Below are 57,518 nucleotides of genomic sequence, written 5' to 3' on the forward strand. Positions count from 1 at the left end.
TAGTAACACGGAGGCTTAGCGAAGTGGCCAAACGCAGCAGACTGTAAATCTGTTCTCTGACGAGTTCGGTGGTTCGAATCCATCAGCCTCCACCAGTATTTTAGTATGAGCCATTAGCTCAGTTGGTAGAGCACCTGACTTTTAATCAGGGTGTCGTAGGTTCGAGTCCTACATGGCTCACGTTTAATCTTGTTACGCGGTTGTGGTGGAATGGCAGACACGCTATCTTGAGGGGGTAGTGGGCGTACGCTCGTGGAGGTTCGAGTCCTCTCAACCGCACCATCATTCATATGCGTTCGTGGCGGAATTGGCAGACGCGCACGGTTCAGGTCCGTGTGGGCTAACCCCCCGTGGAGGTTCGAGTCCTCTCGAGCGCATCTTGAAACAACTAATCGGGATACCGACTTTGCCAAAGCCGGTATCCCGATTGCATGTGCCCTTAGCTCAGCTGGATAGAGCGTTTGACTACGAATCAAAAGGTCGGGAGTTCGAATCTCTCAGGGCACGCCATTATAACTTCATCGAACTACAAAGTGAACTGAGACTTAGATTCGAACGAAGGAGTTCGTCGGAGCTGCGCTTCGGAAGGAATACTTCGCAGTCGGCCAAAGGCCGCATCTCTCAGGGCACGCCATTATAGCTTCATCGAACTACAAAGTGTACATATGACTGAAATAGTAAAACTCTTAGGATCAGTTGTTTTCTGATTTTAAGAGTTTTTTTGCGTACAAAGATTACCTGCCTACTGGGCTTAGAGGGTGCCGTCCAACAGCCGGTCTACAAACCTCTGAGCCGCGGAGGAAAGCGGAACGCCGCTAAGCGAAACGACGCCGATATGTCTGGGCGGAATCGGTTCGGTTAGCTGAAGCTCATACAGTTGTTGGCTGGCAAGCTCTTGTGCAATGAAATTGCGGATGACGCAGGAGATACCCAATCCGGTGCGGGCGAAGTCGACCAGCAAGTCTATACTGCCCAATTCGATCTCGGGCTTCAGCCTCACTCCCAGACCGGCAGCGTGCATGTCGATGTAGTGACGTATGCTGCTGCCCGATTCGAGCAGGATGATCGGATAAGAGAGCAGGGCTTCCATTGAAATCGGTATTTCCGAAAGATGCTTGAAAGCAGCGCCGGCGACAAAGCAATCCTGGATCTGCATAACTTCGCGGATGTGCAGCTTATTCTTTGCGACAGGCAGCTTGTCTGCAGGCAAGGGCAAGTTGACAATGCCGATATCGATAGCGCCCTCCTTCAGCAAAGCGATCGTTTCCAAGGTAGTCCGATTCGTGACATGAATGCGGATTCCGGGATAGATAAGGTGAAAGGAGGCCAGAGACGGCAGCAAATAATGCTTGCACAGCGTATCTCCTGCGCTTATACGAATGTCGCCTGCCTCAAGCTGACGCATGTCGGCCAGTAGACGTTCACCCGTATGAATGAGCTGCAAGCCTTGCTCAATATAGGTGAATAAAACCTGACCTTCTCCGGTAAGCTGTACGCCCTTGGCTGTTCGGAAAAAAAGCGGGCCGCCCAGCTTGCTCTCCAACTGTTTGATGGCATGGGTGACAGCGGGTTGGGTCAAAAAAAGCTGTTCCGCCGCTTTAGTTAAACTCCCCGCTTTGGCTGCGCAATAAAATACACGATAGCCTTCCAGATGCTCGGACATTTCATCAACTCCATTTATGACAGAGATTAGTAACATTCATTATATTTATATCATTACCTTGATTATAATGAATGCGAATGGAAGAACTCAAGTGCCAAGGGAGAGGATTTTATGAGTGTGACAGCCGTGGTGGGAGCGAATTGGGGAGACGAAGGCAAAGGGAAGATGACGGATGTGCTGGCTGAGGAAGCGCGTTATGTCGTAAGGTTTCAGGGCGGGAGCAATGCGGGACATACGGTCGTTAATTCCTACGGGAAGTTTGCGTTGAGGCTGCTTCCTTCGGGAGTATTCCATACCGGCACGGTTAATGTGATCGGTCCTGGAGTCGCTCTGCATCTTCCCGACTTCTGGAAGGAAAGAGAGATGCTGATCGCCAGAGGTGTGCCGGAGCCGTCTCTCTTGATCTCGGACCGCGCTCAAGTGCTGCTTGGCATTCATAAGCTATTGGATGAATTGGAGGAAGACAGGCTTGGGGATCGTCGGTTCGGTTCAACGAAATCGGGCATTGCGCCTTTCTACAGCGACAAATATATGAAGCTTGGCATTCAGGTAGCGGATCTGTTCGAACCCGAGCGATTAAAAAGCCGTGTCGAATGTATGCTGGTGGGTAAAAATGTACTGCTGCGTCAATTGTATAACAAGGCTGAGATTAGCGCTGAAGCCGTTCTGAGGGAGCTTGAGGCTGAAGGGGAGCGGATAAAGCCCTTCGTCTGCAATACGACGATCCTGCTCCAGGAGGCCTGGCGCCGAGGAGAGAAGGTGCTGCTCGAAGGACAGTTGGGAGCGCTTCGTGATCCGGATCACGGCATTTACCCGTTCTCGACATCGTCTTCCCCTCTCGCAGGATTCGCTGCAGTAGGGGCGGGGCTTCCTCCTCATGCCATCCAGCGCATCGTAGCTGTTGTGAAAGCTTATTCGAGCTGTGTCGGCGAAGGGCCGTTCGTAACGGAAATCCACGGATCAGAAGCCGATGAATTGCGCCGGAGGGGGGGCGATGCGGGGGAGTACGGGGTTAACACAGGACGGCCGCGCAGGATGGGCTGGTTCGATGCCGTAGCCACTCGCTATGGCTGTATGCTCCAGGGAGCGACGGAGGCGGCGTTGACGAATCTCGATGTGCTCGGATATTTGGATGAAATTCTGATTTGCACCGCCTATCAGCTTGACGGAGTCGCAGAAACGGCATTCCCGGTATCCGCACGAATCGGGCGGTCAGCCCCTGTATTTGAGAATCTGCCCGGCTGGAAGTCGGATATTAGTGAAGTTCGTACGTTTAGGCAGCTGCCGGAAGAAGCTAAGGCTTATGTACGGCATATAGAGCATTTGATCGGAGTTCCGGTTCGTTATATATCCAACGGTCCCAGACGGGATCAGGTCATCGAGAGAGATTAAGATTCAAGCCGATACCCTGCGTTTAATGAAGGTGCAAGAAACGGACGGGAGGGTTTGGGATGAGCCTGGTGCCAATATCGCTAAAGCTGGTGATCGGATTCGCCGGCTTGTGGATCATTACAAGATTGCTGGGCAAGAAGGAGATAGCTCAGCTGACGCCTTTTGATTTCGTGTCAGCCCTGATGCTTAGTGAGCTGGTGGGAAACACCATATACAGCGACGATGTCGGATACGGTCCGCTCGTGTATGCCCTCGCCTTCTGGATGCTGCTCAGCTTTGCGATGGATAGGCTCGTGTACCGCAGCCGCCGGCTTAAGAAGCCGCTGGAGGGGGAGCCCTCGCTGCTGATTGTGAATGGAACCGTCAATCAGCGGGAGCTTGACCGCAACAATGTAGATATGGAACAACTGCGGACGATGCTGAGGCAGCGGGATGTGTTCTACCTGGCCGAGGTGGCCTTCGCCGTGCTGGAGACGAATGGCAGCCTAAGCGTGCTTCGCAAATCCGAACATGAGACGGTCACTCGGGGAGATTTGAAGCTGCCCGACCGGAAGAGCGAGCTCGCCAAGGTCTTGGTCATGGATGGAGAGGTGCGTGAAGAGGGATTAAGGCAGATTGGAAAGAGTAAGGAGTGGCTGCGGCAGGAGCTGCAGCAGCGCGGCTGCTCCGGGACTGAGCAGGTTAACTTTGCCGAATGGTCGGAGGAGAATGGACTATACATCGTGCGCAAGCAAAATAAACCATGAATGAGGACCAAGGCGCTGCAGAGCCGGAGGATGACACTGCATGGGCAGACTAGGCTAAAGGCCTAGGGACCTAGAAGCAATCCGGCATCCCGGTACCGCTCTTGAGCCTAAGGCGTGTCTGCGCTCTGCTTGGATTCTTCGAGATAATTATACATGGTGAATTTGGAGATGCTGAGATAGGTAGAGATTTTGTCGCCGGCTTTCTTGATCAGGAACGCGCCTTTCTGGTCAAGCAGCGAGATGAATTTCATCTTATCTTCCTTGCTCATCACGGCGACAGGCTTGCCGATCACATCCTGGGTCTCCTGGATCAGCATATCGAGCAGGTCGTTGACATTAGTGACGAACGCTTCATTTACGTCGGGTTGAAGGGTTGCGGCAGTCAGCGATTGCAAGGTTTTTTCGGCCATAACCAGGTTGGTGATGTCGAAGTTGATGCAGAGAGCGCCAATGCTCTTGCCTTCCTTGTTTTTCATGTAAAGGGAAGTGGAGCGGAGAATTCGCCCGTCCTTGGTTTGGGTGATATAGTTCATCCGGTTGCCGTTGTCCGTAGTGCCGCGCAGCAGCTCCAGCCCAAGATTAGTGCCAGGGTCCCCTACCTTGCGTCCGGTAATGTGGCCGTTGGAGATGGCGGCGATCGTGCTTTCGTAGGGCCGGGTCAGGTCGTGAAGCACGACCTCGCATTGTTCGCCGAATTGGGCGGCTATTCCTTGTACGAGCGATTCCAGAAATTCTTGTTCATCATGAATATGTTCCATGAGAAGTTCCCCCTATTATGCCGATGAGAGGATCGTATCATATTTCCGGCAGAAAACAAACTGCTAAACCAAGCCTAGTCTGGAGGCAGGCCAAAAGACCCCTAAAGCGCCGGGGTCATATTGCTGCCGGTTATAGGCATCTGACATAGCTTGAGAACTATTCGGATTTTTTTTTGTCCCGAAGCGGATTCTCAAGCTTCTTAGCCTTGCTCGTAATCTCACTATCTTCAGACTTTTTCTGCCCCCCCGCGCCCTGATCATTGCCGCTTTGCGGACTGTTGCCGGAGGAGTTGTTTTCCTTCGTAGCCGCCCAGGGATTGCCGCTTCGGCGAAGCATTTTTTGATATTCGATATCATGCTTCAAAGCCTTTTCCTGGGTTTCTTGAAGTTTTTTTAATTGTTTTTTCTCGGATTCCCTTTTTTTCTGCTCAACCTCAAATTCCTGCTGCTTAATTTCCTGATACATTTTCATCTGCTGCTGCAATTGGGTATCGATCGGCTTGTTGTTTTGCTGCGTGGACTGGATCTGCTGTTCAGGCTTCTGCTGCTGTCCACAGCCTGTGATCACGATAAGGGGGATAAACAGCCAGCAGCCCGCCCGGCATAAGGTATGCTTCATCGGTACGAAACCTCCCGGCTCGCGGCTTGCCAAGGCAGGCAAGCTTGGCGAATGATGATATCTCTAGCGTGCCCGATCCGCGAAAAAAAATGTTGCCGGGAGGCGGTTTTGTATTATGATGAAGATACGGTAATGGCTGTCAGCTTCGCGTATCTGTTTGATCGCTGGATAGAACGTATACCTTCACATTTTTCTTCACACCGAACTGGAGCGCCTCGTTCACATCTTGCATAAACACGTCTATGCGGGCGCCGCGGATGGCGGAGCCGGTATCTTCCGCTTTGCGTATTCCTATGCCATCAATAAAGACGGTTGTTCCGATCGGAATTATTTTCGGATCTACGGCTATCGTCCGGCCTTCTTCCGCTTTGCTGCCGCTGTACGTGATGCCATATTGCGGATGCGAAGGCGACTTGCCGGTTGATTCGACGCCGGCCGTATAGGCGGTCAAGGTTGTGGAGAGAACTTGCTTCACCGTGTTGGTTCGGCCGTCTGCCCACTGCAGGGCAGGCTCCCTTACAGGAATGTCCAGCTTCATCCCAATCGACAGCCGATCGGGAGACGCCAGCCCGTTAGTGGACACAATATCGTGAACGCTGACGCCAAACGACCGGGAGATGGCGTACAGCGTATCTCCGGACTGAACCTCGTAAGGAATGGCGGAAGGCAGCAGAACGGTTTGGTGATCAAGCGAGTCCGTATTCTCGAGCAGTTCGGGGTCTTCCGAAGCGATATAGAAATCATTGACGAAGATAGATTCATAGGGATCGCCGGAAGCGCGGGATAAGGACGGCGGGAGAGCCGAAGCAGCTGCTGCACAGAGTAAGGCGAGTAACGTCAGGACGCAGCGAGTCATACCATTCATTAAGAAATCAATCCTCCTCTAGCAAATTATGCTGAACCTAGCATTAGATTCGCCAGATTTTGAGGATTCTAAACATCAACTTGTCGGCAAAGGGGAATAAGAATGTCCAGATTACACGGAAAACGGGTGGCTATCACAGGTCCGCGCAAGGCCGCAGAGATGAGCGCCATCGTCGAGAAAATGGGCGGTATTGCCTTGGTCCGGCCTGCTCAGGGGACGGTAGCCGTAGAGGATGAGCTGGTGCAGGCGGAAGTCAAAAAGCTGCTTGTAAACGGGGCAGACTGGTTGCTGCTAACTACCGGCGTGGGCACCGAGCTGCTGGTACAAGCGGCCGAAGCGATCGGCGAAAAAGAGGCTTTTGTTCATCTGCTCGGGCAAGCCAACGTCGCCGCCCGAGGCTACAAAACAGTCAATGTGCTAAAAAAGCTGGGTGTCCATCCGGCTGTTCGCGACGATGACGGAACCACCAACGGGCTGATCCGAGCGATGGAAGGATGCGATTTGAAAGGGAAGAAGGTAGCTCTTCAGCTGTATGGCGACCATGCGCCGAGGCTTGTACAATGGCTGACGGAGCAGGGCGCCGACTACCACGAAATTTTGCCTTATCGGCACATTCCGCCGGAGCTGGCCGTCGCTGATCGGCTGCTGGATGAGATCATCGGCTCCGAGCTTGACGCCGTCACTTTCACCAGCACGCCCCAAGTCAGATTTTTGATGCAGTACGCCCGGGAACGCGGTATCTCAGACCGGGTCTTGCAGGCGTTCGATAGGGGCGTAATCGCAGTGGCCGTAGGCAAGGTTACGGCGGAAGCGCTGCGCGAGGAAGGCGTCACCCGCATCATTGCGCCGGAAGAAGAACGGATGGGCAGCATGATGGTCAGCTTAGCCAAATATTATGAAAAAGAGGCCGGTCATTTGAATTAAACGGCTATATTATGATACACTTGTATTAATTACTGCCTTGAAATGAATGAAATCCAACACCTAGAGAAGGAGGGGACCCATGAATTTTAGCACGGTCAACAACCGCGCAAGCAGGCCGTTTGTGCTGGTATTTGCGGTGATCCTCCTATTCTCTTTTCTTGCCCCCGTTATTGAAGTCAGCGTGGCGACCCGCACAGCCGGCGTCACAGCCGGCAAGGGATTTTCACAGGTTTTATCCTCCGGCGACCCGCAGCCGGTCAGGACCGGATCGCGGTCTGCGCTGGCCTTCGCATATATGCAACTGCTGCTGTCACGCATCAGAATCAGGCTGCCCGGCCTGGTGATGTCATCGACAGTTCCTACCCGATTGCGAATAAGTTTGCTTCGCCCTCTAAAGTTTACCTCCCATTACGTTGTATGGAACCTTCAATTGTTTAGGTAAACTATACAATGGAGGGAAACCAACAATGACAAATATCCGAGAAACCGATCTCCCCGGAATTGGGCGCAAGTACCAGCTCGTTACCGCAAGCGGAGACAAATTGGTTGTGATTATCCATGATGACGGTCGCAGGGAGCTGTACCAGTTTGACGCTAGCGACCCGGATGAGACGCTTGCCGTCCTGACGCTCGAGGATGACGAGGCACGTATTGTCGCCAGCATCGTAGGCGGGATGCAGTACAAGCCCAAGGCGCTGGAAACCATCGAAGTCGCGCTTGACGAGCTGATCATCGAATGGTACAAGATCGAGCCGCATTTTGACTGTGTAGGCAAGACGGTGGGCGAGCTGAAGATTCGTCAGGAGACGGGCGCAAGCATCATCGCTATCGTAGAAAAATCTCATCAGAAGAAAATTAATCCAGGACCAGAGGTTGTGCTGACGGCCGATGCCGTTCTCATCGTTGCAGGAGAGCGCAGGCACTTCAAGGCGCTTAAGGCCATGCTTGCAACGGGGAAATCGTCATGAGCGATCACATCGTACTAGAGGTCGGCTTGGCGGTGGCGCTTATCGCGGCGGCAGGACTGCTGTCCGCGAAGCTGCGCTTTTCAGTAGTTCCTTTTTACATCCTCATCGGTATGGCCGTCGGACCTCATGCGCCGAAGCTGGGCATATTCGATTTCCGATTTATCGAGAGCGCTCCGCTCATCGAATTTATGGGCAGGCTTGGCGTATTGTTCCTGCTGTTCTACCTCGGACTGGAGTTTTCGGTTGGCCGTCTGATCAAGTCAGGACGGTCCATCGCCTTCGGCGGAACCATTTATATTCTCATCAATTTCACCCTGGGTGTACTTCTGGGGATTATGTTCGATCTTCCCTGGATGGAAGTGCTGGTTGTGGCGGGAATTACGACCATATCCTCCAGCGCGATTGTAGCGAAAGTGCTCGTTGATTTGAAACGCACCGCCAACCCAGAGACGGAGATGATTCTTGGCATCATTATGTTCGAGGATGTTTTCCTCGCTGTATATATCTCCATTCTCTCGGGCCTCGTACTCAGTGGCGCCACCTCCGTAGCAGGGGTTGCGATGTCGGCTGTCATCGCGCTGGGCTTCATGCTTGGCTTCCTCGTGATAGGCCGCAAGGCGCTGCCGCTGCTGAACCGTCTGCTGAATATCCGCTCCAATGAGCTGTTCCTTCTTGTCGTGTTCGGCGCGCTGATGATTGTGGCGGGCTTCTCGGAAACCATTCATGTCGCTGAGGCGATTGGGGCGCTGCTCTTTGGTCTTGTCCTCGCGGAGACGGCGCATATGAAGCGGATCGAGCATATGATTTTGCCCTTCCGCGATTTCTTCGGGGCATTGTTTTTCTTCAGTTTCGGTCTGACCATTGATCCGTTCGGCCTCGGCGGCGCGATCTGGCTTTCGCTCGCTGCGGTTGTTATCACGCTGATCGGTAACTTCACGGCGGGCATGGTCGCAGGACGAAGTGCGAAGCTGTCTCCGCAAGCTTCCGCGAATATCGGGTTGACCATTGTGTCGCGCGGAGAATTTTCGATTATAATGGCGAATATCGGCAAGGCAGGCGATCTGCTGCCTCTGCTTCAGCCATTTGCCGCGCTCTATGTCCTTATCCTGGCGATTCTCGGCCCGCTCCTGACCAAGGAATCGAAGACGGTATTCAAAGTTTTGAACAAGTTTTTGCCGCTAGGAACAGCCAAGACTGCGAAAAAGCTGCAAAAAAGCACCGGTGAAGGCCCGTAAAGTTGAATGCGGCCACCAGCAAGCAAGTTAACAAATTTACAATATCGGATGAAGCTAGTTTGGTCGAAATGAAGAGGTATGGTATACTTTTCCTGCTGGAGAAGATACCATACCTTTTTTTAGGGCAAAGAAAGAAAGTTTATGTATTCAGTGCGGGTTCACGTGCGGAAGAACTTTCGGACCATAAGGATAGATTGCTTAGGAGGCAGGAGGTTAAGCATGGTAGCATCAGTCGTACAGCTAACGCAGGTAACGAAAAAAATCGGCTCCAAAACGCTCGTCGACGGACTCACCTTCGAGGTGCGCCCCGGTGAAGTATTCGGGTTCCTCGGGCCGAACGGGGCAGGAAAAACAACGACGATCCGGATGATGGTCGGCCTGATGTCGATATCGGCCGGGGACATTCGTATTCGCGAATTCAGCGTGGGCCGGCAGTTCGAACAGGCCATGCGCCATGTCGGCGCGATCGTGGAGAACCCGGAGTTTTACGGCTTCATGACGGGGTATCAGAACTTGATTCATTTCGCCAGAATGCTGCCCAATGTCGATAAGGAACGGATCGATGAGGTGATCCGGCTCGTGCGTCTGGAGAATCGGATTCATGACAAGGTGAAAACTTACTCGCTCGGGATGAGACAACGGCTCGGCGTGGCGCAGGCGATCCTGCATCGCCCATCCGTGCTTATTCTCGACGAGCCGACGAACGGACTCGATCCGGAGGGCATTCGCGAGCTGCGTGATTACTTGCGCATGTTGGCCAAGGATGAAGGGCTGGCCGTCATCGTATCCAGTCATCTGCTGTCGGAGATGGAGCTGATGTGCGACCGGGTTGCGATTATCCAGAATGGCCGGCTGCTGGATGTGCGGTCTTTCAAGGAAGCTGCCGGCGGAGCGGAGCAGCTGGAGGTGCGCTTCGAGGTAAGTGACCAGGCTTCAGCCTCTGCTGTGCTGCTGGAAGCGGGCTGCGAGACGCGGACGAACGGCTCCGAGCTCTCCGTGCAGGTGCCGGACCGCAGGGAGACGGTAGCTGCCTTAAATGCGCGCCTCGTGGCTGCGGGGATAGCCGTCTACAGCATTCGGACCGTGACGAAAACGCTTGAGGAGCAGTTCCTTGAGGTGACAAGGGGGAATCGCATTGTCTAGTCTGCTGTCGCTTGTGCAGAATGAAAATATGAAAATCTATAATCGGCTGCGTACATGGATCATGATGGGGATTTTGATCTTTACAGTTATAACGGCGGGCATCCTGATGAAATTTGTGCTGGAAGTGCCGTATACCAATGTCCTCCAGTTCATGGGCGCTACCACTTATTTGACCGGTTTATGCACGATATTCAGCGTGATTGTCGCGGGAGATATCGTCGCCTCCGAGTTCAGCTGGGGAACGATCAAGCTGCTGCTGATCCGGCCGGCGTCCCGCAGCAAGGTGCTGGCGTCCAAGCTGATCGCGGCCCTGCTCTTCATGCTGGGTCTGCTGGCGCTGCATTTCATCTTTTCATACTTTACAGGCTTGATCCTGTTCGGCATGGGGGCGCCGCTCCTCCCGGGAGGCGAGTCGATGGGCAATATTGTCCGCACGTATCTGCTGGATACGGTGAGTATAGTGATGACCGTCCTGCTGGCCTTCATGATCTCCGCAGCGTTCCGCAGCAGCTCGCTGGCTATCGGACTTTCGATTTTCCTGCTGCTGACGAAGGACGGCGTCGTGCTGATTCTGGCCAGGCTGAAATATGATTGGGTCAAATACTTCCTGTTCACCAATACGGACTTGACGCCCTACGTAACAGGCGGGAAGCCGCCGGTCGAAGGGATGACGCTTGGCTTCTCGGTAGCGGTCCTTGTGGCGTATGCGGTCCTGTTCTATCTGATCTCCTGGCTGCTTTTTACGAAGCGGGATGTGGCCGGCAACTAGGGCGAAAACCAATATGGCAAAAAGGCTTCACCGGACGATTAGCGGTGAGGCCTTTTTGCTGTGCCCCCAGGCGATATCCGCGGAGGTTCAAGATAACGCCCCGCTTCCATCGGCTTAGCGGGATGACCAATGAGCAGGCCGGCTGAGGATTGGCGGCAGCTTGACGGAGGCATCTCCTTTTGCCGAATTCAGCTGAGCCTGGGTGAGGAACAGGCTCTCCGTGAGATCTGCGCCATGCAGCTCCGCATCCCGGAGATCGGCCCCGATGAGATCGGCGCCCCGCAGATCCGCTCCTCGCAGGTTGGCCGCGATCAGGTAGGCGCCCCGCAGATTGGCCCCGCGCAGGTCGGCACCTTGGAGCTTCGCTCCGATGAGGTCGGCGCCGCGGCTGTAGGTTTTCCGGCGCTTGGAAGCGGCCGGGTAGCGGCGAAGAGCGTCCTCTCGCACAAGCTCGCTGGTCCGAAGGAGGAGCAGATTGACCTCTGCCCGATGCGCTCCTGCATCCAGCGCCAGAAGCTCGCCTGGACTGAGCCGGGTCAGGCGTTCCGTTTTATCGAGCGCCTCGCTCAGCGCCTCCCGCATCCCGGAGGCGGGCTTCAGCGTCAGCGCCTCGGACAAATACCAGAGCAGCTCGTGAAGATGCCGCATGATAGGGAAGGCATCGAACATTTCCTGCGCGCGGTCGGGTGTCTGACGCCAGTCCTGTCCGCCGTATGTTACCTGGGACAGATGCTGTCCGGCGCCGAAGCAATCATAGACCGTACAGCCGCGGAAGCCCAACTGACGAAGCTGAGCATGCACGCCGCAGCGAAAGTCGGTTTGCAGATGGGTGCAGGGCTGCCCGGCCTGTTTGTCGACGGCGAAATCGGCCGAAACCGCAAAGGGCAGAGCAGCGCAGCACAAGCCGAAGCAATTGGCGCAGTCGGCTTTCAGATGGGAACGTTGTTTATCGGAGGAATCCATAGCATGCTGTTTCACTGGCAAATCGTTCTCCTTCGAAATATCGTCAGGAATGAATTTTGAATAAATGTTGATAGTTTAAGTCTAAAACAATTTGCCGGCGATGGATAGCGCCATTTTTATTATACCGGTATTCGGTCTTGACGGGGGAGGATCAGGCCGGGCGTGGTCTATGAAACGGGTCAGCGTATCGCAGCGGGGAGAACAGGGAAAGCTACTGGGAAAATTAAGGTTGCGTAAATGCGAAATCAAGAAGAGGATAATTGCGTTTGATGTCGAATAATTTTGTGTTGGACACTCCAAACAAAAGGGGATTTATGGCAGCTGATGATCGAATTCAAGCAAGTATCCAAAGTTTATCCTAACGGAACCGTGGGCTTGAACAAGCTGAATCTAACGATCCACAAAGGCGAATTTGTGGTGATTGTAGGCTTGTCGGGAGCGGGCAAATCGACTATGCTCCGCTCGATTAACCGGCTTCACGAAATTACCGACGGTCAAATATTTATAGACGGACGTTCCATCACCGCCGCATCGGGAGCGGAGCTGCGCAGAATGCGCCGGGATATCGGGATGATCTTCCAGAGCTTCAATCTGGTCAAGCGCTCCACGGTGCTGCGCAACGTACTCTCCGGCCGGGTCGGCTACCACTCAACGCTTCGCACGCTGCTCGGACTGTTCCCGAAGGAAGACATTGAGCTGGCGTTCAACGCGCTGGAGCGGGTCAACATTATGAACAAAGCGTACTCCCGCGCCGATGAGCTGTCCGGGGGCCAGCAGCAGCGCGTATCGATCGCCCGTGCGCTGGCGCAGGAAGCCAAGATCATCCTGGCGGACGAGCCTGTCGCTTCCCTTGATCCGCTCACGACGCGCCAGGTGATGGACGACTTGAAGCGGATCAATCAGGAGCTGGGCATTACGACGATCGTCAATCTGCACTTTATCGATCTGGCGCGGGAATATGCAACGCGCATCATTGGGCTGCGCGCTGGCGAAGTCGTATTCGACGGGCCGGTTGCGGAAGCGACGGACGAGAAGTTTTCGGAAATATACGGCCGGGCGATCAAGAAGGACGAGCTTCTCGGGGGGGATGCGTGATGACGGATTCCGACCGCAAACGCGTACTGCAGAAGCCTTCGCGGATGAAGTCGTACATGACGACGCTGCTTCTTATCGTGCTGCTCTGGTGGAGCGCGGAGAATACGGATTCGAGCCTGCCCAGGCTGATCAGCGGCGCTCCCGAGATGGGCAAGCTGCTCGTCGAGATGGTGCCCCCGGATTGGAGCTATATCGATGTCGTCTGGGCGCCTATGATGGAGACGGTTCAGATGGCGGTTATCGGGACGACGATCGGCGGGCTGCTGGCCATTCCGATCGCGCTGCTCGCCGCGAGCAACGTTGTGCGCACGCCGTGGCTTTATCAGCCGGCGCGCTTTATTTTGAACCTGATCCGCACGATCCCCGAGCTGCTGTTCGCCGGCTTGTTCGTAGCGGTATTCGGGATCGGCGCGATCCCGGGGATTTTGGCGCTGATCTTCTTCTCCTTCGGTCTCGTTGCCAAGCTGACCTATGAATCGATCGAGGCTATCGACCCCGGTCCGCTGGAGGCGATGACCGCCGTTGGCGCGAATAAGGCGCAATGGATTCAATTTGGCGTAGTTCCTCAGGTAGCTGCGCAGTATATGGCTTATTTTCTGTACACGTTCGAGGTCAATGTACGCGCGGCAGCCGTGCTCGGACTCGTGGGAGCGGGCGGCATAGGGCTGTTTCTCGACCGCACGCTGCAGCAATTCCGGTATGATCGCTCTTCGCTTATCATCCTATTGACGCTGGCGATCGTTCTGATCATCGACTATGTCAGCACCAAGGTAAGGGAGAAGCTGCTATGACAACGAGACCTGTTCCACCCAAAAAGTTCCGTATCCGTTATTGGCTTGTCGCGCTGATCGTTCTGGCGGTTTACGTATGGTCGTTCACCGGCATCGAGTATACCGGCTTGACACAAAGCGCAGGCAAAGACTTTGCAACTATTTTGCGCGGACTATTTAATCCCGACTGGGGATTTGTTTACGATCCGGAAGGCGAGGATTTGCTGAGAGGTTTGCTGGATACGCTGGGCATCTCGATTATCGGGACGTTTATCTCGGCTATTCTCTGTGTCCCGTTCGCTTTCTGGGCGGCAGCGAATATGAGCCGCCACCGCTGGGTAACGGGCAGCGGAAAGTTTATGCTCAGCTTGATCCGGACTTTCCCGGAAATCGTGATGGCCATTATCTTTATTAAAGCGGTAGGCCCCGGCGCTTATGCGGGCGTGCTCGCCCTCGGGCTGCATTCGATCGGAATGCTCGGCAAGCTGTATTCCGAGGCGATCGAGAACCTTGATCTCGGACCGTCGGAGGCATTGACCGCCTGCGGGGCTAATCGTCTGCAGGTGCTGTGGTTCGCCGTTATGCCGCAGGTGCTGCCGCATTTCTTCTCGTTCGCGCTCTACCGCTTCGAGATCAATATCCGTTCCGCGTCTATTCTCGGCTTGATCGGAGCAGGCGGTATCGGGGCTCCGCTGATCTTTGCGCTGGAGGCGCGCGCCTGGAACCGGGTCGGCATCATATTGCTCGGGATCATCGTGATGGTTACGATCATCGATATCATTTCCTCTTCGATTCGCAGACGTCTGGTCTAACTGAACCGGCGATTCCCGCGCTTGCCGGAAGCTTGCAAGAGAAGCCCTGCTTTCCGTTATTTCGGAAAACGGGGCTTTTGCTGCTTGCAGGAGCTTCAGTCTTCGATGCCTGAGACGGGATGCGCGAATATCCAGGCCAGAAAGCGCTCGGCTTGGACGGATAGCGGATCGCCGTCCCGCCAATACACGGCCAGCGGATTGGTTATCGGAGGGCCGGGAACCTGGACCCGCACCCGGGCGACTTCTCCGCGGGCGATGAACTCCCGAACCTCGGTCGCGGAAGCAAATAGCGTCCCGTAGCCGGCCGCTACGGCGCGCACCGCTTCATTCATGCCTCCGAGCTCAAGTCCGATGCGCGGCATGTCCACATGCCGGGACCTGCATAAGGAAATCAGCATGCTGCGGGTAGAGCTGCCTTCCTCCCGCATAATGAAAGGCTCCTGCAGCATCTCGCCAAGAGTCGTCTCCCGGTCTGCCAGACGATGGCCAGGCGGCACGACGAACCACATCGGGTCCTCGGCAAGAGCTTTACGGACGAGGCCCTTGCCGGCCTCCAGACGGCCTCCTACAAAGGCAAGCTCCGCTTCGTAGGTAAGCAGCATATCCAGCGCGCGGTCCGCATTGCTCGTATGCAGTATAAGCTTGACGTTCTCGGCCGCCCGCTTGAAGCCCGACATCCAGGCGGGCAGCAGAAAGTTGGCCGGCAGATAAGTGGCGGCCAGCCGCAGGCTGCCGGTGCGTCCTTCCCGGTATTCATGGATCAGCAGGCTCAGCTCATCCTCCAGCGCTACGAGCCGTCTAGCCTGCAGCGCGACAAATTGCCCGGCTTCTGTCAGCAGAATGCCTCTTCCCCGGGAGGCGAGCAGCGTCAGACCCACCTCCTGCTCCAGCTTGCGCAGCTGCATCGTGACGGCGGGCTGGCTGATGCGCAGCAGCTCCGCGGCTTTCGTGACGCTGCCTGTGCGGGCGACAGCGTCGAGAAGCTGCAGTCCATGGGGATTTATGCGTAGCGGCTTCAAGCGGTCTCATCCTTCCTGGATCAGATTCATAATATAAATTTATATTTCGTTAAATTAAATATATTATACTTATCATAGCTCATGCCTTATGGTGATGTAAAAGAGAAAGGTGTGAGCGCAATGAGATTGAAAATGGTGTGTGCCGAATGTGCGGAAGAAAAGCCGCTGGACTCCGTGGCCTTCAGCTGCCGCTGCGGCGGTCTTATGCAGATCGTGCAGGAAGGCGCCAACTGGGACGCGGAGAAGCTGAAGCGAATTTTCGACGAGCGGCTGAAGGAGCGGGGAACGCTGCAGGCAAGCGGTGTGTGGCGATATAAAGAGCTGATTCATCCGGAGCTTCCTCTCCATGCCGCGGTCACAAGGAATGAAGGAAACACCGGACTGTATGCGTCGGAGCAGGTAAGAGCTTATGCAGGAGTACGCAGGCTATGGCTGAAGGCGCAGAGCGAAAATCCGAGCGGCTCGTTCAAAGACAACGGCATGGTCGTCGCCGTATCTCAGGGACTTTCCTTGGGATACAGCAGATTCGCCTGTTCCTCGACAGGAAATACTTCGGCTTCGCTCGCCATGTATGCGGCCTGGGGCGGAGCCGAAGCTTATGTATTCGTCCCCGAGCATGGAGTGGCTGCAGGGAAGATCGGCCAAACGCTGGCATACGGCGGCCGGATGATACGCTTTTCCGGGACATACGACGATGGAATCGCATTCTTGCAGCGGCATGCGGCTGATCTGGGCCTGTATGTATGCAATTCGGTCAATCCGTGGCGGATCGAAGGGCAGAAGAGCATCGGCTACGAGATCGCCCAGCAGCTTGGCTGGAGGCTGCCTGACTGGCTCGTGCTGCCGGGCGGCGCGCTAAGCAATATGACGGCGCTTGGCAAAGGATTAAAGGAGCTGCTCGCCGTAGGGCTGATCGATAAGCTGCCGCGAATTGCCGTCGTGCAGGCGGAGGGAGCGTCTCCCTTCCACCGGATGGTGGCATCAGGCGCAGACGTGCTCGTGCCTGAGCCGTCTCCCCGAACGCGGGCCAGCGCGCTATGTATCGGGCATCCGCCCAGCTGGAGAAAAGCCGCCGCGCTGCTCAGGGATTTCGACGGGGTTACGGTGTCGGTGACCGATGAAGAGATTTTCGCGGCAAAGCGGGTGGCGGATCGATCCGGCATCGGCTGCGAACCCGCATCGGCGGCATCTGTTGCCGGACTGCGCAAGCTTCAAGAGGCGGGTGTGGTGGACAGGGAGGCTGAGGCTGCATGCATCTTGACCGGACATATGCTGAAGGATCAGGAAGCGATGTTTATGTACCTGGAGGATGAACGGGATCTTAAAGGAGAGAAGCGGGAAGAACTGCGCCCGGAAGCGGTTCGCGCGTTGTTCTCTTAAATGGGGCCAGGGCCAGGAAATTCGGCGGAAGAAAGGCGATCCCGTTCGCAACATAAACTGCTCCTGATCGGAGCCGCCCAATACGATTTCTTATAGCTCAAGAGGTGAACAACCACCGGAGCTTATACTTGCTGAGCTTTGCAGTAAAAACACAGCCCCCGCATAATTGCGGAGGCTGTGTTTGGTTGCTCTTGCCATATGGACGCCACGGGGGCAGCTCAGGTTCGGACAGCCGATATTACTGGCCTACACCCTTGGAGTATTCACGGACGATATCGAAATTTTTATCGTCGGACTTCACGTAGCCGCGGTGCGAGTATACTTCGTAAATGATTTTGCCGCCTTCCGGATCTTTGCCGATCTCGATGAATGCATTGGCAATCTTGTCCTTCCAGGCTTGGCTCATATCGGTGCGCACAGTGATTGTATCGTTAGGAATTTTGGAAGTAAAGGCGAGCACGCGGGTTTGCTCGAACACGTCCGGCTTGTCTTTCTTGACCGTGTTGCGGGCATCCTGGAAAATAGCCGCAGCGTCGGTTTGGCCGTTCAATACGGCGAGAACGCCCTTGTCATGGCCTTTAACTTCGATACCTTTGACATCCTTCTCCGGGTCGACGCCGGCTTTCTTCATATCATTAGCCGGCCATACGAAGCCTGCCGAGGAGGTTACCCCCTGCCATGCGATCGATTTGCCTTTCAGATCGGCCAGCGTTTTGATCGGAGAATCCTTCTTGACGATAATCATCGCCTTGTAGAAATCTACGAGCTCGGTCGTCTCCGCGCCTGTAGCGTCGTCGATGCCATAGCGCTGGGCTTGCAGCAGCAGATCGGCCGCCTTCTTCTCATCATGCGCGAGCACATAAGCGTTGGGAGGCAGGAAGCCGATATCAACCTGCTTGGACGCCATAGCTTCGATAACGGTATTGTAGTTGGTCGAGACGGTTACCTTAACCGGGATGCCGAGCTTGTCCCCCAGCAGCTTCTCCAATGGCTTAGCCTTGGCTTCGAGTGTTTCAGCGCTTTGCGAAGGGACGAATTGGACGCGAAGCTCCTTCGGTTCGAAGCCTTTGGCTGCGGGCGCCTCCTGTTTGTTATCGGACGGAGCGGGAGTTTGTCCGCCCGGCGTCTCGGTTTTCGTGCCGCAGCCGACGGCGATTCCGGCCGTCAGGATCAAGGAAAGGCTGAGAGCCGCCATTCTTTTAAACATAACAATTGACCTCCTGTTAATTCTGTTAATGTGTCAAACACCTATGACTATACCACAAATTGGAGCGAGGAATCATTAAAATTTTGTGAAAGCAGCCGAATGTGTCACGATAACTGACCCATATCTCACATTGTAGCTCTTTTTCCCTGTATTTGTTAAGATAAGAGAAATCAAACTACAAAACTGGAGCTGACCTCTGCTGTGACTCATTCCCATCAATCCGAAATCACCATCACCGTATTGGAAACGACCGACATTCACGGGAATATCATGCCCATTCAATATGCAAATCATAAGCCGACCGAAACGGGATTAGCCAAGCTGGCGACTTTGATTCGCGCCGAACGCAGGAAGGCGGAGCATATGCTCCTTATCGACAACGGTGACCTGATCCAGGGGACGCCGCTCGCTTATCATCATGCCCGCTTGAACGGGGACCAGCCGAATCCGATGATCGCTTGTCTCAATGAGCTGGACTATGACGCCGCTGTCGTCGGGAATCATGAATTCAATTATGGGATGGGGCTGCTTCGCAAGGCGGCCGCGGAATCCAACTTTCCTTGGCTGTGCGCCAATATTACGAAGGAGACTGACGGACAGCCGTTTCTCGGCAAGCCGTACATCATCAAGACATTCGGAGAAGTCAAGGTGGCCGTGCTGGGGCTTACGACTCCTTATATCCCCAACTGGGAGAAAGCCGAGCATATAGCGGGGTTGCGCTTCGAGGATGCCGTGCAGACGGCCGGGCGCTGGGTGTCCGAGCTGCGTCAGCGGGAGGGGGCGGACATCGTGATCGTTTCCTACCACGGGGGCTTCGAGCGGCACCTGGAGACGGGGGAGGCGACGGAGCCGCAGACCGGCGAGAATCAGGGCTATGCGCTGTGCCTGGAGGTGGATGGCATCGATCTGCTGCTGACCGGCCATCAGCATCGAACGATCGCCGGGACGAAAGTCTGCGGAGTCCCCGTGCTGCAGCCGGGCAGCGCAGGCGGCTGGATCGGCAAGGCGGTTTTGCGCGTGAAGCGCGATACGGAGGGCCGCTGGCGCATAGCGGATGTAGAGTCCGAACTGCTTTCTCCTCAAGGAGCGCCGGCCGATTCCCGTATATTGGAGCTTGCAGAGCCGCATGAGCGGTTGACTCAGGTTTGGCTGGATCAGCCGATCGGGCGGCTGGTCGGAGAGATGCGCGTGCTTGATCCGATGGATGTCCGGCTGCGGGAGCATCCGCTGATCGAATTTATCAACCGGGTCCAGATGGACATATCAGGCGCGCCTATATCCAATACGGCGCTGTTCGACAACATATCGCCGGGATTCCCGGAGCACATCACGATGCGCGATATCGTATCCAACTATATTTATCCGAATACGCTGCAGGTGATTCAGGTAAGAGGAAGGGATATTGAGGCCGCCTTAGAGCAGACGGCCGGTTATTTCGAAACCTATCATGGACAAGGGGATATTCGAGTCAGCGCCGCATTCAGCGATCCGAAGCCGCAGCACTACAATTACGACATGTGGGAAGGGATCGAATATACGCTCGATATATCGAAGCCCGTCGGCCAGCGGGTCACGAAGCTGCGGTTCCAGGATGCCCCGCTTGATCCTGACGGTCTGTACGAGGTGGTTATGAACAACTACCGCGCTGCCGGAGGGGGCAATTATGCGATGTTCCAGCGCAAGCCGGTGGTCAAGGATATTCCGACCGATATGGCGGAGCTGCTGGCGGGGTACATCATGGAGCGGGGAACGATCGAAGCAACGCTGAACCGGAACTGGGAAGTGGTCTGGGACGGGAAGCCCCGGGAGTAAAGCGCAAAGCATTAAAACGCCGGAATAAGCCGGTATAAAATATATATAATTATTCTCCACCTTGCGGGAGCCGGTCCCCATATGAGTTAATAGTACTTGTAGCAGGCCAGCTAACACTCTACGAAAGGAGTGATCGGAAACGATGATGACAACAAGCGAGGTGGTCTCTGCGTAAGCGGAGACCTTGTGCAGAAGAGCTTTGGACGTGGAGTCCGGTGCCGGATGCGGAAGTGTCCGGCAGCTTTTCGGGGGCCTCTCGGGGCCCCTCCTAATTTCTTCCCGACGATTCCTTGGCGGAAACGCCTTTTCGAGGATAGACATATTTGGAAAGAATAGTTTATAATATGGAATATGCTTCAAGCATACATTTTAACGAAGGGAGTGGCGTGTGATGTCGGTAGTATTCAACACGGCCTTGATGATTAGAGTAAGAGGATTTGAAGACAAGTGAATAAGCATTTTCTCCATCACCGTCACCTGAAACCCGTCTTTTACAGGAACTGAACATAAAGAGGCATTCGGGCACGCATCGGCAGATCGTGTTTTTTTTTGTTTGCTGGATCTGCGGAGCGGGAAGCCCCCTTGAAAAGCTTCGACAGAGGTTTTTTTGTATGCCCTCAAGACCTAAGTGAATCCTGTGTATCCAAGGGCACATTCATAGGAGGTGTGAAGATGAAAATGCTGACGACTTTCGGAAGTAACGCCAATACGGCGCGAAAGGAGGCATTCATCGGTGGGGTACAAGAATGGGAAGGATATATTGCCACCTAACCTGCTTAAGCAGCTGCAGGACTACATACAAGGCGAGATCATCTACGTACCGAAGAAGGATCAGACCCGTGCGGGCTGGGGCGAGAACAACGGCACCCGGCTGACGATTCAGAAGCGGAACCATGAGATATTCCGGCTGTATCAGAACGGTTACTCCGTGACGGAGCTGATCGGCAAGTTCCACTTAAGCGAAGACAGCATTCGCAAAATTATTGTCAAAACCCGCGGACTCGCGGCGAGACCTTAACTTGAATAGGCGAAAGCGGTGCATAGGCGGCATGGCAACGGTTGGATTGCGGCCGCCGGCAGCATCGATGGATAGCTTAGCGACAGAGCCAGAAGTGGATGCTTTTGGCTTTTTTTGCATGGGCGGGGCGTAAAGCTCACGGACGGATAGGGTTATAGAAAGGAAATGCCGGTCAGCTTGATGCCGCTGATCAGGATAATGGCGGCCATGACGGTACGCAGCGGCTTGGCGGGAACTTTCGCCGACAAGGTGCTGCCGACCAGCACGCCGGGGATAGAGCCGGCCAGCAGGTTGAAGGCCAGCATATAATCGATGTTGCCGAACCCCGCATGCATGATGCCGGCGGCGGATACGAGCAGAAAGGCATGCACGATATCGGTGCCGACGAGCTCGGCGGCCTTAAGTCTGTAGAAAAACATCATGGCGAGAGCGAACAGGGAACCCGAGCCGATCGAGGTCAAGCCGACGATAAAGCCCAGTACAATGCCGATCAGGATAGACAGCCCTTTCTTGTCGGCAAGCGGCTTATCCTGAAGGGAGTTCGGACGGGCAGGCATAATCCATACCTTGGCAAGGCTCAAGATAGCGACGACGATCAGAACGATGCCCAGCGAATGCTTGATGATCGCGTCCTGGTAGCCTTGCAGCGGAGGGAAAAATTTCAACAGCAGGATCGCCAGAACGGCGCTTGGCACGCTCCCCAAGGCCAGATGCTTGACAAGGGTAACGTTCACCGTCTTCTGACGCACATGCTGGATGCTGCCGAACAGCTTGGTAACCGAGTTATAGAAGAGATCTGTGGCTACCGCAACGGTAGGCTGTATGCCCAAAAACACCAGGAGCGGGGTTAATAAAGCGGCTCCGCCTACTCCTGTCAGTCCGACAAGCAGCCCGACAAGCGCTCCCATTAAAACGATACTCATATCCATGCTTAATCCCACCTCAAGTTATCTTGTCGGTCAGACTCATTATAATACCAAGTTAACCGATGTGCAATTAATAATTTGTTAAAAATGGATGTTCTCTGTGCTTACTATATGTAGGAGGTGGAGGTTCTGGTTCCCGTTAGGCAAGCCGAATATCCCGTTTCCGAGGGACGCAGATGATAAAGTGTGTCGCATCCGTCGAACATGTTACAGGGACAAAGATAGTCCCGTCTTCCTGAGAAAGAGCGGGACGCGTATGGTATGATGAAAGCAACCTTCGGCCAAAGGAGTGGTCAGCCTTGATCCCTGTGTTTGTATATGGAACCTTGCTGGTGGGAGAAGTCAATCATCATGTGGTCGCTCCGTATGTGCTGTCGGTGCGTCCGGGTGCGGTGCCGGGAATGCTGCTGGATGCCGGAGATTACCCTGCTCTAGTATTGTCGGGCCCAAGCGGGTGCGGGCTGGTGAAGGGCGAATGGATAATTATAGCTCAGGAAGGACTGGGCAAGTTGGACGAGCTGGAGGAATATTATGGACCGGGCGAGCGCAACGAATATGAGCGCATATGGATTCGCGACGGGTTGCGGGAAGAACGGGAGGGCTGGACTTACGTATGGAGGGAGACGCGCGGATATCCGATCATCGAGGGCGGATCATGGCGCCTTCATGCCGGGAAAGGAAAGAGGCCCCTCTCGACGTAAGAAGGGCCTTCCGGAGTTTCGCCGCGCCGTTTAGGCGCGTACGGAGAATCGCTTCCAATCCTCTTTCTCCGATTTTTTGATTATCTCGGTAATTCGCATGACGATGGCGTTTGCGTTTTCTTCCCCGATCGACAGGGTCAACTGCTCGAAGGACAGATTGTCCTGATGGAGTTTCCGCGTAACGGAGCTTTCCTTGTACCAGGCTTCGGTGATGGCGAAGGAGCCTTCTTTTTTCAGCCAAATCTCGTGATAGTATTGATCCCGCTCATTCTGAGTAGTGAGAGTGAGGTAATACGCCTGCATCGGGATACGGGGATCGGAGAGGCGCTGACTGACGACCGATCCCGAGGAGACAGGCTGACCGAAAGATACATATCGGGAGACTTTCCGGATTAATTGATCGACAGAATGCATAAATGTTATCCCCTTATAGGACGTTTGTCCTAATATTTCAATACTATTCATAAAGATATCTTTATATTTATAATATCATAGTTCTTTAGGATTATAAAGCCTGCATTTTCCATCTCATCCGTTCGCCGCAATTTTCTTTTTCGTTCCAAACATTGTGGTTCATGTTATAATGTAGGTAAACGATCAGGATGAATAGAAGCGGGGAGAATGTGAATGAATCCCAGAAAAATTTTACTTGCCGACGACGAGGAAGCGCTGCGGTTTTTGCTTACGGAAACGCTTGCCGACGAAGGTTACGACATCATGGAGGCGGCCGATGGCCAGGAGGCTGTGGAGCTGCTGAGCGAAAATGATTATGATCTGGTTATTTTGGACTATATGATGCCGGAGAGAACGGGTGTCGAAGTTTGCGAATGGCTGCGCAGTCAGCCCGGCTCCAACCGCAATGCGCCGGTCATTCTCTTGACTGCCAAAGCGCTCGACAAGGATCGCGAACGGGCCAGGGAAGCTGGCGTTACCCAATACATCGTCAAGCCCTTCAGTCCGCTGCAGCTGGTGGAAACGGTTGAAGAGCTTATCGAGCAGCGTTCGCCCCAGGAGGGGATTACATAATTATGGATATAGATCGGGAGTGTGCTAAGTTTGCGTCACAGCTCAGATGAGGATAGGGCCGCGAGAGAGCGGCGGTTAATGAAGGAAGGCAAGCGCAGGTATGTGGAGGAGCTCGGCCTTCAGCTGGCACAGCTTAGGGAGTGGCTGTCTTCGGATGTGGAGCCCGGACAAATGATGGAGCATGCGAGGAGAGTATATCGTGTCGCTCATACGCTAAAGGGCAGTGCTCCGATGTTCGGCTTCGTCCGTGTGGGACTGGTCGCCCAGAAGCTGGCGGAGCTGTGGGAATGGAGCCAAACGGACTGGGAGCAGTGCGGCGAAGCGGTCTCCACGGACGACGGACGCAGCGCCTATCTGAGGGAGAGGTCCGTCGCTTATCTGGGCGAGCTGGAGCAGGAGCATGACATCTACAGACGCGAGCTGGAGCTGGACGAGCATCAGGAGCGCGTGCAGAAGACCTTCATGCAGACCGGAGGCGAACGGCTGCTTGTCATTGACGATGACGAAGCGCTGCGCTCCTATCTGGTGCGCAGGCTTCGAATGGACGGCTATGAAGTGGACGAGGCGGCTGATGTCGGCTCGGCGGAGAAGCTTCTGCGGGAGAAGTCCTACCAGCTGGTGACGCTTGATCTGATGATGCATCCGGCAAGCGGGTATGAGCTGTTTGAGTTTTTGAAGGAGGACCCGACGCTGAAGTGGCTGCCTTTGATTGTATTGTCGGGGCGGGAGGATGTAAGCGACAAGGTTCGCTGCTTCTATCTGGGCGCGGACGACTACGTAACCAAGCCGTTCCAATACGAGGAGCTGGCCGCGCGCATTCACAGCATGCTCAGCCGGACGAAGGCCTTCGAGCAGATGGCCTTCCGCGATCCGCTCACGGGCGTATACAACCGCCGGTTTTTCGACCATCAGATTCAGGCGGAGCTGCAGCGTATCGCCCGCTACCCGGGTCCTATTTCCCTTGCGTTTATCGATATTGACCGGTTCAAGTCCATTAACGACACCTACGGGCATCATGTCGGCGATCTTGTACTGCAAGGGTTGGCGCATCTGCTGCAGGCCAATCTGCGAAGTACGGATGTGCTGGCCCGCTTCGGAGGCGAAGAGTTCGTGATCGTCTTTCCTAATACGAGCGGCCTCGACGCCAAGCGGACGCTGGAGCATATGCTGAAGCAGGTGCAGCTGGAGCCGGTGGCCCAGAACGAGGGCCAGGCGCTGAGCATCACCTTCTCGGCAGGCATCTCGGAATGGGTCAAGGGCACGGATGTGAAGGAATGGATTGCAAGCGCGGATAATGCGATGTATGCGGCCAAGGAAAGCGGACGCAATCGCGTCGTTCTTCAGGCGGAGCGGGAGGTCAGGCCCGATGCGGACCAGCCGGCTGAGGCTCCGGCGCGCAAGCGTGTGCTGATCGCGGATGACGATAAGATCCTGCGATCGATCTTGATCGCCAAGCTGAAGAATCTGCCTATCGAATTCCAGGAGGCGATGGACGGCGAGGAGGCTTACAAGATCATGATGCGGCAGCCGGTGCATCTATGCATTCTGGACGGGGTTATGCCGCGCCTTGACGGCTACGGGCTGCTCAAGCGGCTGCAGGAGAAGGGCGAGCGTCCCGCAGGGATGAAGGTGATGCTCTTGTCCGGACGGGGCCGCGAGGAGGACGTAAGACGGGGGCTGGAGTATGGGGCTGACAGCTATATGCATAAGCCGTTCTCCATGGTGGAGTTGGAGCTGCGCGTTACCGAACTGCTGGGGCTGACTTAAAAGTCCGGAGATCAAGAGGGCGGAGAGCCGATGGGGAGCTGAAACAGCGAGTGGTCACCCCGATCGGCCGCAGGCCGCGCGTGTTCGCCGGACTTTTAAGCCCCGGCGCTTTTCCCGGCGCATTCGACGCCTTCATCGGCGGGAGAGCAGGACTCCTGTTTGTTCTGCCGGCGAAAGGCTTGGGCGTCAACTGGATTTATACTAATTAAAGGATGTGGAAGTTTTGACGGAAAAGACGGTCGATATGCTGACGATCAAAAACCGAATGACCTTGCCCGTTACGTTGGGCACCTTCATGCTGGCTTTGCTTACGCACATGCTGTTCCGATGGGTAGGGGTGTTCCAATCCCAGCACGGGGTCGATCTGGCCACCTACAGCATGAAGCTGAACAGCGTATTGGTCGCACCCGTTGTGCTGCTGGTTGTCGGCGCCATAGCGTATGCGATGGACAAGCAGCGGCTTGTGCCGGTGGCAAACGCGCTGTCCATGACATTATCCAGTGTGGCGATGATTTTTGTCGCCGGCGGTATGGTTGAATTTTTCTTCTCCATATTCATGGTCATCGCGTTGATGGCATTTTATGAAAGCACTGCGCTGATCTGGCTGATGACAGGCGTGTTTGCTCTACAGTATGCGACCGCGTTTTTCTTTTTCCCTGAGCTGGTGTTCGGTTCTGAGGGTTATGGCGTCAAGCTGCTGCTCGTTCATCTCGTCTTCCTCCTGCTGACGGCGGGAACGACGGTCTGGCAAATATCCAAGAAGAAGGTAACGGTGGCTCTGCTCGAAGCGGACAAGCTGCAGAAGCAGCAGCTGCTGGAGCAGACCTTGAATCAACTGACGGTAAGCTCGGGCCAGCTTGTTCGTTATGTCGAACACTTGAACGACAATGCGGATCGTACGCTTGTGGAAAACCGCAGCATTATGGAATCTATGCAAAGTATGGCTGCTGCGACGGAGGAGCAGGCGCAGAACAGCAATGACAGCGCCCGCGCCATGGAGGAGATGACGATCGGCGTACAGCGTGTGGCCGAATCGTCCGGCATGGTGACGGAAGCTTCGATGGGGATGGTTCGCGAAGCGGAGAAGGGCAGCGCAACGATCCATCATGCGGTGGATCAGCTGGACTCCCTGCAGGATACCACACGCCAGGTGGCCCAAGCGCTGGAGCGGCTGGAGCAGCAATCGATGCAAATCGGCGAGATTGCTACGATTATATCCGGAATCGCCTCGCAGACCAACCTGTTGGCTCTGAATGCGGCGATTGAGGCGGCTCGTGCGGGCGAGCACGGAACGGGCTTTGCCGTTGTAGCTACGGAGGTGCGCAAGCTGGCCGAGCAATCGGAGGCTTCCGCAGGACAGATCGGGGAGCTGATCGAAGAGGTTCAGCGGGCGACGTCTTCCGTCGTCGAGATCATGAAAACAGGCACCTCGGAGGTCGAAGCCGGCCATCAGGCGGTCGGAGAGGCTGGTGAAGTATTCCGGCTTATCGTAGAGGAAGCGCGCGGAGTATGCGACCAGATACAGGAAATATCTGCCTCTGCCCAGCAAATGTCGGCGGGAACGGAAGAAGTGTCGGCATCCTTGAACGAGATGGCTCGTCTGTCCGGGAACAATGCGCAAGGAGCCCGTCAGGTGCTTGCCTCCAGCCAGCATCAGCTTCAAGCGATGGAGTCTGTATCGGAAGCGACCGAGGGGTTAAGGCAGCTTGCCCGTGAACTGGAGAAAATCTGCGTTGGCTTGAACGCAGGAGATAGCAAGCGGACGTAACTGACCGGAAGAGAACGCCATGGGGCTGTCCCGAGGCATGCGGGGACCCGGGTTCCCGCTTTCCCGTCCAAGAAGCGGCGATAACAAAATGACCTCCCAATCCACGCCTTAGCGGATTGGGAGGTCATTTTGTTTAGTCGTTCCTGCCTTCTACAGATCGTCCCAATTCAGGTTGGACGACTTGCTGTAGTTCGTCACCTTTTGCTCGAAGAAGTCGGTTTTCATGCTGTTCATATTGCTGAAGCTTTCGACCCATTTCATCGGATGGTCGACGATCTCCGGATACAAAATCTCAAGACCGAGCTTGCGCAGCCGCTCATTGGACAAATATTTGATATATTGGTCGAGAATTTCATTGCTCAGCCCGTTGATCTTGTTGTTCGTGATGTACTGGCCCCACTCGATCTCATGCTCGACGGCCGTACGCATCATGCCGCGCAGGTCCTCGATCAGCTCGTCCGTGAATACCTCGGGATTCTCCTTGCGGATCTCCCGGAAGATGTTCTGGAACAAGGCCAGATGGGTCAGCTCGTCGCGCTGGATATACTTGATCTCGGACACGGTGCCGAGCATCTTGCCCTGGCGTCCGAGCGCATAGAAGAAGCTGAAACCGCTGTAGAAGTACAAGCCCTCGAGAATGTAGTTGGCCATAATGGTGCGCATCAGGTTGTCGGTCGTCGGCGATTCGATGAAGCGCTCGTACAGGTCGGTGATGAACCGGTTGCGCTTCAGCAGATGTTTGTCTTCCCGCCATTGGTTGTAGATGTCGTCGCGCACCTCAGCGGAGCAGACGCTGTCCAGGATATACGAGTAGCTCTGGCTGTGGACCGCTTCCTGGAACGTTTGCACGGTCAGGCACAGGTTAACCTCGGAGGCGGTAATATATTCGTTGATATTCGGCAGGTTTGCAGTCTGCAAGGAGTCAAGGAAAATCAGGAAGCTGATGATTTTATCATAGCTTTGGCGCTCCTCCGGCGACAGGAACTTGTAGTCCTTGGCGTCCTGGGCGAGGGGGATTTCCTCCGGAATCCAGAAATTGTTCATCATCGTCCGGTACATCTTCGTAGCCCAGTCGTATTTGACATTATTCAGCTCGATCAGATTCGTCGTGTTGCCTCCGATCATCCGGCGTTTGCCCCAGTCGCGGTCCCCGTTTTCATTGAACAGCTTTTTCTTTTGCAGATCCATATATGTACCCTCCCGATTAGAAGTCTGACACAAGGAAACAGGGGCAATTAGCCCCTGTGTAGGATTTCATTTCCCGACGGCCGTTATGCACGGTTCGCCCGTTCTCTCTGCGCTTCAGGCTTAGGCGCTGCAGCTTACGCAGTCTTCGACCTCGAGGCTCTTGTTGCGGACGTAGTAGACCGTCTTGAGCCCATGCTGCCAAGCGGCCATGTACAGCTCCAGGAATTCGCGTGCAGACAGCTCCGGCGTAATGTACAGATTGAACGACTGCGATTGGTCGATATGGCGCTGACGCGCGCCCGCTGCCTTGATGCTCCACAGTTGGTCGATGCGGTGAGCTTCCTTATAATACCACATGGTATCGGCATTCAGGTTAGGCGCCGTTTGCGGGATGACGGCATTTTTCTTCTCCTCGACGAAAAACTTGTTGAAGATCGGGTCGATGCCAGCCGTCGAGCCGGCGATCAGCGAGGTCGAAGCGGTCGGCGCGATCGCAAACATCCAGCCGTTGCGGACCCCATGCTGCGCGACCAGCTCCTTCAGCTCCTGCCACTCGGGGCTGTCATAGCCTCTCGCTTCGAAGTAAGCGCCGGATTGCCATTCGCTGCCTTCGAAGGCCGGGTAGGCGCCTTTCTCACGGGCAATCTCCATGGAAGCTTTAATCGCGTAGTAGTTCATCCATTCGTAAATTTCGCTGGCTTTCTCCACATGCTCGTCCGATTCCCAGTTGATCTTCAGCTGGGCGAGCATCTGATGATAGCCGCTGGAGCCGAGGCCGACGGCCCGGTATTTTTTGTTCGTAATTTCCGCTTGCGGAATCGGATAATAGTTCAGGTCGATGACATTGTCCATCATCCGCATCTGCGTCGTCACGACGCGCTCGATGTCTTCCTTGGTATAGACGCGCCCCAGGTTGGTCGAAGACAGGTTGCAGACGACGAAGTCGCCGCTCTTCACCTGGGAGGTGATGATGCCGTCCTCGTGCGTTGTCTGGATGATCTCCGTCGCGCTCATGTTCTGGCAAATTTCCGTACACAGGTTGGAGCAGTAGATCATGCCCTTATGCTTGTTCGGATTGGCCCGGTTCACGGTGTCGCGGAAGAAAATAAACGGCGTGCCGGTTTCGAACGAGCTGGTCAAAATCCGCTTCATAATATCGATCGCCGGAATCTCGTCCTTGGAAATCTTATCGTCGCTTACGCAGTCCAGATACCGCTGCTCCCACTCGTCGCCGAACGAGTCTTCCAGCGAGTAGCCCTTGTACTTGCGGACCTCATGCGGATCGAACAAATACCAGGAGCCGCGCTCCTGCACCGTGCGCATGAACAGGTCCGGAATGCAGACGCCTGGGAAAATGTCATGCGCCTTCATTCTGTCGTCGCCGTTGTTCGTCTTCAGATTAAGGAAGTCGAGGATATCCTTATGCCAGACGTCCAGATAGACGGCGACGGCACCGGAGCGGACGCCGAGCTGATCGACGGCGATCGCGGTATTGTTGTAGTTTTTGATCCAGGGCACGACGCCGCCGGCGACGCCTTTGAACCCGCGGATATTGGAGCCGCGGCTGCGCACCTTGCCGACATAGATGCCCATGCCGCCGCCATGCTTGGATACTTGCGCGAAGCTTTGATCCACGTTGTAGATGCCCCACAGATTATCCGGCACGGTGTCGATGAAGCAGCTAGACAGCTGATGCAGCGGCTTGCGCGCGTTGGCGAGCGTCGGCGTAGCGACCGTCATCTCCAGGCTGCTCAGCACATCGTAGAACTGCTTGGCCCAGCGGAGCTTGTCCGTTTCCTTCATGGCCAGATGCATGGCGACGCCCATGAACAGCTCCTGCGGCAGCTCCAGCACTTCCTTGTCCAGCCCGCGGATCAAATAGCGGTCGGCCAGCGTCTTAAGTCCGATATAGTTGAGCAAATAATCGCGCTCCGGCTTGATGTACGAACCGAGCTCCATAATTTCCTCGCGGCTGTAATGCTCCAGTATATAAGCGCCGTACAGCCCCATATCGGTCAAATAGGTGATAAGCGAATACAGGTCGCCGTAGCCGAAATGCCCGTATTTGCGGTTCAGACGAGCTTCCTTGTACAAATCATAGGCCAGCAGCTTGGCGGCGACATATTGCCAGTTGGGCTGCTCGACGCTTGTTTTCTCAACCGCGACTTGAATCAGCAGACGCTGAATTTCCTTGGTCGTAATCCCGTTGCGGAATAAGGGCAGCAGCGCCGTTTCCAGCTCCAGCGGATCGCATTCCGGATACGTTTCACAGGCGAAATCAATCACCTTTTTCATTTTGGAGAATACCAGCTCTTCCGGGGTGCCGTCGCGTTTGACGATAATCATGATTCCAGCTCCTCTGCAATAAGTTCAATCGGCAGGCGAATGAAGCACGCGCGCGCCTTGCGGGCAGCGGCATGCCGGTTGTGCGGGACAGCCAATAAGGCCAGCTTCAGACCTGACGGATGATGTCGAAAAAAGGGAGGGCAGCGAGCGCCCCGTCCTTGAAATGCTGGCGTGACTTTACAAATTGGATACTATATGTAGTATTAGGTAATCATTGCATATACAGCATATAGAGTATTTCCGAATGAGACAATAAATTGAATGTACATGATGGAGACGCCATCTGTCAATCTATTTAGCGAGATTTGTCGTTCATGGAATCGTTGATTTCACCCTCCCGGGGATGTGGTCCGAGGCTCCGCTTTATGCTACATTAGAGGCTGACAGGCTGAAACGGAGGTTATGGTTATGCATCGTATGCATGGTTCTGGATATTTTCGCTTGCGCGAGGGCGCTAAAGTATGGGTCTTCGTGTGGCTCATCGCGCTTGCGGCAGGCTGGCTGCTGCCGCCCGCTCCGGCGATGGCCCATGCGGGTTTGCTGCAGGCGGTGCCGGCAGCGGGCAGCGAGCTCGCTGAGCCGCCGTCGGCCGTGACGCTGACCTTTAATGAACGGCTGGAAACAGGGGTTTATTATTTGCGAGTCTATGACATGGAGAAGCGCAAGGTAACGGAACGTCCTGCCGCCATGAATGAAGCCCGGACGACCGTGACTCTGGAGCTGCCCGAGCTCGGAAAAGGGACTTATCTGGCAACCTATCATGTCATCTCGGCTGACGGTCATCCGGTACAAGGCAGCTACCTGTTCGCAGTCGGCCAAAGCCTGGATGCCCCGTCCGCCGCAAACGCCAACGAGGCGCTGGAGCAAATGCACCGGCATGGCGGGGAACTGGCAACGGGACTTGGGACGAGGGACGTGCTGCAGTTCGCAGCGCGGATCGCGTTTTTCATCTCCATGCTGACGCTGACGGGCTGGGCGCTGTGGTACCGGTGGTTCGCGCTGGGGAGGCAGGAGGCGCTGCGCGCCAAGCTGGGGAAAGTACAGGCGGGCCTGCAGCAGCTGTATGCCGTTGCCTATATTTTATTTATGGGAGCTCATCTGGGCGATCTGATCGGGGACGGCGGTACGGAAGGGCTGATCAGCCTATTTACGAAAACGACGATCGGTCCTGCCTGGCTGGCCGGGCTGGTGCTGGCGCTGCTGTCGTTCGTTTGTCTCCAGCGCGGCCCTTGGCTGACGTACATCTGGGTAGCCGCGGTCTGGCTTGGCAAAAGCCTGCTCGGTCATGCGGCCGCCTTCGAGCCCAAGAGCCAAACGCTGCTGCTCGACTGGCTGCATCTCGGGGCGTCTGCCGTCTGGGTCGGAGGACTGGTTATGCTGCTTTATTTGTTCCGCGCGGATCAGGAAGCCGCTCGGCCGCTGCTGCCGGCTTTTTCGTCGGCCGCGCTGCTGTCGATCATCGTGCTCGCCGTGACGGGAACGCTGTCAGCCTTTATTTTCCTGCCGAATATCGAATATGTGCTTGAGACCGCGTGGGGCCGCTGGCTGCTTGTCAAAACCGGCGTCGTCCTGCTGGTCGTCATAACCGCTGCGCTGATCCGGTACGCTTACCGAAAGAAGCAAGAGCGCACCGTAGGGCTTCTTATTCGGCTGGATGCGGCTTGGATGGCGTCCATTCTCATTATCGTAGGCATTTTCACCTATCTGACGCCCATGCCATCCAATGCCCCGCTGCAGTGGCATGTGATGGGCGAGCGGATTCATATGACAACCCAGATCAGTCCGAATGCGCCGGGCGTCAATGATTTTACCGTGAAGGTGTGGCTGCTGGAGCAGTTCGGCCCGCCTAAGCAGGTCATCGTCAAGCTTCAGTCGCCGGATACCCCGGATATTGCCCCGTTCGAGGTGCCCGTGACACCGGTGGAGGATACGAGCGTGGACGAGGACTTCGGCATGAAGCGATATACGTTTAAAGCGAAGGGGCCGTATCTGCCTTATGCGGGGACTTGGCATATCGAGGTTCGGGTCATGAACAGCCAGGACGATGAGACGGTTTATAAGAAAGAGATTCGTATTTATTAAAGATTTCGACATATTTCTTGAATTGAAATGAAGTTTTTGGGAAAGTAGGACTTTACGACCAAATTATGCTTGTCGATTCTTTGCCGTCCCCTTACAATAAAGACATACCTTTTCAAGAGGAAGCTGAGGATCAATATGGAAAAAATGCAAGATATGCCGGACCGTCACAATGAGAAAAAGCCAGGCTACGAGAGCAGACGGGCTTCTCTCGCTCTGGCGGTGCGTCTGTGGTGCGCTTTCGCCGGCGCAGCATTGGTCTTTTTGTCTGTCAAAGAGCTGACCGGGCATCCGAACGATCTGTTTGTTTATTTGAAGGCCGTGTGCGTCAGTCTTGTTTTGACTCCTCTTTTATATAACGGAGTCAGGCGCCGCATCGGATGGCGGCCGATCAGGACCTCGCTTGCGACGGCGGCAGTCCTGCTGTTCGTGGAGATGCTCGACACTGCGATGACGCTTTATCAGACAGGCCATCTCATATGGTTCGGAGAAACCGTGGATAATCTGCTGCTGCTGCTGCTGACCATTCCCGTGATGGTTCTGGTAGCCGCAGATATTCATCGGCGGGACCGCACGTTCTACCAGCTGACTTATCTGGCTTACCACGACCAATTGACCGGGCTTCCGAACAGGCAGATGTTTCAAGAGGTATTGAAGGTGGCGATCGATGGCTCCGAGCCTTCCCGGCCGTTGTCGGTCATGCTGATTGATCTCGACCGGTTCAAGCATATCAACGAGACGTTCGGGCATGGCTTCGGCGATCAGCTGCTCAAGGAAGCCGCCAAGCGACTGATGAGCGGCCTGTATGAGGAGGATGTGGTGGCCAGACAGGGCGGAGACGAATTCATGCTGCTGATCAAGGACACCGCCCGGGCGGAAGAGGCGGAGAAGGTCGCCAAAAAGATTATGCGGCTGCTTAGCCAGCCCTTTACTATAGATGGACATGTGCTGCGGGTCGGCTGCAGCATCGGCATTGCGATCTATCCGCACGACGGAGAGGATTTCATCAACTTGATGAAAAATGCCGATACGGCGATGTACCGGGCCAAGGACCGGGGCAAAAACGGCTACCAGTTTTTTCAGTCGGAGATGAACGAGACGGTTATTCAGAAGCTGGTCATGGAGGAATGGTTGAACCAGGCGCTGGAGCAGGAGGAGTTTGTTTTGCACTATCAGCCGCAGGTGGATATTTTTACGAGCCGCATGAACGGGATGGAGGCTTTGATCCGCTGGAATCATCCCCGTCTCGGGTTTATTTCACCAGGAGAGTTCATTCCGCTGGCTGAGGAGACCGGCCTGATTATCCCGATCGGCGAATGGGTGCTGCGCTCGGCCTGCAAGCAGAACAAGGCCTGGCAAATTGCAGGCTTCCCGCCCGTCAAGATGGCCGTCAACATTTCGCCGATCCAGTTCCATCAGCAAGACTTCGTCCAGGTCGTCTTGAAGGCGCTGCAGGACAGCGGACTGGAGCCGCAGTTCCTGGAGCTGGAAATTACCGAAGGCATCGCGATGATCAACGTCGATCAAGTTATCCAGAAGCTGCATACGCTCCGCGATATGGGCGTGCATATTTCGATGGATGATTTCGGGACCGGCTATTCCTCGCTCAGTTATTTGAAGAAATTCCCGATCAACAAGCTGAAGATTGCCCAGCAATTTGTCCGTGATATTACCGATGATCCGGATGACGCGGCAATTATTCAGGCGATTATGGCTATGGCGCATAGCTTGAAGCTAAGCGTCATCGCGGAGGGCGTGGAGACGGAGGAGCAGCTTTCCTTCCTGCTCAGTGTCAAGTGCCGCGAGATTCAGGGTTATATTTATTCCAAACCGATTCCGGCGAGAGAGTTTACGAGCTTGCTGCAGCGTTTGTCGGCGTAAGGCTGAGAGCGTACATAAGGAAACCCTTCAAAACCATCTCGGAAGATCGAGGTTTTGAAGGGTTTTTGTTGATTTCCGCTTTCCCTAGGGGAAGCTGCCGCTCAGACGCTTAGGCCTGCTGCCACGCCTGCGGATGGCCGTCGCCTACGTATGCGACTGCGGCGGCGTTGGCCTTGACCTGCTCGGGGCTTTTGCAGCCCGGGATAACGGCGGTGACGGCCGGATGCTTCAGGCACCAGGCCAGCGCCCAGGCGGACATATCGACGCCGGGAGGGATCTCCTGAGTGCGGATGCGCTCGACCTCTTCGAGCTTCAGACGCGTTTGCTCCGCCTCGTGGCGGTGACGTACGTCGTTCTCGGGGAAGACGGCGCCTGGTTTGTATTTGCCGCTCAAATAACCGCTCGCCAGCGGCACACGCGCCAACACGCCAAGCTGCTGCTGCTGGCAGGAGGGGAAGACATGCTCCTCCGGGACGCGGTCCAGCCGGTTGTATACGACCTGGATGACTTCGGACCCGATGCGGGACGAGGCTTCGACCTGATGCAGGTTCGCATTGCTGCCGATGGATGTGCCAAGATGCCGGATTTTTCCTGCCTGCACCTGCTTGTCCAGCAGCGTCCACAGGTCATCCTGGTCGAATACCTCGTTCGTACCGGAATGGAACTGGTAGATGTCAATATAATCGGTGCGGAGCGCCTTGAGCGATGCTTCCAGCTGGGAGAGCACCTGCTCCGGCGACCATTCTTGCGTCCGTGTGAAATTTTCTTGGAAATGATGGCCGAACTTCGTAGCGACGATCCAGTCCTCGCGGCGTCCGCGCGACAAATAACCGCCGATCAGCGCTTCCGAGGTGTGATCGCCGTAGCACTCTGCGGTGTCGATCAGATTGATCCCGCTCTCACGGGCCTGATCGAGGATCGCATCCGCTTCCTGCTGCGTGTAGGGCTTGCCCCATTCGCCTCCGAGCTGCCATGTTCCTACGCCAATGACGGATACTTTGAGATTTGTTTTGCCTAACACTCTGTACTTCACGTCACACGCCTCCTTCGTAACTGATTCATAGTCTATTGTAGAGCATAGAAGGGGGCGGCATCAAACTAACCCGTGCGCCTTCAGCCCCGCGGCAGACCGGGACATGGCATCCATCGTCTCCCTAGGCAGAGGAAGCATTACCGCATGTCATGCTTTTGTTTCAGCCATTCCGACATTTTGCCTGTTTCGATGCCTGCCAGCAGGACAATACCTATTCCATGGGTATCATTGGTCACCGCGTTCAGCTCTATCTTATAGTAGTCCGGCGTGAAGGAATACCGGGAGCCCCGGCATACCCCATGTACATTTCCAAACCGGTCGATGCCATATTTCGTCAGGGCCTCCCAGCCTCTGTTCACTGCCGTTACCGCCTTAGGCTTCAAATCTTCCCTAATCCAGCCCTGTCGGACGCCTCTGGATAAGCCGTAAACAAACATACTGGTGCAGGACGTTTCCTCATAAGAATCCGGATGAGTCAATACCTGATGCCACAGCCCGCGTTCTCCTTGCAAAGCCAAATAGCCTTCGGCAAGCTCATTGTAGAAGGTCAGCAAGTCCTCCCGCTCCACGTGCGTTTCCGGCATAACCTCCAGCAGCTCCGACAGCGAGAAGAATACCCAGCCGTTGCCCCGGCCCCAGGGGACATTGGTAGGCTTGTTGTGCTTAAAGTCGTACACATGGGACATGATCTTGAGTTCGGGAATAAACAGATACTTCTTAAACCGGTTAAACTGCCTTGCGGCGTCATCCAAATAGTTGGCATCCCCCGTCAGCCGATAATAACGGATTAAAAACGGAGTGCTCATATACAGGTCGTCAGCCCATAACGTATTTTCCTGGAAGCTATTATGGCAGATGCGGTAGAAGGCTCCATCCTCGAGCCGTTCTTGTTTATATTTCATATGATTCGCGATCTGTCTAACCAGATAAGGAGTATGAGGATCTTGCGAGTCGCTGTACGCTTCGAGCACGGCGGAGCCGAAAGAGCCGCAGTCATCCAGCATATCCATTTCCACCAGCTGATTGTTTACCGAAGGATAACCGTACTGCTCCGCATCCCATTTGGCATACTTATAAATCCGGGTGCACTCCGTAATATGGTTCAGCGCATAATCGAGGATTCCGGGCTTCTGTAAAAACCGGCCGGTCTGCAGCAGCCCGTAAAGCGTAACCCCCAGGGGATAATTCCATTTGGCGAACAGGGGATTGTCCAAGTAAGGTCTTACCCAGGTGTCGGGCTGATCCAGCCGCCAGAAAAATTGATTATCTCCCTGCTCAAACAAACGGTACAAGGAACAAATACGATCGGCGGGCTCCTCCAGCGGATTATCAAAAGGCCCCAGATACAGCCATGGATCACGGCTCCCCTTCACGCCCCTGGGAATCGACAACGCCGCGGTCTCGCCGTCCACGATAAAATCGAAGCCGTACTCCCATCCCTTTTCCGCGGAACACAGCTCCGCCAGCAGCTCATGCTTCCCAGGATCGAGCTTGAATTCCGCCGTTTCCGATGTGTTCAGCGCCCCTGAAAACACCTCATGGCCATCCAACCATATCCTCAGCTTCCCGGAGGAGCTCCCCTTCAGGCTGCATATCTTGGAGCCAGCGCCGGCATGACTAAGCTCCGACCAAAGGTAAGCCACCTTATGGGGAGTACTGCCGAAAATCCGCGCGCACGGATTCATCTTCATCTTGTCGGCATCCCAGGAAAGCGCCGGGTACCAGGTCATGCCGGAGTGCTCTTCCGTGCCTGTATATGCCGGAATTTGCTCTTCGCTGAAGCAGTCCGCATTCATGGCGTCGGAATAGATCCAGCCGGCCTGCCCCTTTCTTTCCCGGAAGGGGGACATAAACTCCATAGGATTCCATTTGGTGTGCAGCGTACCGAAAATCCCGCCAAACCCCGCTGCGGTCTTCACAAATTTAATGCATACGGAATTCCAGCCCTTTTGCAGCTTGGCGCGAATGCCTTTACTCATTTTGGGATTAACTTCTTCGTTAATATCGGCTTTATACAGAAATTCCCGGTTCAAATAAACGGAAGCAGGACCGTAGCAGCTCAGGCCAAAATCCGTCCACCCGTCATGGTTGCTCCAGAGCAGACCAAAAACAAAAGCATACTGGCCCGGTTTGGCTTCCGGCAGCTTCTCTTCAAAATTCATGTTATATCTGCCATTATTTTTCTTAAGAAAGCCTTCCCGCGAAAAACTCCGGAACTCAAAAGGAAGCGGGGGATTCCTTCCTATGTAGGCATTGGCGACGGTTTCAAGAATCTCATCCGGACGGTCGTACAGCTTCGAAAAAATACTTTCCTGTTCATCGAAATATGGCTTCATCATCCCAGCTCCTTTATGAAGTATTCTACGATTCATGCTAGCATATATGGAGTATTTAAGGGATGAATGATATGATTTGATTTGTAATATATCCTGATTATTTGGTGGTGTGACGGTCCTGAAGACTACCGATGTTTTAAATGCCATGATTCCACATTTTTACTTCGCTATCAAACGGCTCGCTACCCCTTCCTGGAAAATTCCTCATGCTGTTTTTCAACATCATAATCTCATGCTGGTCATTGACGGCGAAGCCAATCTTCTTTGCAATGATGCTGAGTTTAAAGCGACTAGCGGAGATATCGTTTATTTTAAACCAGGCGACATGAGGAGGGGAGATACGAATCCAAACTGTCTTGTGAAATGCTATACCGTTGATTTTCAATATGCGTGCCCCATTATGGAGAACGGCAGTTGGGTTAATCTTGATGTGGCGCTTCCGTTTCCCGCTCACAGCCATATTCAAGACCGGTATTTATTTCGTCGTTTGAAGGAATTGTTTGAAGAGTTCATGCGGCATTGGTCATCGGGACACGAAAATAGGACCTTCAGATGCCGCGCCTATTTCATGGAAATCCTTCTTCTTATTTCTCATTACTTTGAAAATAACGCCATAAATTACAGCTCTATTCATAAAGTGGAGAAAGTAATTAACTATATTGCAGCAAACTATACCCGCAAGCTAACGCTCAAGGAGCTGGCCGACAGTATCCATATCAGCCCTTCCCATCTAGGTCATATTTTCAAGGAAACGACCGGAGAAACGCCCTTTGAGTTTATTATTAACTATCGGATCGCCCGCGCAAAAGAATTTCTGGAAATGGGCTGCTCCGTAACCGAGACGGCAAGATTAGTCGGCTTTGGCGACATGTTTTATTTCAGCAAGTACTTTAAGAAAATAGAGGGGATCTCCCCGACAACCTATACGGGCTTGTAGTGCCGGAAGCCCAAAGCCCTTCCCGCGACCAACGCGAAAAGGGCTTTTTATATAGCCGCTGTTGCTATAGATGGTGAGGTTCACCCTTTAAGCGCGCCAACCATGACTCCCTTCACAAAATACTTCTGCAAGAAAGGATATGCGGCCAGGATAGGGAGGGTAGCGACCATAATAGTTGCATATTTGATCGTTTCTCCAATGGACTGACGGTCCTGGGCTACTGTTCCGGACATCATTTCATCCGTGCTGTTGGAGATCAGAATCTCCCGCAAGGCCAGCTGCAACGGCCATAAATCCCGATTTCTCAAGTAAATCATGGCGCCAAACCACGCATTCCAGTGGCCGACCCCATAATACAGCACCATAACGGCGATAGTCGGCAAAGCCAGCGGCAATATGATTTTGAACAGGACGATGAAATCATGTGCGCCATCCATATGGGCGGATTCTATCAGGCTGTCCGGGATTCCCTGAAATGCCGTTCTCATAATAATCAGATTCCAGGTTCCGATCGCTCCGGGAATGATCAAGGCCCATAAGGAATCCATTAAACCGAGATTTTTCACCAACAAGAAATTGGGAATCAGTCCCCCGCCGAAAAACATGGTGAAAACAATCATGATGGTCATCGGCTTTCTCCAGAAGAAATCTTTCCGAGAGAGAACAAAAGCTCCCATGGATGTCATTATAATGTTGTAAGCCGTGCCCACCACTACAATAAAAAGCGTGTTCATATACCCGGTATAAATCATCGGGTTTTTCAACACAGCTTTATAGGCGTCCAGACTGAGTCCCAATGGCTTCAGAAGTATGCCGCTATGGGCCGTAAGCTCATCCGCTTGGCTCAAAGAGGCGAAAATAACATAAACAAAAGGATAAGCCGTCATTACAGCCAGGGCCGCCAATAAAATCATATTCACCGAATCAAAAATGTAATCCCCAACAGTCTTTTTGACAACCATAGCTGACACTCCTTACCACAGACTGGTTTCATTAACCTTGCGGCTAGTATAGTTTGCTGCTACGATCAGAATCAGGTTCACTACAGAGTTAAATAGCCCTACCGCGGCACTGAAGCTGTAATTGGCCTCGACCAATCCACGCCGGTATACGAAGGATGAAATGATATCCGCGGTTTCATAAGTACTGGGGTTATAGAGCAATATAATTTTTTCATATCCTTCACTCATCATACGGCCAATATTCATGATTAACAGGATCACGATGGTGGGGGCAATTCCCGGTAACGTAATATGAACAAACTGTTTCCACCTTCCGGCTCCGTCGATCGTTACCGCGTCATATAACTCCGTGTCAATGGCGGTGAGAGCAGCGAGATAGATAATCGACCCCCAGCCTACGCCTTCCCAGATGCCGGTACCTACATAAATGGACCTAAACCAGCCTGCTTCCACGAGGAAGATGGTTCGGGAGCCTCCAAAATAAGCAATAATATCGTTAATCAGGCCGTTTTTTGCGAAAAAATCGATAATCATGCCGCAGATAACTACCGTTGAAACAAAATGCGGTAAGTAGGTAACGGTTTGAATCGTCTTTTTAAAGTATTTGCTTTTGATCTCATTGAGCAACAACGCCAGTATAATGGGCGCCGGAAAAGCAAAGACAAGCTGATAGAAATTGATTAACAAGGTATTCCGGATAACTCTCCATGCGGAGATACTGTTAAAGAAATCATGAAAATGCTTGAGTCCCACCCAGCTGCTGTCCCAGATGCCTTTTACGGGGCTAAATTGTTTAAACGCGATGATGACCCCATACATGGGAACATAGTGAAACAAGATATACCAGGCGACTACGGGCAGGGCCATCAATATCAGCCATTTATTTTTTTTATAATCTTTTTTGATGGCCTGAATGAGGCTCGGCTTTTTGTATATCAAAGGCTGCGGCTGCATCTTTACTTCTGGCACTGTCGGAACCTCCTTGGATGTGAAATGGGGGAATCGCTTCCCCCATTCCAATCATGCTATTTATCAAAGATGTCGCTGATATTAAACGACCGCGGATTTAATGCCTGCGGGAATTTTTTTATGAACCGGTCATAGGCGTCCTGTCTGACTTTGTTGATATCGTCGATACCCAGCTTTTTGATTTGCTCCACATATTTATCCCAAGTAGCGTCCACATCCTCTTTCCCCATCAGCCACTTCAGGAACATTTCATCCTTATACGTGTTAATTTCATTTTGTTTGGTCGTGGTTTGAGAAACTTCATCCGGTGTCAAGGTTCCTCTATAGTTCTTATTGGCTTTGGTGACCTGGTCGGCATATTTGGTCCAGGTTTTTAGCGACTCTTGCTGCTGGGGCAGAGCCATGTACTGCTCAAAATACCGTTTGTCTTGTACGAAAGGTCCGTCTTTAAAGGCGCGGGCGTAAAACTGTCCCATGGTGGCGATAGGCTGTCCGTTCGGATTATTTGTAACCAGTTCCGTATATTTGGGATATCCGTTCTCCATCTTGTAGCTTAGGCCCTCTACCCCGAAGTTATAAAGCATGGAGCCTTCCTTCGTATAGCCATAATTCAGAAATGCGAGCGCTTCCTTCAGATTCTTCTTGGCTGAGCTGGTCACGTTCCATGCGCCGCCGCCGGTCGTAGGTCCATCCTTGGGCATAAAGGGATTGAAGTCACCCTTGTTAAGAACGGGATACGGCATGGCGACCAAGTCGAATTTAGGGTCCTTGTTTTTCATCAGAGGCAAGTATTTGCCAAGACCCGAACCGGTGTTTCCTACGGCTGCGCCGGCTTGATTTCCGGTAATTTTGGCATCGATGGTCTTGGAATTATTGGTAGCCAATTCGGGGTCCAGTAGACCTTCCTTATACCATTTCGCCATGGTCTTGGCATATTCTTTAAACCTGGGGTCGATCGCCCCGTATACGACCTTGCCATTCTCAATGAAGTGATCCTGGCTAATCCCCCATGCTCCGGTAAAGTAGATCCCTTTAATATTTCCGACACTTCCGGTAAAAGGCGCTATGGCCCCCTTCTTCTCTTTGAAGGCTTTCAATACCGTATACATCTCGTCAATCGTTTCCGGCACTTGCAGTCCCAGATCGTTCAACCAGTCCTTACGCAAATAGCCTCCGAAATAAGTGTATATACTCTCGTGACCTTTGAGGAAAGGGAAGTAAAACTGCTTTCCATCCTCTGTCTCGACATCCATCAATAAATCAGGATAAGCTTCATAGATTTTGGCAAGATCCGGTGCGTACTTGGGAATTTCATTTTTTATGTCAATCAGGATGCCATCCTCGTAGGCTTTTACCCGTCCTCCCGGATAGTCTCCAAAGGTGCCCACAATAAAATCGGGTATATCGCCGGACGCAAGCATCAGGTTAAACTGTTCCTTCGCCGAGCCTTCTGTAGGATGAATATATTCAAGGGTGACATTCAGTCTCTTCTGCAGCTCTTTATTCAGCTCCGACTCGGCATAATTTTTCATAACGGCAAGAGCGGTGCTTGGCAGGGGCTCCCAGACGCGGAATTTTACCGGTTTCTCAAAAGGTAATTTTACGGCGGTATCAGTCGGTGCCGAATTTGCCGGCTCAGCCTTTTTTTCCTCATCCCCGCATCCTGACATCACCGCTGATAATAAAAGCGCTATCAAGAGGGAACCGGTAGTCATCTTGGTAAAACCCTTTTTACTTTTCAACTTCTTTTCCTCCCCTTAAGTTTTATGTTTTGCTGCCCACCATTGCTATCCTGTGACTGCAAGCCTTCACGCTTCATCGCCAGCTGCAATGGCTAGGGAAAGTGTAGTATTTCTAGCAACCGTAAATCAATCCTCATCCGACAGAATGCGTATTCAATATCCCCAAATTCAATATTAAATATGGAAAAATCATCACCAAAAACAAAAGGCTCGCGTAAAATCGAGACGGAACCCGAGGCTGCGTACGGCCGGAGCAGAATCCCAGCGGAAAATTGTGGAATTTCAGTCATAGTGTATTGTAGTATAATATTTAGCCGTACAAGCTCTCCAAGACCGGCTAACGCTGCTTGCGGAGCGGGGAGACGAACTCTAATCCTGATAATGAGGGGGATCTCATGAACGTAAAGAGAGTGTTGAGCACTAAAAATAGTATCATTTTCCCCCAAATTTTATCTTATATATTGATTTTGCTAATTCCCATCATTTTCACTGGAATCGTTTATTTTGTTACGGTAAGGACCATTGAGCAAGAAACCAACAGGGCAAATCTTGCCATGCTGAAACAAGTTCAGCTGAACATGGACAACATTTTAAAGGATGCCGAGCGCTTAAGCTTTGATATTGCTTTTAACCCGGATATTCAACTGCTGGCCAATTCGCAGGAAACGAACTGGATTAACAAACAATACGAGGTTTCCCAGATCGTAAAAGATTTCAAAAGGATGAATATAACGAATGGCTACATAGATAATTTTTATGTGTACTTTAAAAACCTGGATGCGGTGATTTCTTCAACAGCAGCTTCAAGGAGCAACTATATGTACCCCATTCTTGCGAATAAGGATATCGAGTACGAGCAATGGATAGATACGCTTCAAAATGCATACAGCGGCAGATATATCTCAATAGGCAATAAGGCAGACTCAACCGAGGATTCAGGAGCGCTCGCTTACATGCGTTCAATCCCCATATCAAATTCGGAGAAGCCTCTTGCCACCATCGTCATCCTGTTTAATAAAGAACGATTTACTGAAATGATTCAAAATATACAATCGGCGCAATATGGAAGCACTTTTATTTTAGATGAGGATAACGGCATTCTTGCATCGACTGCTTCTTTCCATTTATCGGATATTTTACAGGTGGATGAGCTTAAGAGCAGCGATAATATGCTGGTGAAAGGGAAAGGAAAGGAATCCTTAATCATATCGTATACGAAATCCGATGTATCCAAGCTAAAGTATGTTTCCATTGTTCGGCGAGAGATTGTGATGGAAAAAAGCGAGTTTACGGAAAAATTAATGATCGCCAGCATTATACTATGTTTAATTTTTGGGGGGGCCGTATCGGTTTTACTTACATGGCGTAACTATAATCCGGTTCGTAATCTCATCCGCATCGTCCAAAACGGGAAAATAAAAAACTCTTATGACAGATCCAGTAATGAATATGAGTTTATTTATGAGGCGATCCAGGAAGCTCTTCAGGAAAAGGAGCAAATAAACCAAAAGCTTAAACAGCAAAGCAGTGTGGTGAGAGCGGATTTTCTGCAAAAGCTGTTAAAAGGGAAATTTGGCAATATATCCGTACATCACAACGCCTTTTACGCTCTCGACATGCAGTTTATATCCGGTGATTTTATAGTAGTGCTCCTATCCATAGAGGATAAGGGCAAGCTTATTTCCTTAGGGATTGGAGATGATTTTGAAGCGAAGTCAAAGCTCCCCAGCTTTGTCATAACCAATGTTTTTGAAGAGCTCTTGGGACAAGGGTATAAAAATTTTGTGACAGAGATTGATGAGAAGCTGGTATTTCTGGTGAATCTGGGAGATCCTGAATCGGTCGATCATGTACAAAAACTAGTAAATATTACAGAAGAACTGCAAGGATTTTTTGAGAAATATTACAATATGACGCTTACGATTTCCATTAGCGATCCTCATACTGGTATTCATGGCATGCAGGAAGCCTACCAGGAAGCTGCAGAAGCCCTGGAGTATAAATTGATTGCCGGTACCGGGAAGATCATCAGCTTCCAAAATCTGAAAAACAATGTCAGGGATTATTTTTACCCGCTTGAAAAAGAGCAAAAATTAGTGAATTGCATTAAATCCGGAGAGTTTGAAAAAGCAAAGCAGCTGCTTGATGACATTATCCGCTCCAACTTTATGGACGGCACTCCCACTGCTGAAATGACCAGGTATTTTATGTTTGACCTTGCAAGCACCATTGTAAAAACAGTCAAAGAAATATACGCGGCTGAGCCGGTTGAAAAATTGTTTGAATGCGAAACCGTAGCTGAACTCCAGGAGGAAATTACCAATACGCTTTCATCCGTATGTGAGCGCATACAGTCAAAGGCCGGTAATCGTTCCTACGAGCTAAGCAGAAGTATTATCGAGTTCGTTAACAGCCACTATGGAGAAGTGACGCTAAACGTAGCCATGATCGCAGAAAATCTCGGAATTACACCAAATTATATGTCCAAGCTTTTCAAAGAACAAACCGGAGAACCATTGCCGGACTATATCAATAAGGTGAGGCTGGAAAAAGCGAAAGTACTATTAAGGGACGAAAAGCTCAATATTTCGGATGCGGCTGTCAAAGTCGGGTATTTAAATAGCAATGCGTTGATACGCAGCTTTAAAAAGTACGAGGGAGTTACTCCGGGAAAATATAAAGAGTGATAAGTTTTTCCGCGGGAAACCAGATAGTCCGCAAAACTCCCCGTTCCGTGCCCCAGCCCTTTTTCCACTCCTGCCTTGTGCTTGTGAATAAACGCCAAAACACCGCCTGATCCAGCCGGGATCCAAGCGGTGTTTGCTTTATAACCACTACGACGCCTTTGGCAATACGGAGGTCATCTGCCGGCGGCTGCCGTGGCGGGGCCGGGAGTGCAAACATGAAGAGTATGAGCCGTGGCTGGGTGCGGATGACAAGTGCATGGAGCACTGGTTTGGCAAAACATATGACATCAAGGCGTCGGCTACGATTAAAAACGCATTTACTGAGGTAGCGCACTTAAATCGATTTCATCCTACTATTGAATACCTTGAGGCCCAGCAGTGCGACAGGAAGCCCCGCGTCGATCGCCTGTTTGTGGACTATTTAGGAGCCGCTGATACGGATTACGTCCGGGAGGTGACCCGGAAAATGCTGGTGGCTGCTGTTAAGCGCCTGTATGAACCGGGATGCAAATTCGACTATATGCTGGTCCTGATGGGTACGCAAGGTGCCGGCACAAGCACGATCATTCAAATGTTGGCGCAGCGCTGGTTCAGCGACTCGCTGAAGAGGTTCGACACCAAGGAAGCCGGGGAGCATGCGCTTGAGGAGTATGAGAGGGCCTTCAGCGGGCTGCAGGAGACGCTAGAGGTATTAGACTGAAGTAACCCGGCAGCGCATGGAGACCGTTATCGGGCAAATACAGAGCTTGGAGACAGCCGTCGAATATCAGCGCGACGCGCTGGGGTTGCCGCTGAAAATAATCGCGGAACGGCTGGGGTACAGTGAGATTTACATCAAAAAAATCAGTTCCCGGATTCCACGTCGGAACAAGCGTAGTCGAAAGCGTTGAAAGAGTATACTTTCTGTATACCCACGGTATTGCAAATCCGTGATATGATCTTATCGTGAGCGAGTTGGGCGAGAACGAACTGAATAATCAAATCAAAAGGGTCGCAGAAATGCGGCTCTTTTTCGCGCTAGATAAAACGAGTGAACACTGTGTCAATCTGGGCAAATGTGCATAAGATACCTTGTAAAATAAATGATTTGGAGGTATTTTTTGTGAACTATAACCCTTATTACCATCCGTATTTTACGGAAAGAAGTCTTACACCCACATATGTTTTATTAACAATTACCGACGTACAGCCGTATTTAAACAAATGGGGTATATTCACCGTTGATGGGCAAAAGGTTGTTGCATTCGTCGATAAACTTAATGTAGGAGCAAATTCGATAAATGTTTTTTACCCCAACAATACTCAAGGGGTCATTGATGTAAATAAGATTTCTATGGCGGAGGGCCCATTCCCGACAATGCCATCTATTCCTTCCACAACGGGGACAACATCTGGACCAACATCTGGACCAACAACGGGTATGGGAACAATTCCGCCACCGCCACCTCCACGATGCCAATGGTACTATTACGGTCCTCCTATCGGATGGAAGTATGTATGTTTTTAAGTTAAGCTACTCCGGCACTCTTAACCGAGTGCTTTTTTATTTTTGCTTTGGGACAAGATTAATATGGCATATCACCTATAATCGGCTAATCGGCTGAACAGCCAAGAAGTTTTTGTCCCCTACTAATCCTGGGTGATTTTAACGGCAAATGTTTATCCGTAGATAAAGAAAAACCCTTGCGCCGCAAGGGTTTTAAGTCACATAAATGATAAGCGGGTGAAGGGAATCGAACCCTCGCCTCAAGCTTGGGAAGCTGGCGTTCTACCATTGAACTACACCCGCAAATGATGTTTTGCCTTCAAAATATAGCACAATATAAAGGGGAAATCAATCTGGAAGAGTTGGAAGGCGTATGCATGGCGCAACAAATTTCCGTTAAGCTCGTCCATGAACGTATATAAGAGCCAAACTTGAACAATCGGAGGGATACGATGCTGCCTATGGAGCAGGAGACGATGGAGCTGCTGGTCATCGGCTATGCCATTGTGATGGGGATTGCTGTTGTTTTCGTCAGCTTGCTTTGGATCAAGGAAAGGAAAGAAGTATACGCCAGCGCGTTCGGCTGGATGCTTGCTCATTTTCTCGTATTCACTGCGGCCGTCGCCTGCTGTCTGACGGCGATAGGAAGCCGGCACGAGCAGCAAGCGATGGCCTCCGAGGCCAACTCGCTGTGGCTGGGCGCGGGAGGGGTGTTATGGGCCGCAGCGATGCTTTGCTTGCTGGCTGCCGTTTCCGCCTTCACGGCCCGGAAGATGGACTCCCCGAATTGAGTGGAACTGAAGCAAGGCTTAAAAGCTCAAAGCTCAAAGCTCAAAGCTCAAAGCTCAAAGCTCAAAGCTCAAAGCCCAAAGCTCAAAGCTCAAAGCCCAAAGCCCAAAGCTCAAAGCCCAAAGCTCAAAGCTCAAAGCCCTAGCTCTTCCTTCACGGCTTTGGTCAGCTTGCGCCGGACAAGCTGATAGGATTCTTCCAGCATATCGAGCACGATGTCATCGGATAATGTCCCGTTCAGCACCACGGTGTTCCAATGCTTTTTGTTCATGTGATAGCCGGGCAGCACGGTGCCGGGATAAGTCTCGCGGGTCAGCCAGACGGTTTCCGGGTCGGCCTTCAGATTGATGCTGGGTACCCCAGAGGTTGTGCCGAGCAGAGCGAACATTTTGTCGCCCACAAACAGCACCGGAAGCTCCGGGTCGAACGGGTAGCGCATCCGGGTGCCAGGCTTGGACAGCGCATGAGCGGTTATTTTCTCGTGGTTCAAAGTATACAACTCCTTCAGACATTCGATATATACAGCATAATCGATGGTCAAACTTGTGGGAAGGCCGAGGCAATCGCAAATGCGAGTGAAGGGATAAACTCGGCTCATAAAGCCGGCTGGCTTGCTTCTGGTGCCTGAGTTTCGTACATGCGAAGGCGTTCACTCTGGAACGCCTTCCGGTCTGGGGACGTTATCCCGCTTCAGATGGACGATGCCGAAATGGCCATGCTATCATGGAGACGGATTAGGAGCTATCCATGTTAATTCGATCGTGAGGCACGGATACAGGAGGACGGGAGTATGGAAAAGCGACAAGCCGCCAAGCGGCGGAAACTCGTGATTGCAGGGACCGGGAGCGGCGTGGGCAAGACGACGGTCACGCTCGGCATCATGGCTGCTCTGCGGCGCAGAGGGCTGATTGTTCAAGGCTTCAAATGCGGCCCCGACTATATTGATCCGACCTACCACAAGGCTGTCACTTCGCGGCCTTCCCGGAATTTGGACAGCTGGATGATGGGGCCGGAGGCAGTTCGGGAGATCTTCGACCGCGCTTCGGGGGATGCGGACATCTCGATTATCGAAGGCGTTATGGGCTTCTATGACGGCAAGGACCCGAAGTCGAATACAGGCAGCACGGCGGAGATCAGTATATTGCTGGCCACTCCGGTACTGCTGGTGGTCAATTGTCAAAGTATGGCGCGCAGCGCGGCGGCCATCGTGAAGGGCTTTCAGCTGCTGGACCCAAGGGTGAAGATAGCGGCCGTGTTTGCGAATAATGTCGGCAGCCTGAATCATTACCGGATCGTGAAGGAAGCGATCGAGAAGGAATGCCGGGTACCGGTAATCGGATACATGCTGCGCAGCGAGGAGCTGTCCATGCCGGAGCGCCATCTCGGCCTTGTGCCGTCGATCGAGCGGGGTGACTTGGACGGCTTCTACGCTGCGCTGGCCGACCGGATCGAGTCCGGCGTCGATCTAAGCCGGCTGCTGGAGCTGACAGGCCCGCGTGAAGAGCCGACCGGCGAACAACTGACCGGCGAACAACCGACCGATGACGAGGGACGGCATAAGCCAGCTGCAGCACCCGAACCAGCTCCAGGCTTTGCCGAACCAGCGACCCTCTCCGGGGAGACGACAGGCGAGCCAGACGCTGCCGACGCCGCGCTCTCTCCCGGGCGCTATCAGCCGGCAGCGCGTATGGGCCGGGCCTTGTTGTTCGCTGAGCCGGACCGAAGGTTCAAAAGTGGTAGTTGCTGTCGCGAGGGACGCCGCTTTTCATTTCTACTATGAAGAGAATCTGGAGCTGCTTGAGCTGCACGGCGCCCGGCTGGCCTTCTTTTCGCCGCTCGCCGGTGAAGTTGTTCCGGCTGAAGCCGCCGGCTTGTATATCGGAGGCGGCTTCCCCGAGGAATTTGCCGCCAGGCTCGCCGAACAGACGGAAGTCGCCCAATCGATCCGCGCAGCTATCGAGGCGGGTATGCCTGCGTTTGCGGAGTGCGGAGGCTATATGTACTTGACCGAAGCGATCCGGGACACGAATGGGAACAGTTATCCGATGGCGGGCGTTGTGCCGGGCAGCATAGCGATGCAGAAAAAGCGGGCCGCTCTAGGGCTGCGCGAAGTGAAGGGGCTGCCGGGCAATTATTTGCTGCCGGAAGGCGAGACTGCGCGCGGACATGAATACCATTATTCCGTCTATGAGCCAAAGGGAGGCGGCTTGCCTCATGCCTACGAGACTGTCGGGACAAGTGGAGTCAAGAAGGAAGGAAGCTTATACGTCCGACTGGTGGCTGGCTACACGCATCTTCACTTCGCGTCCAACCCGGGCTTGGTCAGCCGCTGGCTGGAGATGTGCCTGTATTATCAAGAGGAACGAAGCGCGCCATGCTGAGGAGCAAGAGCCTGCGTCAGCAGCTAATCCCAGGACTGAGGTTTGGTTCTGGGCCGCCGGGAGAGGGCAAGCTTCTGCCACCATCTGCGCTTCTGCTTGCTTTCCTGATATGTGCGCAGCTGCTGAATAACAAGCTTGGCACGATCTTCATCCTTGAACTTTGAACGCAATTCCTCATACATATGTTCGGTTTTCATCGTATCACCTGTGGTCATATAAATTTCCGTATGCGATTGGGATGGGAATGTATGTTCCTATTATAAAACGCGGAGGAGCCTTTATGCAAGCCCGCAAAACATATAAACGCAGATCAGCGGCCGCTGTCTGCGTTTGTATGTTCTGCAGGTAGAAGGTTGACTGCCTGCAAAAGAAAACCGTTTCTCTTGATTAGAGAGCACATACATAGATCTTCTGCCAACTTCGAATATGTCCAGGCTTTGTAATGGATGCATACATGCCGAACCTTTTAAAAGGCACAAAAACGGTCGCCGTATAATCCATACGTAGCTACTTGGCAATTTTCCAAGCTTTCTCCTGCAAATGATTTTACAGGATACCGTGTGATGTCACGGATTTCACCGGCAAGCAGCGGCAATATACGTCTCCTCCCCTGCGTCAGTATGGTTAAAGGGAGCTGCTTATATCAGGGTTGACTATTCGAAACGATTGCCTTAACTCTCCCGACTTGACCATCGCGTAATTTTACTTTGATGCCGTGCGGATGGGTGGGGGAGTTGGTCAGGATATCCTTCACGATCCCGCGTGTCGTTTTGCCTGTCTGTTGATCCTGCTTCAGCACGATATCGACCTCGAGTCCGGGGCGAATCTGGCTTCGCAGCTGTCCGGGGTTGCTCATTCCTGGCCTCCTTCCTGGTCTGCAACTGGGTTGACTGACTCGTTTTGCCGGGCAATGCTACGGACGGCGAAAGCCTTCCTCCTGCAAGTACTGGACCGCTTCCTCATACGTCTCGAAGGCCGATTCCAGATTCAGTCCGGCATACACATACCATAGCTCGTCCTCGTGAACCAGCAGCAGGGTTTGGTTGTCCGGGCCGTGCCACCGTTCTTCATCATCGGCCGTCCCGCTGACGGCGAGCTCGGCTGCCGACTTGGGAGCAAGCGACAGGATGGACGCTTGAATCAGCTTGCGGAGCTCGTCCGCGCCGTAATCCCGGATATTGACCATCCCGCGCTCATCCGTATCCGCTTCGGTCAGATGGCCTGCATACACAAAGCCGTTTCCGTTCGGATGGAGGTGATAGACGACGATCTTTTTATCGTAGCCGCTGTTTTCGTAATGATAGTTCACCCGTCCGAGCGATACGTCCTTGCGTGTCAGTTCGGGGAAAGCTTCGATAATGGCTTGCTTCTGTTCATAGCTTAACATGATAATTCCTCGTTTCTCCTCACGGGTCAGGGGTTTGGTTGATTATACCATAGAGGCTTGTGTTCTCAAAAAAAGCCGTTTAATTATCAGAAAATTCATACTATAATAGAGGTATAAACGCATTCATTTGGAAGGGACTGATGGACATGACGGATCTGCCCATCCTGCTTCTCTTTACCGGTACCGGAGGCTCGGGACGCAAGTCGGTTGCGCGGCTCGTAGGCAAAGCTCTTCAATTTTCGGCGGTCGTCTCTTATACGACCCGGCAGCCGAGGCCTAAAGAAACGAATGCGGATTTTTATCGCTATATCTCTGAACAGGAGTTCGACAGGGCGGAGCAAGCCGGCGAATTCATCCAAACGGTCAGGATAGCCTCTTATCGCTACGGCGTCAAACGTGCGGAGCTGGAAGACGCCACCCGGTCGGGCGCAGGCGCCTATCTTGTGTTGAACCCGGAAGGGGCGCAGTTTTTCAAGCGAATGCTTGGCGCACAGGCGGTTACGATCTTCATTTATACGGGCAAGCAAACGATCCTGGAGCGGCTCGCCGCCAAAAACATTCCGTATGACGTGCTCGAAAGCTACCTGGCACAATACTCCGAAGAGGTCGCTTACCGCAAAGCCTGCGAGATTGTCGTGGAAAATATGGAGCTGGGCGCGACCGCGGCCAAGGTGCTTGATCTCGTGACTGCGCGACGGCTTGTTTCCTGACAGCTCGGCTTCCGGCTCGCCGCCTCTTGCATCCGCGGCGGGGATTGCATATAATACTTGGTAAATCCATACTGACAAATGCATGGACGGAGAAAAGTAAGCAGTGCTTCTTCACAGGGAGGAACCGCCGGAGACTGAGAGCGGGACCGATAGAATCAGGCTGCCGAAGTTCGCTCCCGAGCAGTCCTTTGAAACCCCGGATGCGGATGATTCTCATACGGAGGCAAGTAGAAGGCCACCGGTTTTCGAACCGTTATGTTCAATGAAGTGAGAAAGCGAGCGGCGCAGCAGGTGCTGCTGCGGCTTTCTAACAAGGGTGGTACCACGGCTTTTTCGTCCCTTATCGGGGAGGAAGAAGCCTTTTTGTCGTTCCCGCAAAACCCATAGCTCACGAAGCCCGGAGCTGGCGTTGGGAGGAGACGCAGCAGATGAACGAGGAGAGCAGGAATCTATGGATAGAGTCCGGCAGAACGGTGTTTCGATTCCGGGACGGGCTCATTTCAGAGATTGAGGATTACAGCTGAACGTTATCAGAATGGAGAAGGGAGCAGGAACATGAAGGAACGATTGCTGCAATTAAAGGAAGAAGCGCTCGGCGAGCTGGCGGGCGTCCAGAACCAGCAGCAGCTTGGTGAGCTGCGGATCAAGTATTTGGGCAAAAAGGGGCCGCTGACTGAGATTTTACGCGGGATGGGCGCGCTCAGCGCGGAGGAGCGTCCGGCGATCGGTCTGGTCGTCAATGAGGTGCGCGGAGCGATCGAGGAAGTGATCGAAGCGCAGCAGGAGGCTTTCAACCGGGCGGAGACGGAAGCCCGTCTCGCCTCCGAGACGATCGACGTTACGCTGCCCGGCCGTCCGGCCGCGCAAGGCGCGCAGCATCCGATCAACAAGGTGATTCAGGAGATCGAGGATATTTTCATCGGGATGGGCTACACGGTCGCCGAGGGACCGGAGGTCGAGCAGGATTACTACAATTTCGAAGCGCTAAATTTGCCTAAAAATCATCCGGCGCGCGACATGCAGGATTCCTTTTATATCACGGAGGACATTTTGATGCGGACGCAAACTTCGCCCGTGCAGGTGCGCACGCTGGAGAAGAGCAAGGGCAAGGTGCCGATCAAGATCATCTGCCCGGGACGCGTTTACCGCCGCGATGACGACGATGCGACGCATTCCCATATGTTTACGCAGATCGAAGGACTTGTCATCGACCGCAACATCCGGATGAGCGACCTGAAGGGGACCTTGCTGCGCTTCATGCAGGAGCTGTTCGGCGAGCAGACGAAGATCCGGATGCGCCCGAGCTTCTTCCCGTTCACGGAACCAAGCGCGGAGGTCGATGTGACGTGCGCGATGTGCGGCGGCAGCGGCTGCCGGGTGTGCAAGCATACGGGCTGGCTGGAAATTCTCGGCTCCGGGATGGTGCATCCGCGCGTCCTCGAGATGGCCGGTTACGATCCGGAGGAATATAACGGCTTTGCGTTTGGCCTCGGCGTCGAACGGATCGCCATGCTCAAATACGATATTGAAGATATCCGGCATTTCTATACGAACGATCTGCGCTTCCTGAAGCAGTTCGTGCATTTGTAAGGGAAAGGGGCGAGTGAGGCGCAATGAATGTATCTTATCAATGGTTGGCGCAATATGTGGAGATTGCCGATTATACGGCTGCTGAGCTGGCGGAGAAGCTGACCCGCAGCGGGATCGAGGTCGATATCGTCGAAAGCCGCAACAAGGGCGTAACCGGCGTTGTCGTCGGCTATGTGACTTCGAGGGAGAAGCATCCGGATGCGGATAAGCTGAGCGTGTGCAAGGTGGATGTGGGCACGGGCGAAGAGCTGCAGATCGTGTGCGGCGCGAAAAATGTGGATGCCGGACAAAAGGTCCCGGTGGCGACGGTCGGCGCCAAGCTGCCGGACGGACTGGCGATCAAGCGCGCGAAGCTGCGCGGCGTGGAGTCGCAAGGGATGATCTGCTCGGCCAAGGAGCTGGGCTTGAACGATAAGCTGCTTCCGAAGGAAATTCAGGAGGGTATCCTCGTTCTGCCGGCGGATACGAAGGTTGGAGAAAGCATTCTGGATGTGCTGGCGATCAATGATGAGGTGATGGACCTCGACCTGACGCCGAACCGTTCCGACTGCCTCAGCATGCTTGGGGCGGCTTATGAGATCGCCGCCATTCTTGGCCGGGAGATCCGGCTGCCGGACAGTTCCGCGGGCATTCAGGATAGTGAAGCTGCTGTGAAGGCAGCCGAGCGGATTTCCGTGGAAATTACGGCGAAGGACGCCTGCTCGCATTATGCCGCTCGTTTGATCGAAGGCGTCAAGGTCGGGACTTCCCCGCTTTGGCTGCAAAATCGGCTGATGGCCGCAGGCATTCGTCCGATCAGCAATATTGTGGACATTACGAACTATGTGATGCTGGAATACGGTCAGCCGCTGCATGCCTTTGACGCGGATCGCCTGGAGAACGGGCATATCGATGTCCGCTATGCGCGGGAAGGCGAGAAGCTCGTTACGCTGGACGATGTCGAGCGGGCGCTTGAGCCGCATATGCTGCTGATCACCGACGGCACGAAGCCGGTCGCGCTGGCGGGGGTTATGGGCGGAGCCAACTCCGAAGTGACGGAGGGGACAACCCGCATTTTGCTGGAATCGGCCAGATTCGACGGGGGAACGGTCCGGAAAACAAGCCGTCAGCTGGGCTTGCGCTCGGAAGCGTCTCTTCGCTTCGAGAAGGAAGTTAATCCCGAAGCGGTCATCCCGGCCTTGGACCGCGCTGCCGCTCTGATCGCCGAGCTGGGCGGCGGGCAAGTGGCGTCCGGTGTTGTCCAGTCGGTTGCGAGCGAGCATCGCCCCGTTCAGATCGAAGTGACTGCGAGCCGGATCAATTCGTATCTGGGAACGAGTCTGACGGTGGAAGAGATTACCGCAATTTTCGGACGCCTGAACTTCACGGTAGAGCCGCTGGAGCAGGACGGACTGCTCGTTCATGTGCCGAGCCGCCGGGGCGATATTACACGCGCCGTCGATCTGATCGAGGAAGTGGCGCGTCTGTACGGGTATGACAATATCCCGACGACGCTGATGAATACGGAGACTACTCCGGGCTCGCTCACGAAGGAGCAAGCGGTCCGCCGCACGGTCCGCCGCCTGCTGAACGGCAGCGGTCTGCACGAAGCGATCACCTATTCGTACACGCATCCGGATCAGATCGCCGCATTCCCGGGCATCTACCGCGAGGCGAAGCCGGTTGCGCTGGCGATGCCGATGAGCGAGGAGCGGAGCGTGCTGCGGACCAGTCTTGTGCCTCATCTGATCGATGCGGCTGTATATAACCGCAACCGGAACAACGACGATGTCGCCTTGTTCGAGATCGCGCCCGTCTTCCTGACGGAGGAGTCCGCGCTGACCAGACAGCCGGAGGAGAAGCTGCTGCTGTCCGCGCTGCTGACGGGCAAGCGCAGCGAGCTGCACTGGACGGGCAAACCGGGCAACGTCGATTTCTACGACCTGAAGGGCGTATTCGAGAACATCGTGTCCTACCTCGGCATTGAAGGTCTGCGTTATGTTCAGACTCAGGTTGAAGGGTATCATCCGGGCCGTACGGCTGCGATCGAGGTTGAACTGGATGGTGCTCGCCGCGTGATCGGTACGATCGGACAGCTGCATCCGGCCTTGCAGCAAGCCAGGGATCTGGCGGATACGTATGTGCTGGAGGTGGAGATGGAGGCGCTGACGAAGCTCGTCGCCGAACGCTTCGCTTACAGCCCGCTGCCGCGCTTCCCGGCGAGCTCGCGCGATATGGCTTTGGTCGTGGACCGGGGAGTCGCTGTCGGCGATCTGATCGCCACAGCGCAGGAAACCGCAGGTCAGCTGCTGGAGTCGATTCAGGTGTTCGACATCTACACTGGCGAGCGTGTAGGCGCGGACAAGAAAAGCGTGGCCATCGCGCTTGTCTACCGGACGGCGGACCGCACGCTGACCGACGAGGAAGTGAGCGAGCTGCACGGCCGCGTCGTGTCGGCTCTCGAAGCTTCCTATGGAGCGGAGCTGCGGAAATAAGTGCTGGCGCTCGAGGCATGACGAAGGGGATTATCCGGCCGTGCTGCGACGGCTCCAGGCCGGTTTTTTCACCGGATGAGAATCCGCTGCAGGCCGGCTCGGAGCAAAGGCTGGCGTCTAGAAAAAAGGAGGGGGCAGCCCCTCTTTTTTCATGCCATTTTCATTCGACAATTCCTGTCGGCGGGCAGCAGGAAAAGCGATTCTCCGTAGCGAATAGTTGAGGATACGGAGAATTTTTTGGTCTTTTGGAAAGGGGACAACCTGCGTGAACGGTGAAGAGAAAGTGCGCATGACCGTCGACATCTACGGCACCCAATACAAGTTGGTATCAAGGTCCAGTCCTTCTTATATAAAGCGAGTCGTCGCTGTGGTTAATGATCAGATGCATCGCATAGCTAACGGAAGCCCCCGGTTGGATCTTCCCAAAATCGCTGTTTTGGCAGCGGTTAATATGGCTGATGAATGGACGCGGATGCAGGAGCAGATCGATCATTCGCAGGAACAGAAGCGGCAGCTGGATAAGGCGCTGGCCGATATGTCCGCAGCCGGCGAGCTGCTGGAGCAGCTGCAGCAGGAGCTGACGGAGGAAAGGGAGCGGCTGTCCGAGGTTGCGGCAGAACGCGATGACCTGCAGGCGCGCAAGGAAGCGCTTGAGGCGCGGGAAGCGGAGCTGGCTAAGGAGCTGGAAGCGCTGACCGAGCATAAGCAAGCGATCGAGTCGGAATTTTCCCAGACGGCCGAACGTTTGGACCGGCAGCTTGCGCTGCAGGCGGAGCTCGAAAGCAAGCTCGCCGCCGAACTCGAGCGTGCCAGGGAGTTTGAGGGGCGGAATGCGGAGCAGGCCCGCGAGGCCGAGCGTATGACGCTGCTGCTGCTTGAAGGCGAGCAGCAGCGTGAAGAATTGGAAGCCCGGCTGGCGGAACAACGTGCCGAGCAGGAGCGCCAGCGTGCGGAGCTCGAGAGCCGTCTGGCGGCTGAGCTGGCGGCTCAGGAACGTCAGCGTGCGGAGTTTGAAGGCAAGCTGTCGGCTGAGAAGGACGAGCGCGAACGTCAGCGTGCGGAGCTCGAGGAGCTGCTGACGGCCGAGCTGGAGGCGCAAGAGCGTCAGCGAGCGGAGTTTGAAAGCAAGCTGGCGGCAGAGCAAGCGGAGCAGGAGCGTCAGCGGGCGGAACTGGAGAGTCGTCTGGCAGCTAAG

The 57,518-nt window shown here is 53.8% G+C and carries 50 protein-coding genes, 6 tRNA genes and 1 pseudogene (1 of these 57 running past the window's edge); 35 read left to right on the forward strand and 22 right to left on the reverse strand.

Annotated elements, in window-relative coordinates; genetic code table 11:
* Window positions 1–9: 9 nt before the first annotated feature.
* The 5 genes from BLR08_RS00005 to BLR08_RS00025 all read left to right on the forward strand — a co-directional run bounded on the left by BLR08_RS00005 (window position 10) and on the right by BLR08_RS00025 (window position 510).
* Window positions 10–95, forward strand: a tRNA-Tyr gene (locus BLR08_RS00005).
* 12 nt (window positions 96–107) lie between these two features.
* A tRNA-Lys gene (locus BLR08_RS00010) sits at window positions 108–180 on the forward strand.
* Between the two features lie 16 nt (window positions 181–196).
* A tRNA-Leu gene (locus BLR08_RS00015) sits at window positions 197–282 on the forward strand.
* 10 nt (window positions 283–292) lie between these two features.
* Window positions 293–377: transfer RNA gene (locus BLR08_RS00020), tRNA-Leu, on the forward strand.
* 56 nt (window positions 378–433) lie between these two features.
* Window positions 434–510: transfer RNA gene (locus BLR08_RS00025), tRNA-Arg, on the forward strand.
* A gap of 241 nt (window positions 511–751) precedes the next feature.
* Here the strand turns inward: BLR08_RS00025 and BLR08_RS00030 are convergent.
* Window positions 752–1,663: a LysR family transcriptional regulator gene (locus tag BLR08_RS00030; RefSeq protein ID WP_072338062.1), complete on the reverse strand. Its 912-nt coding sequence runs from the start codon at window positions 1,661–1,663 to the stop codon at window positions 752–754.
* A 111-nt stretch (window positions 1,664–1,774) separates the two neighbouring features.
* Here BLR08_RS00030 and BLR08_RS00035 point away from each other — a divergent pair, with 111 nt between their 5' ends.
* Together BLR08_RS00035 and BLR08_RS00040 are read left to right on the forward strand one after the other, a co-directional pair.
* Window positions 1,775–3,055, forward strand: coding sequence for an adenylosuccinate synthase (locus BLR08_RS00035; protein ID WP_072338063.1), 1,281 nt, complete (start codon window positions 1,775–1,777; stop codon window positions 3,053–3,055).
* A 59-nt stretch (window positions 3,056–3,114) separates the two neighbouring features.
* Window positions 3,115–3,801: a DUF421 domain-containing protein gene (locus tag BLR08_RS00040; protein WP_072338064.1), complete on the forward strand. Its 687-nt coding sequence runs from the start codon at window positions 3,115–3,117 to the stop codon at window positions 3,799–3,801.
* Between the two features lie 107 nt (window positions 3,802–3,908).
* On the opposite strand, the gene BLR08_RS00045 is transcribed toward BLR08_RS00040, so the two are convergent.
* The 3 genes from BLR08_RS00045 to BLR08_RS00055 form a co-directional block, all read right to left on the reverse strand.
* Window positions 3,909–4,559 carry a helix-turn-helix transcriptional regulator gene (locus BLR08_RS00045; RefSeq protein WP_072338065.1) on the reverse strand — a complete coding sequence of 217 codons (651 nt, stop codon included), beginning with the start codon at window positions 4,557–4,559 and terminating at the stop codon, window positions 3,909–3,911.
* 157 nt (window positions 4,560–4,716) lie between these two features.
* Window positions 4,717–5,178 carry a hypothetical protein gene (locus tag BLR08_RS00050; RefSeq protein ID WP_072338066.1) on the reverse strand — a complete coding sequence of 154 codons (462 nt, stop codon included), beginning with the start codon at window positions 5,176–5,178 and terminating at the stop codon, window positions 4,717–4,719.
* 139 nt (window positions 5,179–5,317) lie between these two features.
* A complete protein-coding gene (locus BLR08_RS00055) occupies window positions 5,318–6,043 on the reverse strand; it encodes a 3D domain-containing protein (protein ID WP_072338067.1) in 726 nt (241 codons plus the stop codon).
* Window positions 6,044–6,145: 102 nt separating this feature from the next.
* Here BLR08_RS00055 and BLR08_RS00060 point away from each other — a divergent pair, with 102 nt between their 5' ends.
* The 6 genes from BLR08_RS00060 (at window position 6,146) to BLR08_RS00085 (ending at window position 11,082) form a co-directional block, all read left to right on the forward strand.
* Entirely contained in the window at window positions 6,146–6,967 is an 822-nt protein-coding gene (locus BLR08_RS00060) for a uroporphyrinogen-III synthase (RefSeq protein WP_072338068.1), read from the forward strand.
* 79 nt (window positions 6,968–7,046) lie between these two features.
* Window positions 7,047–7,409: a hypothetical protein gene (locus BLR08_RS00065; RefSeq protein WP_072338069.1), complete on the forward strand. Its 363-nt coding sequence runs from the start codon at window positions 7,047–7,049 to the stop codon at window positions 7,407–7,409.
* 25 nt (window positions 7,410–7,434) lie between these two features.
* A complete protein-coding gene (locus BLR08_RS00070; RefSeq protein ID WP_072338070.1) occupies window positions 7,435–7,935 on the forward strand; it encodes a cation:proton antiporter regulatory subunit in 501 nt (166 codons plus the stop codon).
* Window positions 7,932–9,170 (forward strand): cation:proton antiporter, encoded by a 1,239-nt coding sequence (locus BLR08_RS00075; RefSeq protein ID WP_072338071.1) that lies wholly within the window; start codon window positions 7,932–7,934, stop codon window positions 9,168–9,170. Before BLR08_RS00070 ends, BLR08_RS00075 begins: the two co-directional genes overlap by 4 nt.
* A gap of 219 nt (window positions 9,171–9,389) precedes the next feature.
* Window positions 9,390–10,313: an ABC transporter ATP-binding protein gene (locus BLR08_RS00080; protein ID WP_072338072.1), complete on the forward strand. Its 924-nt coding sequence runs from the start codon at window positions 9,390–9,392 to the stop codon at window positions 10,311–10,313.
* Window positions 10,306–11,082, forward strand: coding sequence for an ABC transporter permease (locus tag BLR08_RS00085; protein WP_072338073.1), 777 nt, complete (start codon window positions 10,306–10,308; stop codon window positions 11,080–11,082). Before BLR08_RS00080 ends, BLR08_RS00085 begins: the two co-directional genes overlap by 8 nt.
* Before the next feature lie 114 nt (window positions 11,083–11,196).
* Here the strand turns inward: BLR08_RS00085 and BLR08_RS00090 are convergent, their stop codons facing one another.
* Window positions 11,197–12,045 (reverse strand): pentapeptide repeat-containing protein, encoded by an 849-nt coding sequence (locus BLR08_RS00090; RefSeq protein ID WP_072338101.1) that lies wholly within the window; start codon window positions 12,043–12,045, stop codon window positions 11,197–11,199.
* A gap of 324 nt (window positions 12,046–12,369) precedes the next feature.
* Between BLR08_RS00090 and phnC the strand changes: the two genes are divergently transcribed.
* Genes phnC through phnE (BLR08_RS00105) form a run of 3 tightly spaced genes read left to right on the forward strand, consistent with a single transcriptional unit; the run spans window position 12,370 to window position 14,722 of the window.
* Complete coding sequence (phnC, locus tag BLR08_RS00095; protein WP_072338074.1) at window positions 12,370–13,140, forward strand: phosphonate ABC transporter ATP-binding protein; 771 nt, start codon at window positions 12,370–12,372, stop codon at window positions 13,138–13,140.
* Window positions 13,140–13,931: a phosphonate ABC transporter, permease protein PhnE gene (phnE, locus tag BLR08_RS00100; RefSeq protein WP_072338075.1), complete on the forward strand. Its 792-nt coding sequence runs from the start codon at window positions 13,140–13,142 to the stop codon at window positions 13,929–13,931. The genes phnC and phnE (BLR08_RS00100) overlap by 1 nt, the downstream gene beginning before the upstream one ends.
* Entirely contained in the window at window positions 13,928–14,722 is a 795-nt protein-coding gene (gene phnE / locus BLR08_RS00105) for a phosphonate ABC transporter, permease protein PhnE (RefSeq protein ID WP_072338076.1), read from the forward strand. Before phnE (BLR08_RS00100) ends, phnE (BLR08_RS00105) begins: the two co-directional genes overlap by 4 nt.
* A 95-nt stretch (window positions 14,723–14,817) precedes the next feature.
* Here the strand turns inward: phnE (BLR08_RS00105) and BLR08_RS00110 are convergent, their stop codons facing one another.
* Window positions 14,818–15,741, reverse strand: a complete 924-nt coding sequence (locus BLR08_RS00110) for a LysR family transcriptional regulator (protein ID WP_256257848.1) — start codon at window positions 15,739–15,741, stop codon at window positions 14,818–14,820.
* 126 nt (window positions 15,742–15,867) lie between these two features.
* Between BLR08_RS00110 and thrC the strand changes: the two genes are divergently transcribed.
* Window positions 15,868–17,121, forward strand: a complete 1,254-nt coding sequence (gene thrC / locus BLR08_RS00115; RefSeq protein WP_083537566.1) for a threonine synthase — start codon at window positions 15,868–15,870, stop codon at window positions 17,119–17,121.
* 238 nt (window positions 17,122–17,359) lie between these two features.
* Here the strand turns inward: thrC and BLR08_RS00120 are convergent, their stop codons facing one another.
* A complete protein-coding gene (locus tag BLR08_RS00120) occupies window positions 17,360–18,328 on the reverse strand; it encodes a phosphate/phosphite/phosphonate ABC transporter substrate-binding protein (protein WP_072338078.1) in 969 nt (322 codons plus the stop codon).
* 201 nt (window positions 18,329–18,529) lie between these two features.
* Between BLR08_RS00120 and BLR08_RS00125 the strand changes: the two genes are divergently transcribed.
* Complete coding sequence (locus BLR08_RS00125) at window positions 18,530–20,140, forward strand: bifunctional metallophosphatase/5'-nucleotidase (RefSeq protein ID WP_072338079.1); 1,611 nt, start codon at window positions 18,530–18,532, stop codon at window positions 20,138–20,140.
* 733 nt (window positions 20,141–20,873) lie between these two features.
* The gene (locus BLR08_RS00130; RefSeq protein WP_072338080.1) at window positions 20,874–21,158 is read left to right on the forward strand and encodes a CD3324 family protein; all 285 of its coding nucleotides are present in this window, start codon (window positions 20,874–20,876) and stop codon (window positions 21,156–21,158) included.
* 152 nt (window positions 21,159–21,310) lie between these two features.
* Here BLR08_RS00130 and BLR08_RS00135 read toward each other — a convergent pair whose 3' ends face one another.
* Entirely contained in the window at window positions 21,311–22,087 is a 777-nt protein-coding gene (locus tag BLR08_RS00135; RefSeq protein WP_072338081.1) for a sulfite exporter TauE/SafE family protein, read from the reverse strand.
* Window positions 22,088–22,383: 296 nt separating this feature from the next.
* On the opposite strand from BLR08_RS00135, the gene BLR08_RS00140 reads away from it, so the two are divergent.
* Window positions 22,384–22,785 (forward strand): gamma-glutamylcyclotransferase family protein, encoded by a 402-nt coding sequence (locus BLR08_RS00140; protein WP_072338082.1) that lies wholly within the window; start codon window positions 22,384–22,386, stop codon window positions 22,783–22,785.
* 30 nt (window positions 22,786–22,815) lie between these two features.
* Here the strand turns inward: BLR08_RS00140 and BLR08_RS00145 are convergent, their stop codons facing one another.
* Window positions 22,816–23,199: a hypothetical protein gene (locus BLR08_RS00145; RefSeq protein ID WP_072338083.1), complete on the reverse strand. Its 384-nt coding sequence runs from the start codon at window positions 23,197–23,199 to the stop codon at window positions 22,816–22,818.
* A gap of 213 nt (window positions 23,200–23,412) precedes the next feature.
* On the opposite strand from BLR08_RS00145, the gene BLR08_RS00150 reads away from it, so the two are divergent.
* The 3 genes from BLR08_RS00150 (at window position 23,413) to BLR08_RS00160 (ending at window position 27,346) form a co-directional block, all read left to right on the forward strand.
* A complete protein-coding gene (locus BLR08_RS00150) occupies window positions 23,413–23,811 on the forward strand; it encodes a response regulator (protein WP_072338084.1) in 399 nt (132 codons plus the stop codon).
* Between the two features lie 78 nt (window positions 23,812–23,889).
* Window positions 23,890–25,578 (forward strand): diguanylate cyclase, encoded by a 1,689-nt coding sequence (locus BLR08_RS00155; protein ID WP_072338085.1) that lies wholly within the window; start codon window positions 23,890–23,892, stop codon window positions 25,576–25,578.
* A 223-nt stretch (window positions 25,579–25,801) separates the two neighbouring features.
* Window positions 25,802–27,346 (forward strand): methyl-accepting chemotaxis protein, encoded by a 1,545-nt coding sequence (locus tag BLR08_RS00160; protein ID WP_371116994.1) that lies wholly within the window; start codon window positions 25,802–25,804, stop codon window positions 27,344–27,346.
* Between the two features lie 150 nt (window positions 27,347–27,496).
* On the opposite strand, the gene BLR08_RS00165 is transcribed toward BLR08_RS00160, so the two are convergent.
* Window positions 27,497–28,534 (reverse strand): ribonucleotide-diphosphate reductase subunit beta, encoded by a 1,038-nt coding sequence (locus BLR08_RS00165; protein WP_072338086.1) that lies wholly within the window; start codon window positions 28,532–28,534, stop codon window positions 27,497–27,499.
* Between the two features lie 120 nt (window positions 28,535–28,654).
* On the reverse strand, window positions 28,655–30,880 hold the full coding sequence (locus BLR08_RS00170) for a ribonucleoside-diphosphate reductase subunit alpha (protein ID WP_072338087.1): 2,226 nt from the start codon (window positions 30,878–30,880) through the stop codon (window positions 28,655–28,657).
* 408 nt (window positions 30,881–31,288) lie between these two features.
* On the opposite strand from BLR08_RS00170, the gene BLR08_RS00175 reads away from it, so the two are divergent.
* Together BLR08_RS00175 and BLR08_RS00180 are read left to right on the forward strand one after the other, a co-directional pair.
* Window positions 31,289–32,962 (forward strand): copper resistance CopC/CopD family protein, encoded by a 1,674-nt coding sequence (locus BLR08_RS00175; RefSeq protein WP_176835373.1) that lies wholly within the window; start codon window positions 31,289–31,291, stop codon window positions 32,960–32,962.
* Between the two features lie 135 nt (window positions 32,963–33,097).
* A complete protein-coding gene (locus BLR08_RS00180) occupies window positions 33,098–34,840 on the forward strand; it encodes a putative bifunctional diguanylate cyclase/phosphodiesterase (protein ID WP_256257850.1) in 1,743 nt (580 codons plus the stop codon).
* Window positions 34,841–34,949: 109 nt separating this feature from the next.
* Here the strand turns inward: BLR08_RS00180 and BLR08_RS00185 are convergent, their stop codons facing one another.
* Complete coding sequence (locus BLR08_RS00185) at window positions 34,950–35,873, reverse strand: aldo/keto reductase (RefSeq protein ID WP_072338088.1); 924 nt, start codon at window positions 35,871–35,873, stop codon at window positions 34,950–34,952.
* A 137-nt stretch (window positions 35,874–36,010) separates the two neighbouring features.
* The gene (locus tag BLR08_RS00190) at window positions 36,011–38,035 is read right to left on the reverse strand and encodes a glycoside hydrolase family 88 protein (RefSeq protein WP_176835374.1); all 2,025 of its coding nucleotides are present in this window, start codon (window positions 38,033–38,035) and stop codon (window positions 36,011–36,013) included.
* Between the two features lie 283 nt (window positions 38,036–38,318).
* On the opposite strand from BLR08_RS00190, the gene BLR08_RS00195 reads away from it, so the two are divergent.
* Entirely contained in the window at window positions 38,319–39,146 is an 828-nt protein-coding gene (locus BLR08_RS00195; RefSeq protein ID WP_176835375.1) for a helix-turn-helix transcriptional regulator, read from the forward strand.
* A gap of 80 nt (window positions 39,147–39,226) precedes the next feature.
* On the opposite strand, the gene BLR08_RS00200 is transcribed toward BLR08_RS00195, so the two are convergent.
* The 3 genes from BLR08_RS00200 to BLR08_RS00210 form a co-directional block, all read right to left on the reverse strand.
* A complete protein-coding gene (locus BLR08_RS00200) occupies window positions 39,227–40,108 on the reverse strand; it encodes a carbohydrate ABC transporter permease (RefSeq protein WP_072338090.1) in 882 nt (293 codons plus the stop codon).
* Between the two features lie 12 nt (window positions 40,109–40,120).
* Window positions 40,121–41,062 carry an ABC transporter permease gene (locus BLR08_RS00205; protein ID WP_072338106.1) on the reverse strand — a complete coding sequence of 314 codons (942 nt, stop codon included), beginning with the start codon at window positions 41,060–41,062 and terminating at the stop codon, window positions 40,121–40,123.
* Between the two features lie 71 nt (window positions 41,063–41,133).
* Window positions 41,134–42,819, reverse strand: coding sequence for an extracellular solute-binding protein (locus BLR08_RS00210; protein ID WP_083537562.1), 1,686 nt, complete (start codon window positions 42,817–42,819; stop codon window positions 41,134–41,136).
* A gap of 395 nt (window positions 42,820–43,214) precedes the next feature.
* Between BLR08_RS00210 and BLR08_RS00215 the strand changes: the two genes are divergently transcribed.
* From BLR08_RS00215 to BLR08_RS30495, 3 genes are all read left to right on the forward strand, one after another.
* Window positions 43,215–45,506: a helix-turn-helix domain-containing protein gene (locus tag BLR08_RS00215; protein ID WP_072338091.1), complete on the forward strand. Its 2,292-nt coding sequence runs from the start codon at window positions 43,215–43,217 to the stop codon at window positions 45,504–45,506.
* Window positions 45,507–45,639: 133 nt separating this feature from the next.
* Window positions 45,640–46,206: a VapE domain-containing protein gene (locus tag BLR08_RS00220; protein ID WP_072338092.1), complete on the forward strand. Its 567-nt coding sequence runs from the start codon at window positions 45,640–45,642 to the stop codon at window positions 46,204–46,206.
* 402 nt (window positions 46,207–46,608) lie between these two features.
* On the forward strand, window positions 46,609–47,013 hold the full coding sequence (locus BLR08_RS30495; RefSeq protein WP_143014307.1) for a hypothetical protein: 405 nt from the start codon (window positions 46,609–46,611) through the stop codon (window positions 47,011–47,013).
* Window positions 47,014–47,224: 211 nt separating this feature from the next.
* On the opposite strand, the gene BLR08_RS00225 is transcribed toward BLR08_RS30495, so the two are convergent.
* A tRNA-Gly gene (locus BLR08_RS00225) sits at window positions 47,225–47,295 on the reverse strand.
* Between the two features lie 149 nt (window positions 47,296–47,444).
* Here BLR08_RS00225 and BLR08_RS00230 point away from each other — a divergent pair.
* Entirely contained in the window at window positions 47,445–47,783 is a 339-nt protein-coding gene (locus BLR08_RS00230) for a hypothetical protein (RefSeq protein ID WP_072338093.1), read from the forward strand.
* Window positions 47,784–47,914: 131 nt separating this feature from the next.
* Here the strand turns inward: BLR08_RS00230 and BLR08_RS00235 are convergent, their stop codons facing one another.
* The gene (locus BLR08_RS00235) at window positions 47,915–48,271 is read right to left on the reverse strand and encodes an MmcQ/YjbR family DNA-binding protein (RefSeq protein ID WP_072338094.1); all 357 of its coding nucleotides are present in this window, start codon (window positions 48,269–48,271) and stop codon (window positions 47,915–47,917) included.
* 300 nt (window positions 48,272–48,571) lie between these two features.
* Here BLR08_RS00235 and BLR08_RS00240 point away from each other — a divergent pair.
* Window positions 48,572–50,126 (forward strand): annotated as a pseudogene (locus BLR08_RS00240) (cobyrinate a,c-diamide synthase); the annotation flags it as partial.
* A 59-nt stretch (window positions 50,127–50,185) separates the two neighbouring features.
* Here BLR08_RS00240 and BLR08_RS30905 read toward each other — a convergent pair.
* From BLR08_RS30905 to BLR08_RS00255, 4 genes are all read right to left on the reverse strand, one after another.
* Window positions 50,186–50,359, reverse strand: coding sequence for a hypothetical protein (locus BLR08_RS30905; protein WP_176835376.1), 174 nt, complete (start codon window positions 50,357–50,359; stop codon window positions 50,186–50,188).
* 269 nt (window positions 50,360–50,628) lie between these two features.
* Window positions 50,629–50,757 carry an MOSC N-terminal beta barrel domain-containing protein gene (locus tag BLR08_RS00245; protein ID WP_256257851.1) on the reverse strand — a complete coding sequence of 43 codons (129 nt, stop codon included), beginning with the start codon at window positions 50,755–50,757 and terminating at the stop codon, window positions 50,629–50,631.
* A 48-nt stretch (window positions 50,758–50,805) separates the two neighbouring features.
* Window positions 50,806–51,018: a YwbE family protein gene (locus BLR08_RS00250; protein ID WP_072338096.1), complete on the reverse strand. Its 213-nt coding sequence runs from the start codon at window positions 51,016–51,018 to the stop codon at window positions 50,806–50,808.
* 57 nt (window positions 51,019–51,075) lie between these two features.
* Window positions 51,076–51,549 (reverse strand): hypothetical protein, encoded by a 474-nt coding sequence (locus tag BLR08_RS00255; RefSeq protein WP_072338097.1) that lies wholly within the window; start codon window positions 51,547–51,549, stop codon window positions 51,076–51,078.
* Between the two features lie 146 nt (window positions 51,550–51,695).
* Here BLR08_RS00255 and BLR08_RS00260 point away from each other — a divergent pair, with 146 nt between their 5' ends.
* The 4 genes from BLR08_RS00260 to zapA form a co-directional block, all read left to right on the forward strand.
* The gene (locus tag BLR08_RS00260; protein WP_176835377.1) at window positions 51,696–52,259 is read left to right on the forward strand and encodes a guanylate kinase; all 564 of its coding nucleotides are present in this window, start codon (window positions 51,696–51,698) and stop codon (window positions 52,257–52,259) included.
* A gap of 555 nt (window positions 52,260–52,814) precedes the next feature.
* Window positions 52,815–53,849, forward strand: coding sequence for a phenylalanine--tRNA ligase subunit alpha (pheS, locus tag BLR08_RS00265; RefSeq protein ID WP_072338099.1), 1,035 nt, complete (start codon window positions 52,815–52,817; stop codon window positions 53,847–53,849).
* Window positions 53,850–53,872: 23 nt separating this feature from the next.
* Window positions 53,873–56,323 carry a phenylalanine--tRNA ligase subunit beta gene (gene pheT / locus BLR08_RS00270; protein WP_072338100.1) on the forward strand — a complete coding sequence of 817 codons (2,451 nt, stop codon included), beginning with the start codon at window positions 53,873–53,875 and terminating at the stop codon, window positions 56,321–56,323.
* Between the two features lie 265 nt (window positions 56,324–56,588).
* The coding region annotated (zapA, locus tag BLR08_RS00275; RefSeq protein WP_256328258.1) for a cell division protein ZapA crosses the window boundary (this coding region is incomplete at its 3' end): on the forward strand, window positions 56,589–57,518 show 930 of its 1,871 nt. The annotated region continues 941 nt past the right edge of the window.

It is taken from the genome of Paenibacillus sp. cl123 (genome assembly GCF_900101595.1).
Lineage (GTDB): Bacteria > Bacillota > Bacilli > Paenibacillales > NBRC-103111 > Paenibacillus_G.

What these genes read in the sequence shown, in the direction of transcription:
- BLR08_RS00090 (WP_072338101.1), bottom strand. Translation starts at nt 12,045, where the DNA reads ATGGATTCCTCCGATAAACAACGTTCCCATCTGAAAGCCGACTGCGCC.
- BLR08_RS00030 (WP_072338062.1), bottom strand. Translation starts at nt 1,663, where the DNA reads ATGTCCGAGCATCTGGAAGGCTATCGTGTATTTTATTGCGCAGCCAAA.
- BLR08_RS00045 (WP_072338065.1), bottom strand. Translation starts at nt 4,559, where the DNA reads ATGGAACATATTCATGATGAACAAGAATTTCTGGAATCGCTCGTACAA.
- BLR08_RS00145 (WP_072338083.1), bottom strand. Translation starts at nt 23,199, where the DNA reads ATGCATTCTGTCGATCAATTAATCCGGAAAGTCTCCCGATATGTATCT.
- BLR08_RS00170 (WP_072338087.1), bottom strand. Translation starts at nt 30,880, where the DNA reads ATGATTATCGTCAAACGCGACGGCACCCCGGAAGAGCTGGTATTCTCC.
- BLR08_RS00035 (WP_072338063.1), top strand. Translation starts at nt 1,775, where the DNA reads ATGAGTGTGACAGCCGTGGTGGGAGCGAATTGGGGAGACGAAGGCAAA.
- BLR08_RS00205 (WP_072338106.1), bottom strand. Translation starts at nt 41,062, where the DNA reads ATGCAGCCGCAGCCTTTGATATACAAAAAGCCGAGCCTCATTCAGGCC.
- BLR08_RS00260 (WP_176835377.1), top strand. Translation starts at nt 51,696, where the DNA reads ATGACGGATCTGCCCATCCTGCTTCTCTTTACCGGTACCGGAGGCTCG.
- BLR08_RS00080 (WP_072338072.1), top strand. Translation starts at nt 9,390, where the DNA reads ATGGTAGCATCAGTCGTACAGCTAACGCAGGTAACGAAAAAAATCGGC.
- BLR08_RS00200 (WP_072338090.1), bottom strand. Translation starts at nt 40,108, where the DNA reads ATGGTTGTCAAAAAGACTGTTGGGGATTACATTTTTGATTCGGTGAAT.
- BLR08_RS00060 (WP_072338068.1), top strand. Translation starts at nt 6,146, where the DNA reads ATGTCCAGATTACACGGAAAACGGGTGGCTATCACAGGTCCGCGCAAG.
- BLR08_RS00155 (WP_072338085.1), top strand. Translation starts at nt 23,890, where the DNA reads ATGAAGGAAGGCAAGCGCAGGTATGTGGAGGAGCTCGGCCTTCAGCTG.
- BLR08_RS00190 (WP_176835374.1), bottom strand. Translation starts at nt 38,035, where the DNA reads ATGAATTTTGAAGAGAAGCTGCCGGAAGCCAAACCGGGCCAGTATGCT.
- pheT (WP_072338100.1), top strand. Translation starts at nt 53,873, where the DNA reads ATGAATGTATCTTATCAATGGTTGGCGCAATATGTGGAGATTGCCGAT.
- BLR08_RS00150 (WP_072338084.1), top strand. Translation starts at nt 23,413, where the DNA reads ATGAATCCCAGAAAAATTTTACTTGCCGACGACGAGGAAGCGCTGCGG.
- BLR08_RS00065 (WP_072338069.1), top strand. Translation starts at nt 7,047, where the DNA reads ATGAATTTTAGCACGGTCAACAACCGCGCAAGCAGGCCGTTTGTGCTG.
- BLR08_RS00050 (WP_072338066.1), bottom strand. Translation starts at nt 5,178, where the DNA reads ATGAAGCATACCTTATGCCGGGCGGGCTGCTGGCTGTTTATCCCCCTT.
- BLR08_RS30905 (WP_176835376.1), bottom strand. Translation starts at nt 50,359, where the DNA reads ATGAAAACCGAACATATGTATGAGGAATTGCGTTCAAAGTTCAAGGAT.
- BLR08_RS00230 (WP_072338093.1), top strand. Translation starts at nt 47,445, where the DNA reads ATGCTGCCTATGGAGCAGGAGACGATGGAGCTGCTGGTCATCGGCTAT.
- BLR08_RS00175 (WP_176835373.1), top strand. Translation starts at nt 31,289, where the DNA reads ATGCATCGTATGCATGGTTCTGGATATTTTCGCTTGCGCGAGGGCGCT.
- phnC (WP_072338074.1), top strand. Translation starts at nt 12,370, where the DNA reads ATGATCGAATTCAAGCAAGTATCCAAAGTTTATCCTAACGGAACCGTG.
- phnE (WP_072338075.1), top strand. Translation starts at nt 13,140, where the DNA reads ATGACGGATTCCGACCGCAAACGCGTACTGCAGAAGCCTTCGCGGATG.
- pheS (WP_072338099.1), top strand. Translation starts at nt 52,815, where the DNA reads ATGAAGGAACGATTGCTGCAATTAAAGGAAGAAGCGCTCGGCGAGCTG.
- BLR08_RS00070 (WP_072338070.1), top strand. Translation starts at nt 7,435, where the DNA reads ATGACAAATATCCGAGAAACCGATCTCCCCGGAATTGGGCGCAAGTAC.
- BLR08_RS00120 (WP_072338078.1), bottom strand. Translation starts at nt 18,328, where the DNA reads ATGTTTAAAAGAATGGCGGCTCTCAGCCTTTCCTTGATCCTGACGGCC.
- BLR08_RS00250 (WP_072338096.1), bottom strand. Translation starts at nt 51,018, where the DNA reads ATGAGCAACCCCGGACAGCTGCGAAGCCAGATTCGCCCCGGACTCGAG.
- BLR08_RS00040 (WP_072338064.1), top strand. Translation starts at nt 3,115, where the DNA reads ATGAGCCTGGTGCCAATATCGCTAAAGCTGGTGATCGGATTCGCCGGC.
- BLR08_RS00075 (WP_072338071.1), top strand. Translation starts at nt 7,932, where the DNA reads ATGAGCGATCACATCGTACTAGAGGTCGGCTTGGCGGTGGCGCTTATC.
- BLR08_RS00255 (WP_072338097.1), bottom strand. Translation starts at nt 51,549, where the DNA reads ATGTTAAGCTATGAACAGAAGCAAGCCATTATCGAAGCTTTCCCCGAA.
- BLR08_RS00215 (WP_072338091.1), top strand. Translation starts at nt 43,215, where the DNA reads ATGAACGTAAAGAGAGTGTTGAGCACTAAAAATAGTATCATTTTCCCC.
- phnE (WP_072338076.1), top strand. Translation starts at nt 13,928, where the DNA reads ATGACAACGAGACCTGTTCCACCCAAAAAGTTCCGTATCCGTTATTGG.
- BLR08_RS00055 (WP_072338067.1), bottom strand. Translation starts at nt 6,043, where the DNA reads ATGAATGGTATGACTCGCTGCGTCCTGACGTTACTCGCCTTACTCTGT.
- BLR08_RS00180 (WP_256257850.1), top strand. Translation starts at nt 33,098, where the DNA reads ATGGAAAAAATGCAAGATATGCCGGACCGTCACAATGAGAAAAAGCCA.
- BLR08_RS00135 (WP_072338081.1), bottom strand. Translation starts at nt 22,087, where the DNA reads ATGGATATGAGTATCGTTTTAATGGGAGCGCTTGTCGGGCTGCTTGTC.
- BLR08_RS00165 (WP_072338086.1), bottom strand. Translation starts at nt 28,534, where the DNA reads ATGGATCTGCAAAAGAAAAAGCTGTTCAATGAAAACGGGGACCGCGAC.